The sequence below is a fragment of the Amycolatopsis sp. PS_44_ISF1 genome (assembly GCF_032335455.1).
Classification (GTDB): Bacteria; Actinomycetota; Actinomycetes; order Mycobacteriales; family Pseudonocardiaceae; genus Amycolatopsis.
In genome coordinates, this window is record NZ_JANUXO010000001.1 from 514,429 (window position 1) to 572,099 (window position 57,671).

At 74.6% G+C, this 57,671-nt stretch carries 24 protein-coding genes and 1 pseudogene (2 of these 25 only partly in view); 5 read left to right on the forward strand and 20 right to left on the reverse strand.

Going from position 1 to position 57,671, the window contains the following annotated elements; all coding sequences use genetic code 11:
- From NYF13_RS02355 to NYF13_RS02365, 3 genes are all read right to left on the reverse strand, one after another.
- Window positions 1-385, reverse strand: partial view of an acyl-CoA carboxylase subunit beta gene (locus NYF13_RS02355; RefSeq protein ID WP_315653821.1) — the beginning only. The gene continues 1,214 nt to the left of window position 1, outside the view; only the first 385 of its 1,599 coding nucleotides appear in the window; its start codon is at window positions 383-385; the stop codon falls past the left edge of the window.
- A gap of 79 nt (window positions 386-464) precedes the next feature.
- Window positions 465-1,730, reverse strand: coding sequence for a cytochrome P450 (locus NYF13_RS02360; protein WP_315653822.1), 1,266 nt, complete (start codon window positions 1,728-1,730; stop codon window positions 465-467).
- A 186-nt stretch (window positions 1,731-1,916) separates the two neighbouring features.
- Entirely contained in the window at window positions 1,917-3,083 is a 1,167-nt protein-coding gene (locus NYF13_RS02365; protein ID WP_315653824.1) for a cytochrome P450, read from the reverse strand.
- A gap of 199 nt (window positions 3,084-3,282) precedes the next feature.
- Here NYF13_RS02365 and NYF13_RS02370 point away from each other — a divergent pair, with 199 nt between their 5' ends.
- Genes NYF13_RS02370 through surE form a run of 3 tightly spaced genes read left to right on the forward strand, consistent with a single transcriptional unit; the run spans window position 3,283 to window position 6,911 of the window.
- Window positions 3,283-4,698 (forward strand): NDP-hexose 2,3-dehydratase family protein, encoded by a 1,416-nt coding sequence (locus tag NYF13_RS02370; protein ID WP_315653825.1) that lies wholly within the window; start codon window positions 3,283-3,285, stop codon window positions 4,696-4,698.
- A 25-nt stretch (window positions 4,699-4,723) separates the two neighbouring features.
- Window positions 4,724-5,878, forward strand: a complete 1,155-nt coding sequence (locus NYF13_RS02375) for a glycosyltransferase (RefSeq protein ID WP_315653826.1) — start codon at window positions 4,724-4,726, stop codon at window positions 5,876-5,878.
- A 58-nt stretch (window positions 5,879-5,936) separates the two neighbouring features.
- Window positions 5,937-6,911 (forward strand): 5'/3'-nucleotidase SurE, encoded by a 975-nt coding sequence (surE, locus tag NYF13_RS02380; protein WP_315653827.1) that lies wholly within the window; start codon window positions 5,937-5,939, stop codon window positions 6,909-6,911.
- 186 nt (window positions 6,912-7,097) lie between these two features.
- On the opposite strand, the pseudogene NYF13_RS36655 reads toward surE, so the two are convergent.
- The 4 genes and pseudogenes from NYF13_RS36655 to NYF13_RS02395 form a co-directional block, all read right to left on the reverse strand.
- Window positions 7,098-7,727 (reverse strand): annotated as a pseudogene (locus tag NYF13_RS36655) (class I SAM-dependent methyltransferase); the annotation flags it as partial.
- A gap of 17 nt (window positions 7,728-7,744) precedes the next feature.
- Entirely contained in the window at window positions 7,745-8,809 is a 1,065-nt protein-coding gene (locus tag NYF13_RS02385) for an aldo/keto reductase (RefSeq protein ID WP_315653828.1), read from the reverse strand.
- Between the two features lie 33 nt (window positions 8,810-8,842).
- Window positions 8,843-9,601, reverse strand: a complete 759-nt coding sequence (locus NYF13_RS02390; RefSeq protein ID WP_315653829.1) for an NAD-dependent epimerase/dehydratase family protein — start codon at window positions 9,599-9,601, stop codon at window positions 8,843-8,845.
- A 131-nt stretch (window positions 9,602-9,732) separates the two neighbouring features.
- Window positions 9,733-12,972, reverse strand: coding sequence for a PDZ domain-containing protein (locus tag NYF13_RS02395; protein ID WP_315653830.1), 3,240 nt, complete (start codon window positions 12,970-12,972; stop codon window positions 9,733-9,735).
- 185 nt (window positions 12,973-13,157) lie between these two features.
- Between NYF13_RS02395 and NYF13_RS02400 the strand changes: the two genes are divergently transcribed.
- On the forward strand, window positions 13,158-14,354 hold the full coding sequence (locus NYF13_RS02400) for a cytochrome P450 (protein ID WP_315653831.1): 1,197 nt from the start codon (window positions 13,158-13,160) through the stop codon (window positions 14,352-14,354).
- A gap of 7 nt (window positions 14,355-14,361) precedes the next feature.
- Here NYF13_RS02400 and NYF13_RS02405 read toward each other — a convergent pair whose 3' ends face one another.
- From NYF13_RS02405 to rifK, 4 genes are read right to left on the reverse strand one after another with little or no spacing between them, the layout of a single operon-like run.
- Complete coding sequence (locus NYF13_RS02405; RefSeq protein ID WP_315653832.1) at window positions 14,362-15,252, reverse strand: ROK family protein; 891 nt, start codon at window positions 15,250-15,252, stop codon at window positions 14,362-14,364.
- 5 nt (window positions 15,253-15,257) lie between these two features.
- The gene (locus tag NYF13_RS02410) at window positions 15,258-15,956 is read right to left on the reverse strand and encodes an HAD-IA family hydrolase (RefSeq protein ID WP_315653834.1); all 699 of its coding nucleotides are present in this window, start codon (window positions 15,954-15,956) and stop codon (window positions 15,258-15,260) included.
- Between the two features lie 12 nt (window positions 15,957-15,968).
- Window positions 15,969-17,042: a Gfo/Idh/MocA family oxidoreductase gene (locus tag NYF13_RS02415; protein ID WP_315653835.1), complete on the reverse strand. Its 1,074-nt coding sequence runs from the start codon at window positions 17,040-17,042 to the stop codon at window positions 15,969-15,971.
- Window positions 17,039-18,199 (reverse strand): 3-amino-5-hydroxybenzoate synthase, encoded by a 1,161-nt coding sequence (gene rifK, locus NYF13_RS02420; protein ID WP_315653836.1) that lies wholly within the window; start codon window positions 18,197-18,199, stop codon window positions 17,039-17,041. Before rifK ends, NYF13_RS02415 begins: the two co-directional genes overlap by 4 nt.
- Before the next feature lie 150 nt (window positions 18,200-18,349).
- On the opposite strand from rifK, the gene NYF13_RS02425 reads away from it, so the two are divergent.
- Entirely contained in the window at window positions 18,350-18,499 is a 150-nt protein-coding gene (locus NYF13_RS02425) for a hypothetical protein (RefSeq protein WP_315653837.1), read from the forward strand.
- Window positions 18,500-18,602: 103 nt separating this feature from the next.
- Here NYF13_RS02425 and NYF13_RS02430 read toward each other — a convergent pair whose 3' ends face one another.
- The 9 genes in view from NYF13_RS02430 to NYF13_RS02470 are tightly spaced (at most 53 nt apart) and all read right to left on the reverse strand, a layout consistent with a single transcriptional unit that may run on beyond the window.
- On the reverse strand, window positions 18,603-19,478 hold the full coding sequence (locus NYF13_RS02430) for a ThiF family adenylyltransferase (protein WP_315653838.1): 876 nt from the start codon (window positions 19,476-19,478) through the stop codon (window positions 18,603-18,605).
- Window positions 19,475-20,719, reverse strand: a complete 1,245-nt coding sequence (locus tag NYF13_RS02435) for a 3-deoxy-7-phosphoheptulonate synthase (protein WP_396286411.1) — start codon at window positions 20,717-20,719, stop codon at window positions 19,475-19,477. Before NYF13_RS02435 ends, NYF13_RS02430 begins: the two co-directional genes overlap by 4 nt.
- Entirely contained in the window at window positions 20,716-21,792 is a 1,077-nt protein-coding gene (locus NYF13_RS02440) for a 3-dehydroquinate synthase family protein (protein ID WP_315653840.1), read from the reverse strand. The genes NYF13_RS02435 and NYF13_RS02440 overlap by 4 nt, the downstream gene beginning before the upstream one ends.
- Window positions 21,789-21,938 carry a hypothetical protein gene (locus NYF13_RS02445; protein WP_315653841.1) on the reverse strand — a complete coding sequence of 50 codons (150 nt, stop codon included), beginning with the start codon at window positions 21,936-21,938 and terminating at the stop codon, window positions 21,789-21,791. Before NYF13_RS02445 ends, NYF13_RS02440 begins: the two co-directional genes overlap by 4 nt.
- Before the next feature lie 18 nt (window positions 21,939-21,956).
- Window positions 21,957-22,739, reverse strand: a complete 783-nt coding sequence (locus tag NYF13_RS02450) for an arylamine N-acetyltransferase (protein ID WP_315653842.1) — start codon at window positions 22,737-22,739, stop codon at window positions 21,957-21,959.
- 8 nt (window positions 22,740-22,747) lie between these two features.
- Window positions 22,748-33,322, reverse strand: coding sequence for a type I polyketide synthase (locus NYF13_RS02455; protein WP_315653843.1), 10,575 nt, complete (start codon window positions 33,320-33,322; stop codon window positions 22,748-22,750).
- Window positions 33,323-33,375: 53 nt separating this feature from the next.
- Window positions 33,376-38,838 carry a type I polyketide synthase gene (locus NYF13_RS02460; RefSeq protein ID WP_315653844.1) on the reverse strand — a complete coding sequence of 1,821 codons (5,463 nt, stop codon included), beginning with the start codon at window positions 38,836-38,838 and terminating at the stop codon, window positions 33,376-33,378.
- 45 nt (window positions 38,839-38,883) lie between these two features.
- The gene (locus NYF13_RS02465; RefSeq protein WP_315653845.1) at window positions 38,884-44,322 is read right to left on the reverse strand and encodes a type I polyketide synthase; all 5,439 of its coding nucleotides are present in this window, start codon (window positions 44,320-44,322) and stop codon (window positions 38,884-38,886) included.
- A 9-nt stretch (window positions 44,323-44,331) separates the two neighbouring features.
- A protein-coding gene (locus NYF13_RS02470) for a type I polyketide synthase (protein ID WP_315653846.1) crosses the window boundary here: on the reverse strand, window positions 44,332-57,671 show its 3' portion. Its footprint extends 2,131 nt past the window's final position; 13,340 of the gene's 15,471 nt are visible here — the last part of the coding sequence; its start codon lies beyond the right edge, outside the window; its stop codon occupies window positions 44,332-44,334.

Consider the following 57,671-nt stretch of genomic DNA (forward strand, 5'->3'; position numbering starts at 1 on the left):
GGTCCATGACCTTGACGATCTTGCCGCCGTGCGCTTCGCCGAGGGAGCCGCCGAACACGCTGGCGTCCTGGCTGTAGAGGCAGATCGGCCGCCCGTCCACGGTGCCGTACCCGGTCACGACGCCGTCGCCCGGCGGGCGGTTGCGCTCCAGGCCGAAGTTGACCGACCGGTGCCGGACGAACGCGTCGAGCTCCACGAACGAGCCGGGGTCCAGCAGCAGTTCGATGCGTTCCCGCGCGGTCAGCCGGCCGCGCGGGTGCTGGCGCTCGGCCGCCCGGGCGGAGCCGTGCCCCACCACTTCCTCCGTCCGGCGGCGCAGTTCCTTGAGCCGGTCGGCGGTCGTGGTCGGGGCGGGGACGCCTTCGCCCGGCGCGGGTTCGATCATGGTGCGGGAGCCCTCCTCCGGACCTGGCGCCGCCCGGCCGGGGACCGGGCGGCGAACTCCACAGCGCGAGGCGGTGGCGTCAGGACGCGGGCGTACCGAGCTGCACCGGGAGGTCCTTGGTCCGGGTGAACCCGGGCCGCAGGATCCACGGGACCTCCTCGCGGGGAACCGCGAGCGACAGGTCCGGGAACCGGGTGAACAGACCGCGCAGCGCCACTTCCGCCTCCAGGTAGGCGACGTGCTGGCCGAGGCACCGGTGGATGCCCTTGCCGAAGCCGAGGTGGCTCTCGCTGCCCACCGACAGCCGGTCGACGATCAGCTTCTCCGGCTCGGGGAACTTCCGCGGGTCGCTGTTGGCGCCCATGATCATCGGCACCACGGGCATCCCCCGCGGGATCAGCACCCCGCCCAGCTCCATGTCCTCGGTGCCGAAGCGCGGCTGGCCGAACTGGATCGGGCCGAGGCGCTGCAGTTCGCGCACCGCCTGCGCCCACATCGACGGGTCGGCCTTCAGCCGGTCGAGCTGGTCCGGGTGCTCCAGCAGGGCGAGCACCGAGTTGCCGATCAGGTAGGTCGTGGTCTGGTGCCCGGCCGTGACCAGGCTGAACAGGATCCCGACCAGCTCGTCGTCGCTGACGATCTCCGGGTTCTCCGTCTGCGCGTTGACCAGCGCGGTGACCAGGTCGTCCTGCGGCTCGGCGCGCCGGCGCGCGAGCAGCTCGCGGGCCGTCGCCAGTGCCGCGCGCACCGCGTCCGGCAGCCGCTCGCCGTCGAGCGTCGCCATCGCGTCGCTCCAGGTCTTCCAGATCGGGCGGTCCACCTCGTCCACGCCGACCAGCTCGCAGATCACCGCGATCGGGAGCGGGTAGCAGTAGGCCTGGACCAGGTCGATCGCCGAACCGTCCGCGGTGGCCTCGGCCAGCTCGTCGAGCAGCTTCGCGGCGATCTCCTCGACGCGGGGCCGGAACTTGCTCACCCGGTGGTTGGTCAGGGCGTAGGAGACCAGCTTGCGCAGCCGGGAGTGCTCCTCGCCGTCGGAGGCGTTGATCAGGTTCTTCAGCCAGGGGATCAGCTCCTCCGGCATGTTGAGGTGCTCGAACACGCCGTTGCGGATGTCCTCGACCGGGGCGTCGGGCAGCGGGTTGGTGAGGAACCGCGGGTCGGTGAGCACCTGCTTGACGTGCTCGTAGCGGGCGGCCAGGAACATCGGCGGCCCGCCCATGAACCCGCCGATCTGCAGTGTCGGCGCCTCACGCACCCGCGCGTGCGCCCCCCACGGGTCGGCGATCACCTCGGGTGCGAACAGGTCCACCTTGTCGGCCGAAGTCTCGGCGGTGGTGGTCATGGGCCTCTCCTCGCGTAGAAAGCGTGCGGTCCGCTGGCCGGGGGCCGGACGCGCCGAGGCCCCGTTTTCCGAACAATAGGCAGACCCCGGCCGGCGAACATCCCTCAACCTGATAGGCCGGGGCCGCGGCCCCTCGGCCGCTGACCGTCCACAGTGTCCTCAGCGTCCTCGGCGTCCTCGGCGTCCTCAGCGCAAGAGCAGCGGCAGTGACTGCAGGCCGGTGAAATCGGGCGAGGGCTGGGAAACCGGCGGGCGCTGCGGATCGGTGCGCAGATCCGGGTAGCGGTCGAACAGGATGTTCTGCACGACCCGGCCCTCCAGCCGGCTCAGCGGGGTGCCCAGGCAGAAGTGCACCCCGTGCCCCCACGACAGGTGCAGCTTGTAGTCGCGGGTCGGGTCGAACTCGTGCGGGTCGGCGAAGACGCGCTCCTCGCGGTTGGCCGCACCGACCCACACCGAGACCAGCCGGTCGGCCGGGATCTCGTGCCCGCTGAGCACCGTGTCGGTCATGGTCGCCCGGATGATCCGCTGGAACGGCGGGTACATCCGCAGCGACTCCTCGATCGCCCCCGGCACGAGGGACCGGTCCTCGCGGATCCGCTTGGCCTGCACCGGGTTGAGGTCCAGCGCCAGCACGGTGTTGGCGAGCATCGACGCCGTCGTGACGTGCCCGGCGATCAGCAGCAGGTTGGCGAAGTTGACCACCTGGGCGTCGGTGAGCCGCTGTCCGTCGACCTCGGCCACGACCAGCGCGGTCAGCAGGTCCTCGCGCGGGGTGCGCCGGCGTTCGGTGGTGTGTTCGAGCAGGTAGGCCCGCAGCTGCTTGATGTCGTCGACCCGCTGCGCCACCGCGGCGGCGACGTCCTCCAGCGCGTCCTTGTCGCTGTTGAGGTGCTTGGTCATCAGCGACGTGAACCAGACCCGGTCCGACCCCGGCACGCCCAGCATCTCGGCGATCACGATGACCGGCAGCGGGTAGGCGAGCGCCGACACCAGCTCCATCCGGTCGCCGTCTTCGCCCAGGTCCAGCAGTTCGTGGGTCAGCGCTGCCACGCGCCCCTCCAGCCCGTCGATCATCCGCGGGGTGAACCCGCGGTTGACGATGCCGCGCAGCTGGGTGTGCTCGGGTGGATCGAGCCGCACCATGTTGCCGTCGGTCAGTTCCTTGGAGAACTCGAAGGAATTCGGGATCAGCCGCTGGGAGTTGCTGGAGAAGGTGACGGGATCCATCATGACCGACAACGCGTCGTCGTAGCCGTACAGGTGGTGGATGCCGGTTTCCTCGTCGTACCGGAACGGCGCGGGCGGCGTCTCCCCGCGCATCCAGACGTGCTGCTCGTGTGTCTCGAACACCGGTCTCCCTAGGTTCGCGAGGCTCTTGCTCGGCCAGATCAGGTAATTACAGGTTCGGCCCCGGCGCGGGACATCCCCAAAGCTGGTCGTTCTGCGCAGCGGCTATCAGGACGGGGGATGCCCGCCCCGCGGGAGCCGCCCTAGCCTGCGGACGCATCATGCGGGTCTATGGGGGCATGATCTGACGATCGGAGACCAGATGGGTGCGCCCACGGGGCTGCTGACCACGACCGACGACCTGCTGCGCCGGTTCACCGAGTCGGCCAGCACCCAGGACCGGGTGGTGGTCCCGACCCCGTCGTTCCACCGCTGGTTCGCCGAACGCCAGGCCGCCAACAGCTACCGAGTCACCCGGGTCCCGTTCGACGAGCTGTCCGGCTGGCGGTTCCAGCCCGGCACCGCCAACCTCGTCCACGACAGCGGCCGGTTCTTCGCGGTCGAGGGCCTGGCGGTGCGCACCGACCAGGCGCACTGGACGCAGCCGATCATCCGGCAGCCGGAGACCGGCATCCTCGGCATCCTGGTCAAGGAGTTCAACGGCGTCCTGCACTGCCTGATGCAGGCCAAGATGGAGCCGGGCAACGTCAACCTGACGCAGCTCTCCCCCACCCTGCAGGCCACCCGCAGCAACTACACCCGGGTGCACCAGGGCAAGCCGATCCCGTACCTGGAGCACTTCACCGCCCCGTGGCGCGGCCGGGTGCTGGTCGACGTGCTCCAGTCCGAGCAGGGCGCGTGGTTCCTGCACAAGCGCAACCGCAACATGGTCATCGAGGTCACCGACGACATCCCACTGCTCGAAGACTTCTGCTGGCTCACGCTGGCCCAGCTGCACGAGCTGCTGCACGTGGACAACCTGGTCAACATGGACGCGCGCACGGTGCTCTCGGGCATCCCGTTCGCCGCGCCGGTCGACCGGCCGTCGGTGCTCGGCGAGGACTCGTTCCGCGGTTCGCTCCTGCGTTCCCTCGCCGAGCGCCGGGGCGTGCTGCACGAGCTGCCCTCGGTGCTGAGCTGGTTCACCGAGGCCAAGACCGGCCACCGCCTGGACCAGCAGCGGATCCCGCTGAACCAGGTCGGCGGCTGGCACACCGCGGACGAGCACATCAGCCACGACGAGGGCAAGTACTTCTCGGTGATCGGCGTCGACGTCCGGGCGAGCAACCGCGAGGTGGCGCACTGGACGCAGCCGATGCTGGCCCCGGTCGGGCAGGGGCTGCTCGCTTTCCTGACCAAGCGGATCGACGACGTGCTGCACGTGCTCGTCCAGGCCCGCACCCAGGCCGGCACGTTCGACGTGATCGAGATGGCCCCGACCGTGCACTGCACGCCGGAGAACTACGCGGGGGCCGAACCGCCGCGGTACCTGGAGTGCGTGCTTCAGGCCCCGCCCGGGGCGATCAAGCACGACGTCGTGCACTCGGAGGAGGGCGGGCGCTTCCACCACGCGGAGAACCGCTACCTGGTCGTCGAAGTGGGCGACGAGTTCCCGGTCGAGGTGCCGCCGGACTTCATCTGGATGACCGCGCGGCAGGCGACGAACCTCGTGCGCCACGGCAACTACTTCAACGTCGAGGCGCGCAGCCTGCTGACGTGCCTGCACACCCTGTGGTGACGACCGAGTCCGGAGGAAGGCTTTCGTGAAGGTCATCGTGCTCGCCGGGATCACCCCGTCGACGTTCTTCGCCCACGTTTCGCTCGCCACGGCCCTGCGGGACGCCGGGCACCAGGTGATGGTGACCGCCGCGGCCGACGACGTCGTCCCGGCCATCACCGCGGCCGGGCTGGCCGCCGTGCCGGTGCTGCCACCGGGGCTGACCCGCGAGCGGGTGACCGCCGAGACCGGGCTGTTCCCGCCGCCGCCGGACGCCCTCGAGCGCGAGCGGTGGGCCGGTGGGCTGTTCGCGGCGATCGAATCCCGGCCCCTCGAAGCGCTCGTGGAGTTCGGCGAAAGCTGGCGCCCGGACATCGTCATCGGCGGGATGCTGGCCTACGGCGCGCCGCTGCTGGCCGCCCGCCTCGATGTCCCGTACGTGCGGCAGGCCTGGGACATCCACGACCCGGAGCTGTTCGACGCGGGGGCGGAGTCCCAGTTGCGCGAGCAGCTCGAACGGCTGGGGCTGACCGGTCTGCCCGAGCCCGACCTGCTGATCGAGGTCGAGCCGCCGAGCCTGCGGCAACCGGGGGGCCGGCCCGGGCAGATGATGCGGTGGATCCCCGGCAATGCGCAGTGCCGCCTGGAACCGTGGATGTACACCAAGGGCGCGGCCACCCGGGTCGGCATCACCGTCGGCACCGCGGTGGCGGACTACGACCAGTACGACTTCGTCCAGGGCATCGTCGAGAACGTCGCCGCCCTCGACGTCGAGACGGCGGTGGCGGTCCCCGGGGAAGCCGTCCCCACCCTGCGCGAGCGGATGGACGGCACCGGCGTCCACCTGGGCTGGATCCCCCTCGACGTGCTGGCCCCGACCTGCGACGTCCTGGTGCACCAGAGCGGGGGCAGCACGATGATGACGGCGCTGAGCTTCGGGGTGCCGCAGGTGCTGCTCCCCGACGCCGGGCAGTTCCGGCAGGTGGACATGGCCCGCCGGCTGGTCGAGGCGGGCGCCGCGCTGACGCTTTCCCACGAGCAGGCCACGACCGAGGCGATCGCCGAGAAGTGCCAGGAGATCATCTCCGATCCCGGCTACGCGGCCGCCGCGGCCGGGCTGGCCGCGGAGATCGCCGCGCTGCCCCTGCCGTCCGAAGTGGTCCGGCGGATCGAAGGGCTGGTCCGCCGCGCGTCCGCGTGAGCGCGACGCAGCCGGAGCGCGGCGGTCCACCGCCGCGATCGACAAGGGAGAGGTGAGCATGCGGTTCAGGGCTTTGCGGGTCGCGGCAGCGGCGGCGGTGGTCGCGGCGACCGCGGTGCCGGCGCAGGCCGTCGCACGCGACGGGCAGCCGGTTTCGCTGGTGGGCAAGAAGGTCGTGCTGGTCAACGACGACTCGGTGCAAGCCGCGAAACCCACCGGAACGGACGGGCGGGGCCTCTACGTGCTCCGGCAGGCGCTGTGCCGCGCCGGGGCCGACGTGGCCGTCGTCGGGCCGTGGGCGCAGCAGAGCGGGCGCAGCCGGGCCGTTTCCGGGGCCTTCCAGGTGGCCACCGCGCCGCCGACGGCCGTGCCGGCGGAATTCGCCGCCGACTGCGCGAACGCGCCCGGGCACGGGCTGGTCCTGGGGGCCTGCCAGAGCAGCACGCCGTGCGCCGCCGACAGCCCGTCGGTGACTCCGGCGGACGCGGTCGACATCGCGCTGACCGCCGTGCTGCCGCAACGGCTCGGCTGGAGCAACGGACCGGACCTGGTCGTGTCCGGGATCAACTCGGGGCCGAACACGGACTTCGCGATCAACGGCTCCGGCACGATCGGCGCGGCCACGGTCGCGATCGAGCGGGGCGTGCCCGCCGTGGCGGTCAGCGCCGGAACGCGCGTCACCCCGCCGCCGACGGACGCCACCTACGCGGCCGCGGCCGACGTCGTCGTCCGGTTGCTCGCCCAGCCCCGGCTGTGGACGTTCGTGCGGGACATGGTCCTGGTGAACGTGAACCAGCCGGACGTGCAGCCCGGGTCCGCGCCGTCTCCGGTGCGCTGGACGTCGGTGGGGCGCGTGTCGCAGGGGGCGGTCACCTACACCGCCACCGGCGACGGGACCTACCAGCTCTCCTACCGAGCCGTGACGCCGCCGCCGGTGTTCGAGGCCGGCAGCGACACGAAGGCCCTGTTCGACGGGTTCGTGAGCGTGTCGGCGGTGACCGTCAACCGGACCTACAGCGGGCCCGGCCGCTGAGGAAACCCGCCGGAGGGCGCGCCGCGGCGCGCCCTCCCGCGGCGGGTCACTCGCCCCCCACTTGGCGTAGATCACCGGCTGCTCCCGGTGCGGTAGCTGCCGCAGCTTCAGGTTCTCCAGGCCCAGCGTCTCGCGCAGCGCGGCGGTGACACCGGGCCACCGCGGGTGCCCGAGCTCGTCGAAGGCGAGGATGCTGCCCTTGCTCAGGTGCGGCCGGATCGCCTCGAACACCTCGCGGGTCGGCTCGTAGAGGTCGAGGTCGAAGAAGGCCAGGCCGATCACCGTCTCGGGGTTCTCCGCCAGGTACCGGGGCACTGTCTCCCGGACGTCGCCCTGCACGACGAACGTGCGCTGGACGTGCGACACGGGGTCGCCCGCTTCGTGCGCGGCCAGCACCTCGCGCAGGTGGTCCACTTCGTCGGCGGGGACGGCGAACCGGCCGACCGCTGCGCTCGGGCTCACCTCGTCGACCTCGGACAGGTCCGGGAACCCGGTGAAGGTGTCGAAGCCGATGATCCGCCGGAAGGAGTTGTACGGCTCGTGGATGCCGCGCAGTGCGGCCAGGGTCGCGAGGTGGCGGCCGTGCAGCACGCCGAACTCCATGATCACGCCGGGGAGGTCGACCAGCTCCCGGTAGAGCGCGTCCATCGTCAGCAGGTCGGCGAGCTGGTGGCGCCGCAGGTACACCGGGAGGTTGTCGATCAGGTACACCGGCGGCATCGGCGTCTCGGTCAGCAGCTTGGTGAGCCGCTCCCGGACCTCCTTCTCCACCGGCGACTCGTGCGGCAGGATCCGCGGGTTCTTGTGCTCGGTCATGCGTTTTCCCTTCAGCGTCAAGAAATCCAGGCGTGCGGCGCGGGCCCGCCGCCACCGACCGGGGGGAACAGGCGCTCGAGCGCGGAGAGTTCGGACTCCGCCAGCGGCTTCTCCAGCGCTTCGATCGCGCCGTCGACGTGCTCTTCGGTGCGCGGCCCGATGACCACCCCGGTCACCCCGGGGCGCGACAGCACCCACGCGAGCCCGACCTGGGCGGGTTCCCGGCCGATTTCGCCGCACAGGTCCTCGTAGGCCGCGATGGTCTCGCGGCGGTCGTCGAGCGCGGCGGCCGCGCGGCCCTGCGCGGACTTGACCGCGGTCCCGTCGGCGAGCTTGCGCAGGACGCCGCCGAGCAGACCGCCGTGCAGCGGGGACCAGACGAACACCGCGATGCGGTAGGCCCGGGCCGCGGGCAGCACCTCCAGCTCCGGGTACCGCGTCACGAGGTTGTACCCGCACTGTTCGGCCACCACCCCGAGGAAGTGCCGGCTGCGCGCGGTTTCCTGGGCGGCGGCGAGGTTCCAGCCCGCGAAGTTCGACGAGCCGACGTACCGGACCTTGCCCTGCGCGACGAGCTGCTCCATGGCCTGCCACACCTCGTCCCAGCTGCTGGTGTGGTCGACCCGGTGCATCTGGTAGAGGTCGATCCAGTCCGTGCCCAGCCGACGCAGGGAGCCCTCGCAGGCGGCGACGATGTGGCGCGCGGACAGGCCCTGATCGTGCAGTCCGGGGCCCATCTCGTTGCCCACCTTGGTGGCCAGGACGACTTCGTCGCGGCGGGCGGGGCTCGCCGCCAGCCACCGCCCGATGACTTCTTCGGTGTACCCCTTGTGGACCCGCCAGCCGTACATGTTCGCGGTGTCGACGAAGTTGACCCCGCGCGCCAGCGCGTGGTCCATGAGCCGGTGGGCCTCCGGCTCCCCGACCCGGCCGCCGAAGTTCACGGTGCCCAGGGCGAGCCGGCTGATCCGCAGGCCGGTCCGGCCCAGCTGGGTGTAGAACGCGTCGGGCTCGCCCGGCCGGCCGAGCCGGACCGGGAGCGCCTCGTCGGACGGTCGCTGGGCTGCTGCGGCGAAGGTCATGACGGTAGTCCCTGGGGGTGGAGGGGCGGCGGCTCAGCCGGCGGCGGCGGTCGTGGCGGCGTACTCCCGGAAGTACTTGCCGAGCACGTCCCGGTAGTAGTCCTCGCCGCCGATCCGGGCGGCCTCCGGTACAAGGTGGCGCAGCCGGGCGACCGACACCGGCTGGCTCGTCGCTTCGCTGACGTACGCGCGGTCGGCCGTGACCCCGAGTTCGGCTTCGAGGTGGTCGACGATCCGTTCGACCGGCACCGCCGAGCCGGTGGCGACGTTGACCACCGTGCGGCTGACGCCCGTGGCGAGCAGCCGGTCGGTGAGGTCGACCAGGTCGTCGACGTCGACGAGGTCCCGGCGCGCCCCGCGGTAGAGCCGGACCGCGCCCGACTGGATCTGCCGCACCAGGCTGGGCACCAGCATCCGCGCGTGCTGCGCGGGCCCGACGACGTGGGCCAGCCGCAGGGCCAGGTAGTCGACGCGAGAGGCGGCGAGGACCGCCTCCAGGGTCAGGTTGTGCCGGCCGTAGGCGGTCGAGGGGAAGACCGGCCCGTCCTCCCGGCCCGGCTCCCCGGGGACCGCGTACATCGCCGCCGAGGCGGTGGAGAAGAACACCAGCTTCTCCTCCCGCCGCTCGCAGCGGCGGATCAGCTCGTACAGGCGGGTGGCTTCCCGGGTGAAGTCGGCTTCGGGGATCCCGGAGGCGACCGACACCCCGAACGCGGCGACCACGACCCCGGGGCGGGATCCCGCGAGGTCCGCGAAGCGGCCGGCGAGGAAACCGCTTCCGATGACCTCCATCAGCGCTCCTTGGTCCGGGCCGGCCCCCGTTAAGTCCACAGTGGACATCGGCGCGCACCGGCCCCGCCGGGGGGAACCCAGTCTGGCCCAGGCCGCTGCCGGGGGACATCACCAACGTGGGTAACGGTGGCTCAGCGGGGAACGCGGCCCCCGGTCGGCGGGCCCTGGTCCGGCGGGACGGGGTAGCCGTCGCGCTCCAGCGACTCCAGCACGAGGTCGATCGCCGCGTCGAGCTGCGGGTCCCGGCCCGCGACCCAGTCCTGGGGCGCGATGTCCACCTCGACGTCGGGCGTGACGCCGTGGCCGTCGAGCCAGCCGGGGCCGTCCCACCACTTCGACACCGTCGGCTGCGAGACCCGCGAACCGTCCAGGAGGGCCTGGTCGGCCGGGATCGAGCCGGTCATCGAGCCGTGGGTCCGGCGGCCCACGAGCGTCGCGGCGCCCAGCAGTTGCAGCGACACGACGAGGTTCTCCGGGCCGCAGGTCGTGAACTCGTCGACGAGCACCGCCACCCGGCCGCGCACCGTGTCGTAGGGCCAGGTGTAGGGCTGGGCGAACCGCGGCCGGTGCCAGCCGGTGACCCGCCGGGTGAGCAAGTCGAGGAGGGGGTGCAGATCGCCACCGTGGTTGCCCCGCAGGTCGAGGATCAGCCCGGTCCGTTCGAGCGCGCCGCTCAGGTCGCGGTTGAGGTCGGCCCAGCCGGCCGCGACCATGTCGATGATCCGCAGGTAGCCGACGCGGTCGCCGGTCCGTTCGGCCACCTGGGCCCGGCGGCGCACGGTAAGGTCGTGGTGGCGCAGACGCGGTTCGTGCGGGGTCGGCACGACGACGAGGCGGAACTCGGCGCCGTCGCGGTGCAGGGTCAGCTTGACCGGCTGGCCGGCCTTGCCCGCCAGCTGCGGCAGCGGTCCGTACGCCGGGTCGACCGGCACGCCGTCCACGGCGGTGATGACGTCCCCGGGCCGCGCGGTCGGTCCGGGCCCGGTCAGCGGGGTGCGGTGCATGGCCGAGGAGACGTCCCCGGTCAGCAGCCGCTCGATCCGCCAGCCGCCCGCCGCGGCGGCCAGGTCCGCGCCGAGGTACCCGGGCGGCGGCGCGGGGCGGCCCTGGCCGCCGAGGAAGAACACGCCGACGTGCGAGACGCTGAGCTCACCGTGCATCTCCATGATCACGTCGAACAGGTCGTGGGCGCAGCCGATCCGGTCCAGCAGCCCCCGGTAGCGGGCGCCGATCGCCGGCCAGTCGACGCCGTCGACGTCGGACCGCCAGTACCGGTCCCGCACCAGCCGCCAGGACTCGTCGAACATCTGGCCCCACTCGGCGGCCGGGTCCGTCGTCACCGAGATCGCCCCGAGGTCGACGACGCGCTCGGCGCGATCGTCACCGGTGGTCGCGACGTGCACGGCACCGCCGACGCGGTACGCCAGGTGACGGCCGTTCGCGGTGACCGAGTGCTCGCCGGTGGCCTTGGCCAGCAGGGTCGGCCGGCTCGCGTCGGCGAACCGGTAGCCCACCAGCCGCGGCACCGGGGCCGGGCCGGGGGCGTGCCGGGCGGCCTCCCCGAGCACCCCGACCGACGGCCGGTCCACCCAGGCCACGCCGCCGTCGATCGCCACCAGGCCTTCGTAGGCGCCCGCTTCGACCGGGAAGGGCACCACCCGCTCGGCCACGCCGTCGAGGTCCACCTCGAGCGCACCGGGTTCGCCCCCGCCGGGTTCCTCTTCCCGCCAGCCGCCGTGGCTCGCGTCGAACGGCGATGCCGCCCGAGCGTCCAGCGGGACCAGGTGCGGCCGCACCCCCGGCACGAACCCGGCCTGCTGGAGCTGTCCGTTGAGCGTCGGGCCCGTGGGGTCGAGCGTGCTGCCCGAGAGGAAGGCGAGGTACCGGCCGTCCGCGGTGAAGACCGGGGAGCCGTCGGCGAACCGGCCGTGGGTGACCTCCACGACGCGGCCGTCCGCCGGGCGGGCGAGCCGTATCCGGCTGCGGCCGCGGGAGATCCACGGTTCCGCCCAGGCCAGCAGGTCGGACCCGGGCGAGAAGGCGAGGCCGGTGCCGGGTCCGTGCTCGGTCCGGACCAGCTCGGTCAGCTCCCCCGACGCCAGGTCCAGGGTCAGCAGCCGCTCATCGGTGGCGATCGCGGCGGTGTTCCCGTCCGGGGCGACGACCAGTTCCCGGGCCCGGCCGAGCTGCCCGTGGGCCAGCCGCCGCGGCGGGGAACCTTCCTGGGCGAGGACGTCGATCCCCTCCTCGCCGCCCTGGTCGCTGACGCAGACGACGGTCGCGGCGCCGGCGGTCACGACCGGCAACCGTGCCCGCGCACCCGGGACGTCGAACACCGGCCGGGGAGCACCCTCGGCCGGCAGCAGGTGCAGGGTGCCGCGCACTTCGGCGATCAGGTGCCGGCCCGTCGGGTCGAGCACGAAGCCGCCTGTCGCCGTGGTCCCGGACCAGGTGCGCGCCCGCCGGCCTTCGCCCGCGCCGGCCAGCCGGACCCGCAGCTCCACCGGACGGTCGGCGCCGGAGGCGAGCAGGAAGAGCCGGCCGGCCTGCTCGTAGACCACCCGCTCGCCGTCCGAAGTCGCGTTGCGCGCGTAGAACGGGCCCAGTTCGCCGTGCCGGCGCAAGTCCTCGCCGTCGACCTCCGCGGAGTACAGGGCGCCGACCCCCTCGTGGTCGGAGAGGAACGCCATCCGCGAACCGGTCCACATAGGATTGGTCACGTTGCCGCCGAGCGAGGAGAGCACCGGCTCGAAGTCGGTGCCGCCGGGCGAGTACCACAGGCGCCCGGCGCAGCCGCCCCGGTAGCGCTTCCAGTAGACCGGTTCGAACACGGTCATGGTGCCCACCAGCCGGGCGCCGTCGGCGCGCACCGCGAGCTCCGCGGCGGGTCCGCAGGGCACCTCGCGCGGCGGCCCCGCCACGGGGACGGCGAACATCCAGGCCCGGCGGTCGGCCGCGCGGCCGTAGCCGGAGCGGGCCAGCACTTCGGTGTCGGAGAGCCACCCGCAGGTCGCGGTGTTGCGGTCGGCCCAGTGCGTCAACTGCCGGGGCCGGCCGCCGTCGGTGCCATTGGTGCCAGCGGTGCCAATGGTGCCGGCGATGTCGGTGTACCAGACCTCGCGCGCTCCCCCGCGCAACGCGACCGTGTTGCCGCCCACCACCGAAGTCCAGGCGAGCCGGGTCGCCGACGGGTTCAGCCGGGGCAGCGAAGGCCGCGGGGCGCCCTCGCCCCCGGCGCCGGGCACGCGGCTCGCCGTCGCGGTGCCCGCGAGCGCTTCCGCCACCGAGGCCAGCCACACCCGGTCCTCGGCGATGAAGGTGAGCACGTCACCGGAGAGGTGGGGGTGTCTCAGATAGGGGTCAGCCGCCATCAGCGGCACGCTAGGGCAGGCGGGACCGGGCGGGTATCCCCCGGCCTGATAGCAACCGCCCGCCTACCAGCTTGCAGGATGCCCGGCGCGTCGCTCTTGCCTATCGTCACTGCAAGATCGTCATTGCGAAACGGCCGGCGCAGCGCCGCCGAAGCGCGTGGTTCTCCGCCCGGAAGGGAAGGTTCATGACCGCCACCGAGAAGGCCGGGACCCGAGTCGGCGCCTTCCCCCAGGACCGGACCTGCCCGTACGAGCCGCCGGCGGGGTACCGCGAGGTGGCCGGAGCGGGCCCGATCTCCCGGGTCGCCCTGTACGACGGCCGCGAGGTCTGGGCGATCAGCGGGCACGCCGAGGCCCGCCGGCTGCTGGCCGACCCGCGGCTGTCCACCGACCGGCGCAACCCGGCGTTCCCCGCGACGACCGAGGCGATCGGGCGCGTCCGCACCCGGTTCACCCCGCCGCTGGTCGGTGTCGACGACCCGGTGCACAAGGTCCAGCGCGGGATGCTGATCTCCAGCTTCACGCACCGGCGGATCAGCGACCTGCGCCCGCGCATCCGGGAAACCGCCGAGCGGGTGCTCGGATCGCTGATCGCGACGGGCGCCCCGGCGGACCTGGTGACCGCGTTCGCCCAGCCGCTGCCGTCCATGGTGATGTGCCACCTGCTGGGCGTGCCGTACGAGGACCACGACTACTTCGAAGAGCGGACGACCCGGATGCTGTCCGGCGAGAACCCCGCCATCGCCATGGGGGAGCTGCGGACCTACCTGCTCGACCTGGCCGGGCCGAACCGGCACCGGTTGAACGAGGGGCTGTTCGGCGACCTCGTCTCGGCGCCGGAGGGCGAAGTGGGCCGGGAGGACCTGGTCGACCTGACCATCGTCATCCTCGGAGCCGGCTTCGAGACCACGGCCAGCATGCTCTCGCTCGGCATCTTCACGCTGCTGGACAACCCCGAACGGCTGGCCGAGCTCCGGGCCGACCCGGCGCTGTGGCCCGCGGCCGCCGAGGAGCTGCTGCGGTACCTCGCCATCACCGACGGCATCACGCGGGTGGCCACCGAGGACATCGAGGTCGCGGGCCGCACCATCGGCAAGGACGACGGCATCATCTTCCTGACCTCGGTGCTCAACCGGCACGACGAGGTGCGGGACCGGCCGGACGTCCTGGACTGGCACCGGCCCACCCGCAACCACGTCGCGTTCGGGTTCGGCGCCCACCAGTGCCTCGGCCAGAACCTGGCCCGCGCCATCCTGGAGATCGCCCTGCAGAGCCTGTTCGAGCGGCTGCCGGACCTGCGGCTCGCGACCGCGGCGGCGGAGATCCCGTTCAAGCCGGGGGCCGCCGTGCAGGGCCTGGTCCAGCTCCCGGTCACCTGGTAGGCGCCGCTCAGCCGCTCAGCCGGGCCAGGGCCACCGCGCCGCGCAGCGACGACCGGCCGCCCAGGGTGGCCGGTCGCACCGGCAGGGCCGGGCGGCCGGGCCGGGCCAGCTCGGCCAGGTGCTCGGCCACCGACCCGGCGAGCTCGGGGAGGCCGGCCGCGAAACCGCCGCCGAGCACGAACCGCTGCGGGTGCAGCAGCTCCCCCACCCCGGTCACCGCGGCGGCCAGCGCCCGGGCCGTCCGGCCCACGGCGCCGGCGGCCCACGGCCGCTCGTCGCGCAGACCCTGGCGGAGTTCGTCGAAGGTGACCGGCGCACCGCGCAGCTCGGCCGCGCGGGCCAGGGTCGCGGGGCCGGAGGCGATGGCTTGGAGGCAGCCGCGACGGCCGCACACGCACCGCGCGCCGTCCAGGTCGACGACGACGTGGCCGAGTTCGAACGAGCCGCGGCCGGGCCCGGGGCAGAGCTCGCCGCCGCGGACCAGACCACCGCCGATGCCGGTGCCGACCCCGGCGTAGAGCAGGTCGGCGCAGCCCCCGGCGCGGGCCTCGGCGAGCGCGGCCAGATCGCCGTCGTCGGCCCACGCGACCGCGGAGCCGGGGAAGAGCGTGCGCAGCGCCGGGCCGAGCGCGAGCCCGGTCCACTCCGGACGGCTGGGCCACACGGTGATCCGGCCGTCGGGGGCGACCGTCGCGGGCATGGCGACGCCGACCGCGCGCAGGGGCGGGCCGAACCTGGCCCGCAGCCCGGTCACGTGGGTGGCGAGCTGGGCGAGGTCCCGGCCGGCGCTGTGCCGCGGCGCCCAGCCGAACGACGTCTCTTCGACGCGGCCGTCTTCGGTCTCGACCCGGAAGGCGACCTTCGTGCCGCCGACGTCGACCCCGAGGTAGTGGTCCACCGGCCTCAGCGGCCGGGCAGGGCCGGGCAGAGGGCGAGGAGGTCCGCCGGCCGCTGGAGCACCACGTCGGGCCCGGCGGCGAGCAGCTCGCCCACGTCGTCCGGCGGCGCCCACAGCGCGGCGACCGAAACGACCCCCGCGCCCCGCGCGCTGGCCAGGTCGGTCGGCGCGTCCCCGACCATGACGGCCCGTTCGGCCGGCACGCCCAGCCGGTCCAGCGCGAGCTCCACCATGTCCGGGGCGGGCTTGGGCCGGGCGACCTCGTCGGAGCCGATCACGTGCTCGAAGAACGGGAGCAGGCCGAGCTGGTCGAGCAGCGCCCGGGCCCGGGCCCCGGTCTTGCCGGTGGCGATGGCCAGCCGCAGCCCGCGCGAGCGCAGGGTCACCAGCAGCTCGACCACGCCGTCGAACACCTCGACCTGGTCCGCGAGGCGGTAGCTCTCCCGGACGAACGGCTCCTCCATCTCCGGCGGCAGGTCCATGATCCGCATGATGTCGGGGAAGTAGCGGCCGAGGTGCCGGCGGTACTCCTCGAACGGCGCGGGGCCGTCGCCGACGACTTCGGCGTAGGCGATGGCGAAGGCCTCGCTCATCACCGCGAAGCTGTCGACGACCACTCCGTCCAGGTCGAAGATGACCGCGTGCCGGGCCGGCACCGAAGGATCGGCTTCGATGCCGGGCCGGTCGACGATCGGGAACGCCATGGAGCACCCTTTCTACTGGTACGCCGGTTCCGGACGCGGGTTGCGCGCCGAGGCGTAGAAGTTCTCGATCAGCCGGACGATCGGCCGGGCTTCGGCGACGGCGACGCCGCGGTTGCCGGGATCGGCCAGCCGCACGGCGAGCCCGTCCAGCTGCCGGTCGTACTCCACCCCGATCGGCTCGACGGGCAGGGGGACCTCGGTGGTCGCGCCCTCGCTGGTGAGCGTCAGCACGGGTGCGGGCTGCCGGTTGGGGCTGAACCCGAACGTGCACCGCAGTTCCGCCACCCCGGCGCTGCCCTCGACCCGGATCAGGGTGACGTCCTTGGCCAGGTGCGAAGCCCAGCTCGCCCGCAACGAGACCGAGACGCCGTCGTCGCGGACCAGGAATCCGCGCGCGGTGTCCTCGACATCGGCGGTGTCACCGGTGCCGGCGGAGAGGTCTTCCTTGCGCCAGGCCGCGCTCCAGGCGCCGGCGTTGACGAAGTCGTCCGACGTCACGCCGGTGACCTGGGTGAACCGGCTCGGGCGGAGCAGGAACGCCAGCGTGTCGAGCAGGTGCCAGCCGAGGTCGAACAGCACCCCGCCGCCGGCCTTGTCGCGCTGGGTGAACCAGGCGGCCTGCGGCACCCCGCGCGAGCGGACCCAGGCCAGGTCGACGTGCCGGACGTCGCCGAGGTCCGGCACGATCCGGGCCAGCGTGCCGACGTCACCGCGGAACCGGGCGGCGCTGCCGGCCAGCAGCATCCCGCCGCTGCGCTCGGCCGCGGCCAGCATGCCGACCTCGTCCGAGGTCAGGCACACCGGCTTCTCCAGGAACACCGGGATCCCGCCGGCGAGCAGCGCGCCCGCCACCTCGGCGTGCAGGTGGTTGGGCACCGCGACGACCGCCAGGTCGACCTCGCGGGCCCGCAGCGCGTCCACGCTCGCGTGCACGGCGGTGCCGTTCGCCGGGGCGAACGCCTCCCGCGAAGCCGCACAGGCGTCGACGGCGGCGACCACTTCGAAGTCCGCGTGCTCGCGCAGCCGGGGCAGCCACAGCTCCCGGCCGGCCCAGCCGAGCCCCACCACGGCCACGCGGACGCTCATGCGACGGCTACCGCGTCGGCGATGATCTCGGCGGTCGCGTGCATTTCCGCTTCACCGGCCAGCAGCAGGCGGTGGTGCAGCCAGACGCAGTCCTGGTTGATGGCTTCGGAGTTGGGGCAGCGCTTCGCGATGGCTTCGAGGGACTCGTCCGGCGCGCCGATCTCCCAGAAGGCGTCGGTGCGGTAGACCGCGCGGAACCCGGCGAAGGCGGGCAGGCCGGCGGCGACCAGCCGTTCGACCAGCGCGTTGCGCCGCTGCTCGGTGATCCCGGGGAGGCGGAACATCGCCATGTAGTGCGATTTGCGGTCGGCGCGGGGGTCGTCGCTCTGCGGGACGACGCCGTCGATGGACCCGAGCAGGCGGGACAGCAGCGTCCAGCGCTCGTCCCGCAGCGCGATCTGGTCGTCGAGGCGGGCCAGCTGCGCCCGCAGCACGGACGCCGAGAACTCGTTGAGCCGCATGTTGGACCCGGCGATCAGGTGGAAGTACCGGGTGTCGTTCTTCGGGCGGCCGCAGCTGTGCCGGAGGAAGGCGCGCTCGTGCATCTCCTGCTCCGGGAACAGCACCGCGCCGCCCTCGCCCGCGGTCATCAGCTTGCCGTTCTGGAAGCTGAAGGTGGCGACCGTGCCCAGCTCGCCGACCCGCTTGCCCTGCCAGCGGGCGCCGTGCGCGTGCGCGGCGTCCTGGAGGATCTGCACGCCGGTGTCGGCGGAGAGCTTCGCGAGGGCGTCCATGTCCGACATCAGGCCGGCCATGTGCACCGGCATGATCGCCTTGGTGCGCGGGGTGACCGCGGCCGCGGCGGCCTCGACGTCGATGCAGTAGGTCTCCGGGTCGACGTCGACCGGCACCGCGACCGCGCCGAGCCGCTGAGCCGCCTGGGAGGAGGAGATGAAGGTGAAGGCCGGCACGATGACCTCGGTGCCCGGGCCGACTTCCATGCACTGGAGGGCGAGTTCGAGGGCCTGGGTGCCGTTCGTGACGGCCAGCGTGTGCTCGGCGCCGTGGTACTCGCCGAACTCGCGCTCGAACGAGTTGACCTCGTCGCCGCCCATCCGCCACCACAGGCCCTGCTCCAGCGCGCGGATCAGTCCTTCTCGTTCGGCCTCACCGTATTGCGGCCATTGGGGAAAAACCGGTGCCTGTCGCGCGTTCATTTCTCTCCGAATCTCCACTGGGGGTCACCTGGGGTGGGGTGCCATCGAGGAAAGCGTGAACGACGAACGCCGCTTCGACATCCCTTGCCCTGGTAGTGCGGGAATCACCAAAGACCGAAAACGGCACGATAGGAGTCCAGCAGGCATTGCATGACGAGATCCACCGCGTTCGTCCCGTTCGCGGCCGGGTTCGCCCGCTCGGTACCACCGCCGCCGGTGCACCCGCTTTCGAAGGAGTGCACCAGATCGGCCCAAGTGGACTCGTCGTACGAGGGTGACTGCGGGACTTCCGCGGGCTGACGCGCGTCCATTACTCTCCGAATCTCCGTTCCCGGTTTCGCCGAGAAAGGCGGAAACGAGCGGGACCCCACCGGGAATTGCGCCTTTCGGCTCGCCCACCAGGTTATGCCGGTGCGCGCCGGACCACATCCCCCGCCCTGGTAGTCGCCCGGACCGGCGGGGCGAATCCGAAGAATGCGCGATAAGCGTCGACCTGCCCGTCGAGCATGTGGATTCCACAGTGGACGTGGTGGCCGAGTTCCGCCGCTTCGCGCAGGAGCCGCGTTTCCCGGGGGTGCATGATGATGTCGGCCACCACCCGGCCCGGCGCCAGCCGGTCCGGCCGGAACGGCAGCGGGTCGCCGGGGGCCAGCCCGAGCGGGGTGGCGTTCACGACGAGCCCGGCCCCCTCGGTGTCCGGGGCGGCCGAGGTGCGGGTCCGGCCCGGCCAGTGCGCGTCCAGCCGGGTGCGCAGCGCCTCCAGTTTCGCGGTGTCCGGGTCGCACACCGCCAGCCGCTCGACCCCGGCGGCGAGCAGCGCGGCCGCGATCGCGCTGCCCGCACCGCCCGCGCCGACCAGCGCCACCCGCTCGCGGTTCGGATCGTGGCCCGCGGCCACCAGCCCGGCCACGAAACCGAGGCCGTCGAAGTTCTCCGCGTACCAGCGGCCGTCCGCTTCCCGCCGGAGCGCGTTGGCGCTGCCGGTGACCTCGACCATCGGGCTGCGGCGGTCGGCCAGCCCGGCCGCGGCCGGCTTGTGCGGCACGGTGACGAAGATGCCGTCGACGTTGCCGGCGTCCTGCAGCCCGCGCACGACCCGTTCGAGGCGCTCGGGCTCGGCGTGCACCGGAACCAGCACGGCGTCCATCCCCCACCGCGCGAACAGCGGGTTCAGCAGCGCCGGCGATTGCACCTGGGTCACCGGGTCCCCCAGGACGACGTACAGCCGGGTGCTTCCGCTGATCGGATGATTTCCCTGCGGTGCAACGGTTTCCGTCATCGCAGACCCTCCGGGACGGCCGCGCGCCGGTCCGCCAGCAGCCGCGCGACGGACCGGGCGAGCTGCACCGACTGCCCGGCGTTGAGCCGCGGGTCGCAGGCGGTCCGGTAGCGGGCGGGCAGTTCGGGCTCGGCCACGGCCGGGGACCCGCCGAGGCACTCCGTCACGTCCTCGCCGGTCACCTCGACGTGGATGCCGCCGGGGTGGGTGCCGAGCTCGCGGTGGACCTCGACGAAGCCGGCGAGCTCGTCGAGCACCTGGTCGAAGTGCCGGGTCTTGTACCCGTTGCCCGACCGGTAGGTGTTGCCGTGCATCGGGTCGCACTGCCAGACCACCTCGTGCCCGGACGCGGTGACCTTCTCCACGATCGGCGGCAGGACGTCGCGGACCAGCCGGTGGCCCATCCGGCTGACCAGGGTCAACCGTCCCGGCGTGCGGTGCGGGTCGAAGCGCTCGACGTACTCGACGGCCAGTTCGGGGGTCACGCTCGGGCCGAGTTTGAGGCCGATCGGGTTGGCCAGCAGCTCCGCGAAGGCGACGTGGGCCCCGTCGAGCTGCCGGGTGCGCTCCCCGATCCACAGGAAGTGCGCCAGCCCGCTCGACAGCCGCGGTTGCGGGCCGCCGGTGTCGGCCCACAGCCCGGCCCGCTCGTAGTCGAGCAGGAGCAGTTCGTGGCTGACGAAGACCTCACCGGCCGCGCGGACCAGGTGCATCGCGCGGCTCGCGTCGGCGTGGGCCTGGAGCATCCGGCGCGGGTCGGGGGTCCGGGCGGCGAGCGTGGGTTCCGGGGAGTTGACGATGTCGCCGCGGTAGACCGGCAGCCCCAGCGCGTCGACGGGGTGGGACCGCGGTTTGGCGTACTGCCCGGCCATCCGGGCGATCCGGACCACCGGCAGGCCGGCCCCTTCGGCCAGCACCTCCGCCATCCGCGCCAGCACCCGCAGGTTGGCCCGCAGGTGCGGTTCGGTGTTGCCGGCGAAGGTCTCCGCGCAGTCGCCGCCCTGCAGCAGGAACGCCTCGCCGCGGGCGACCGCCGCGAGCCGGTCCGCCAGCCGCGCGGTCTCCGCCGGCTCGACGATCGGCTCGACCTCGTCCAGGTGCCCGAGCACCTCCGCCACCCGCGCCGGGTCCGGCCAGCTCGGCTGCTGCGCGGCGGGCCGGGCCAGCGCCTCGTCCAGCCGGCGGGCCAGCTCGCGGTCCACCGCGCGGAGGTGACCCGTTCCGGGCCGCAGCCGCCTCACGCCGGCGCCGCATCGGTCGCCGGGACCCCGCCCGGTTGGCCGCCGATCAGCTCCGCCAGCGGCTTGCGGGGCATCTCACCCAGCACGCGCGTGACCACGGCCTCCGGCACGTCGCTCACCAGCTCCGCCCCCCGGGGCCCGGACAGGACGAAAGCCAGCCCGGTGATCGCCTTCTTGTCCCGGTGCATCTGCCGGAGCAGCACCGCCGGTTCGACCCCGGCGGGCAGCGCCGTGGGCAGGCCGTAGTGGCGCACGACTTCGAGGTGTTCGGCCACGCCGGCCTCGTCGATCCGGCCCAGCGCGCCCGCCAGCCGGCCCGCGAAGACCGTGCCGATGGCCACCGCCTCCCCGTGGCGCAGGGCGAAATCGGTGGCGATCTCCAGCGCGTGCCCCAGCGTGTGGCCGTAGTTGAGCCGGTGCCGCAGCCCGGTGTCCCGTTCGTCCCGCTCCACGACGCTCGCCTTGAGGGTGACGCTGGCGGCGATCTGCTCCGGCAGCGAGCGCCCGCGCAGGTCGGGCGCGCCGATGAAGTGGCAGCGGGCGATCTCGCCGAGCCCGTTGAGCACCTCGCGCCGGGGCAGGGTGCTCAGGTAGTCCGTGTCGCACAGCACCGCGCTGGGCTGCCAGTAGGCCCCGGCCAGGTTCTTGCCCGCGGGCAGGTTCACCGCCGTCTTGCCGCCGACGCTGGCGTCCACCTGGGCGAGCAGCGAGGTCGGCAGGTGGACCACGGCGACGCCCCGGTGGTACAGCGCGGCGGCCAGGCCCACGACGTCGGTGGTGGTGCCGCCGCCGCACGACACGACGACGTCGGAGCGGGTCAGCCCGAACCGGGCGAACTCACCGCACAGGTCTTCCACTGTGGACAGTCGCTTGTCCGGCTCGCCGTCGCGCGCCGCCAGCAGCAGCGTTTCGACGCCGGTGTCGGGCACCCACTCCGGCGGGCGGGCCGACACCACGGCGGCGCGCCGGGCGCCGAGCCGCCGGATCACCCCGGCCAGCGACTTCCGCACTCCGGGGCCGACGAGCACGTCGTAGGAGCGTTCGCCCAGGCGTACCGGGATCGTCGTCGTCACGGCGCCTTCTCCCGGACCTGCGGACCGGTCCGCAGGTCGGCGTTCCGGGGCACACTCCCGCCGCCGTGGCCGAACCCGAAGTGCGGGCGGTGGTGGTGCGGGCACCGGCGGCCGAACCGCGGCAGCGGGCCGTCCCTTTCCGTCATCGTCTTCCCCTTCCCGGTTCAGCCGAGCTCGCCGGACAGCACGTGGTCCACGAGCGCCCGGTGCTCGTCGTCGTCGGTGATCGTGCGCACCTGCTCGCGGCCGTCGCGGACCGTGAGGTACCGGCGCTGGCGCAGGAACACCTGGCCGTGGCCGAACGCCCGGCCGCACAAAACCTCCTGCCGGTCGCCGCGTCCGGTGTCCCCCACCAGCGCCCGGAAGTTGTCCTCCAGCTCCTTCCAGTCGCTCCACTGCCGGGGTTCGGTCGTGAACGTGTACACGCCGCTCCAGCGGGTGACCGCGCCCCGGCGTTGCAGCGCGTACCCGGATTCCTGCGGCACCAGCCGGAACTGGCTGCCGTACTGGGTCTGCACGGCGGCGGTCACCGGCAGCGGCTCCAGGTAGGTGGGCCCGGGGTAGCCGACGTCGACCAACCACCGGACGCCCTCCAGGGTGACCAGGTTGAACATGTGCTCGACCTCGGTGCCGAAGGTCTCCCGGCCTTCGGTGGTGCTGCCCGCGAGCGGCGTGACGTCGTAGCCCAGCTCGGTCAGGAGCCGGTGGAACAGCCGGTTCAGGTGGTAGCAGGCGCCGCCCCGGCCTTGCGCGATGCTGGTTTCGAAGACGGCGTCCTCGTCGAGATCGACGACGTCGACCGCGGCCTCGAGACCGTAGGCGAGGCTGCTGTAGGGAATGGCCATGAGGTGGCTCTTCTGCAGCCACCGCACCGTCTCCAGGTCCACGCCGGTGGCGCCGGCGCAGCCGATCCGCCGGAGGTAGGTACTCACGTCGAACACGTTCACCAGTCCTTTCAGACCGAGGTCGGCACGGGGGCCGCGGCCGGTTCGCCGCCGACCAGTTCGAGCAGGTGCGCGGCGAGCAGTTTGGGCGTCGGGTGGTCGAAGACGACGCTGGGCGCGATCTTCCGGTCGGTGACGGCCCGCAGCCGGTTGCGCAGCTCGATCGCGGTCAGGGAGTCGAAGCCGATCTCGAACAACCCCTGGTCCTCGTCGATCTGCTGGGCGGAGCGGTACCCGAGCACCCCGGCCACCTGCGTCCGCACCAGCTCGAGCAGGATCTCGGCCCGCTCGTGCGGGGTGCGCCCGGCGAGCCGGTCGGCCAGCCGGCCGCGGTCGGCCACCTCGGCGGTGCGGGCCTGCTGACGGCCCACTCGGACCAGCCCGCGCAGCAGGTGCGGCACCTCTGTGCCCGCGCCGCCGCCGGCGCGCAGCCCCCGCAGGTCGAGCCGGGCCGGGACCAGCACCGCCGCCCCGGACCCGACGGCGGCGTCGAACAGCTCCAGGCCCTCTTCGGGGGTCATGGCCACGAGCCCGCCGCGCCGGTTCATCCGGGCTTTGGCGGCGTCGTCGGAACCGGCCGCCATGCCACCCGTGCGCTGGTCCCACAGGCCCCACGCCAGCGACAGACCCGGCAGACCCGCCGCCCGACGATTCGCCATCAACCCGTCCAAGAACGCATTCGCCGCCGCGTAACTCCCACTACCCGCACCCATGAACACCGCCGAAACCGAGGAATAGACCACAAAAGCATCCAGATCCACACCCCGCGTCAGCTCGTCCAGGTGCGACACCGCATCCACCTTCGGCGCGAACACCCGGGCCAGCCGCTCCGGCAGCACCGTGCCGATCACCCCGGCGTCCGAGACACCGGCGGTGTGCACCACCCCGGACAGGGGGTGCTCCTGCGGCACGGTCGCGAGCAGGGTCGCCACCTGGTCCCGTTCGGACACGTCGCAGGCGACCACCGAGACCTCCGCGCCCGCGGCGGTGAGGTCGGCGACCAGGTCCTTCGCGCCGTCGGCGTCCAGTCCCCGCCGGCTGGCCAGCAGCAGCCGCCGGACCCCGTGCCGCTCGACCAGGTGCCGGGCCACCAGCCCGCCGAGCGAGCCGGTGCCCCCGGTGACCAGCACCGTCCCGCGCGGGCCGAACCCGGCGGGCGGTCCCGCCTGCCCGGCGCGGGCCAGGCGCGGCACGGACAACCTCGACCCGCGCACCGCGACCTGCGGCTCACCGCTGGCCAGCACCGGACCCAGCACGGCCGCCACCCCGGTCCCGGCCGCGGGGTCGGTGTCCAGCAGGACGATCCGGTCCGGGTTCTCCGCCTGCGCGGCCCGGACCAGGCCCCACACCGCGGCCGCGGCCGGATCGCTCACCCCGCCGTCGCCGGCGGGCACCGCGCCCCGGGTCACGATCGCCAGCTTCGCGCTTTCCAGCCCGGCCCCGGCCAGCCAGCACTGCACCACGTCCAGCACCCGGACGGTGAGCGCCAGCGCCGGGTCCCCGTCCGCGACGGCGTCCATCACGGCCACCTCCGGCGCGGCGCTCAGCCCGGACAGGACGTCGTCGGCCAGCGTCGCCACCTCTTCCGCGGTGGCCACCGGCACCCAGGACGGCACCGGACCGGCACCGTCCACACGGGACAACGCGGTCCAGTCCACCCGGTACAGCGATTCGGCGCGGCCCGGACCCGCCGCGGTGGCCAGCTGCTCCTCGGACACCGGCCGGCCCACCAGCCCGTCCATCGTCACGACCGGGCCACCCGTCTCGTCCACCGCTTCGAGCGACAGCGTGTCGGCGTCGGGCCGGCCGACCCGCACCCGCAGCGTCGACGCGCCGGCGGCGTGCAGCCGCAACCCGTTCCACGCGAACGGCAGCCGCACTTCCCGCCCGTAGGGCCCGGCCTCGCCCGCGGGAGCCGCGGCGGCCACCATCGTCGAGTGCAGGGCCGCGTCCAGCAGCGCGGGGTGGATGCCGAACCGGGCGGCGTCCGCCCGGTACTCCTCGGGCAGGGCGATTTCGGCGAAGGTCTCGTCACCGCGCCGCCACACCGCCCGCACGGCCCGGAACACCGGCCCGTAGCCGTACCCGATCCCGGCGAGCACCTCGTAGGCTCCGCCGATGTCCACGGACTGCGCGCCGGGCGGCGGCCAGGCGGCGAAGTCGAACCCGGTGGTGCCGCGGACCGGCGCGGCCGCGGGCACCAGGACACCGGTCGCGTGCCGGGTCCATGCGTCCGCGGACCCGCCCCCACCGGCGTCCTCGCGCTGGGAGTAGACCTCCACCGTGCGCGAGCCGTCCTCGCCCGGTCCGCTCAGCGCGACCTGCACGCGCACCCCGCCGCGGCGGGGCACCACGAGCGGCGCCTCGATCACCAGCTCGTCGAGCACCGGGCAGCCGGCTTCGTCACCGGCCCGCACGGCCAGCTCGACCAGACCGGTGCCGGGGACGATCACGATGTCCCGGACCGCGTGCTCGGCCAGCCAGGGGTGCGAGCGCAGCGACAGCCGGGAAGTGCCCAGCAGACCGTCGGACTGCGGCAGGGGCACGACCGCGGCCAGCAGCGGGTGGTCGGCCCCGGCGAGCCCCAGCGAGACGGCGTCGGTGGCCGGTTCGGCCGGGCTGAGCCAGAAGTGCTGGTGGTCGAAGGCGTAGGCCGGGAGGTCCACCCGCCCGGCCGGGGCGGGCAGGATCCCGCTCCAGTCCACCGCGACCCCGCGGACGTACAGCTCGGCCATCGACGTCAGCAGCCGCCGCAGCCCGCCGTCTTCGCGGCGCAGCGAACCGGCCACGACCGCGCCGGTTTCGTCGACGAGCTCGGCGAGCGGCTGGACCAGCACCGGGTGGGCGCTGACCTCGACGAACGCGCGGTGGCCCCGGTCGAGCAGCTCGGCCACGGCCGGCCCGAACCCGACCGGCCGGCGCAGGTTCCGGTACCAGTACTCGCCGTCTACGACTCCGGCATCGGTGACCCACTCACCGGTCACAGTGGAGAAGAACGGCACCAACGGCGCCTTCGCCTCGATCCCGGCAAGCGAACCGGCGAGCGTGTCACGGATGTCCTCCACGTGCCACGTGTGCGAGGCGTAGTCCACCGCCACCCGCCGGACCCGGACCCCTTGGCGCTCCAGGGAATCCAGCGCCTCACCGAGCGCGTCGGCGTCTCCCGCGATCACCACCGAGGACGGCCCGTTGACCGCCGCCACCTCGACCCAGCCCGCCCAGGGCACCAGCCGCAGGACGGCTTCGCTCTCGCTCAGGGCGACCGACGCCATCCCGCCGCGCCCGGACAGCCGCGCGGCGATCGCCTGGCTGCGCAACGCTACAACCTTCGCCGCGTCCGCCAGGGACAGCGCGCCCGACACGCAGGCCGCGGCGATCTCGCCCTGCGAGTGCCCCAGCACCGCGTCGGGGACCACGCCGACCGAGGACCACACCGCCGCGAGGCCCACCATCATCGCGAAGCTCGCGGGCTGCAGGACATCGACCCGATCCATCAACGCGGGATCGGCGTCGCCGCGCAGCACGTCCAGCAGCGACCAGCCGACCCACGGCGCGAGCGCGGCGGCGCACTCGGCGATCCGCTCGGCGAACACCGGCGACGCGTCGAGCAGTTCGCGGCCCATCCCGGGCCACTGCGTCCCCTGCCCCGGGAACACCCACACCAGCTTTTCCGGCGGACCGGCCGCCGGGACCCGGCCGGCCACCGCGCCGGGCGCGTCCTCGCCCCCGGCCAGGGCGGTCAGGCCGGACCGGGCCTCCTCGGCCGAGCCCGCGACCACCACCGCGCGTTCGCCGAACACCGCCCGCCCGGTGACCAGCGCACCGGCCACCTTCGCCAGCGGCTCGGGCGAGTCCCCGAGGAACGCCGCCAGCCGGCCCGCCTGCCCGGCCAGGGAAGCGGCGCTGCGCGCGGACAGCACCACCGGCACCGCCGGGAGCACCACCTCGGCCGGCGCCGCTTCGGCGACCGGCGGCGGGTCGAGCGGGGCTTCTTCGATGATCAGGTGCGCGTTCGTCCCGCTGATCCCGAACGACGAGACGCCCGCGCGGCGCGGCCGGTCGCCCCGCGGCCACTCCCGGGCCTCGGTCAGCACTTCGACCGCCCCGGCGGACCAGTCCACCTGCGTCGTCGGCTGCGTCACGTGCAGGGTGCGCGGCAGGACGCCGTAGCGCAGCGCCTGCACCATCTTGATCACGCTCGCGACCCCGGCGGCCGACTGCGTGTGGCCGAAGTTCGACTTCACCGAACCCAGCCACAACGGCTGCGCCGGATCGCGGTCCTTCCCGTAAGTGGCCAGCAACGCCTGCGCCTCGATCGGATCGCCCAGCGCGGTCCCGGTGCCATGACCCTCCACAACGTCCACATCGGACGGATCCAGGCCGGCACTACCCAACGCACTCCGGATCACCCGCTGCTGCGAAGGACCATTCGGCGCCGTCAACCCATTCGACGCACCATCCTGATTCACCGCAGAACCCTTCAACAGAGCCAAAACCCGATGACCCCGCTCCCGCGCCACCGACAACCGCTCCAACACCACCACACCCACACCCTCAGCCCACCCCGTACCATCCGCGCCATCCGCATACGCCTTGCACCGCCCGTCCCCGGCCAGGCCCCGCTGCCGCGAAAACTCGACGAAGGTGCCGGGTGTTCCCATCACGGTCACGCCGCCGGCCAGCGCCATCGAGCACTCGCCCTGCCGCAGCGACTGGGCGGCCAGGTGCATCGCCACCAGCGAAGACGAACACGCCGTATCGATCGTCACCGCCGGACCCTCGAACCCGAACACGTACGACACCCGGCCCGACACCACGCTCGACGCGCCCGCCGTGCTGGCGTAGCCCTCCATCTGCGCGGCGTCCGCGCCCATGCCGTAGCCCTGGTTGGACACCCCGGCGAACACGCCGACGTCGGTGCCCTTGACCGCGTCGGGGTCGAGCCCCGCGCTCTCCAGCGCCTCCCAGGACGCCTCCAGCAGCAACCGCTGCTGCGGGTCCATGGCCACGGCTTCCCGGGGCGAGATCCCGAAGAACGCCGCGTCGAACAGCGCGGCCCCGTCGAGGAACCCGCCCTGGCTGGTGTAGGTCGTGCCCGATCGGTCGGGGTCGGCGTCGAACAGGTTCTCCAGGTCCCAGCCCCGGTCCACGGGGAAGGAGGAAAGCCCCTCGCGGCCGTCGAACACCAGGCGCCACAGGCGTTCGGGGTCGGTGACGCCCCCGGGCAGGCGGCACGCCATGCCGACGATCGCGATCGGCTCGTTCGCCGCCGCGGCCACGGCCGGCGCGCGGCCGGGCCGGTCCGCCCCGGCCGGCGCTTCGCCGAGTTCGTCACGCAGGTGACGGGCGAGCGCCAGCGGCGTCGGGTAGTCGAACACCAGCGTCGCGGGCAGCTTCAGCCCGGTCGCCTCCCGCAGCCGGTTGCGCAGTTCCACCGCCGTCAGCGAGTCGAAGCCGGCGTCCGAGAACACCGTGTTCTCGCGGACGCCTTCCGGACCGGCGTGCCCGAGCACGACCGCGACCTGCCCGCGCACCAGGTCCAGCAGCAGCGCCTCCTGCTCCGCGGCGGCGAGCCCGGCCAGCTCCGGTCGCAGTCCGTCGGTGCGCGCGGCCGCCGCCCGGGCCTGCTGCCGGCCGGCGCGGACCAGTCCGCGCAGCAGGTGCGGCACGTCGCCGCTCGCCCGCGGGCCCCGCAGGTCCAGCTTGAGCGGCACGAGCAGCGGCTGCCCGGTGCCCAGCGCGGCGTCGAGCAGGTCCATGCCCTCGGTCGCGGTGATCGCCAGCACTCCGCTGCGGCTCGCCCGCGCCTGGTCCGATCGGCCCAGGTGCGCGGTCATCCCGTCGGACTGCTGCCACATGCCCCAGGCGAGCGACGTGCCCGGCAGGCCCGCGGCGCGCCGGTTCGCCACCACGGCGTCCAGGTAGGCGTTGGCGGCGGCGTAGTTGCCCTGCCCCGCGGAGCCGAACACACCGGAGGCCGAGGAGAACACGGCGAAGGTCGTGAGGCCCGCCTCGCGGGTCAGCTCGTCCAGGTGCCGGATCGCGTCGACCTTGGGGGCGAACACCGTGGCCAGCCGCTCCGGGGTGAGCGCCTCGACCACGCCGTCGTCGAGCACTCCCGCCGTGTGCACGACCGCGGTGGGCCGGTGGGCTTCGAGCAGCGCCGCGACCTGATCGCGGTCGGCCGTGTCACAGGCCACGACGGACACCGTCGCGCCCGCGCCGGTCAGCTCGGCGACCAGCTCGCCGACGCCCTCGGCGGCCTGGCCACGGCGGCTGGCGAGCACCAGCCGCCGGACCCCGTGCCGGGTCACGACGTGCCGGGCCACCAGCGCGCCGAGCGAACCCGCGCCCGAGACCAGGACCGTCCCGGCCGGGTCGAACCGCGCCGGTCCGGCAGCTTCGGCGCGGGCGAGGCGGGGCGCCGACAGCGTGCCGCCGCGGACGGCGACCTGCGGCTCACCCCCGGCCAGCACCGGTCCCAGCACCGCGGCCGGGTCACCACCGGCGGGATCGAGGTCCAGCAGCACGAACCGGCCCGGGTTTTCCGCCTGCGCCGACCGCACCAGGCCCCAGACCGCCGCCGCGGCCGGGTCGGGCACCGCACCGTCGCCGGCGGGCACCGCGCCCCGGGTCACGACCACGAGCCGCGTGCCGTCTCCGGTGACGCCCGCGAGCCACGCCTGCACCACGCCCAGCGCGTGCGCCGTCAGTTCCAGCGCGGCGTCGGCCGCGCCGGTCACCTCGTACACCGCCACCGACGACGCGGGCACCGCCGCCACGTCGGCGGCGGAGGTCACCGGCACCCACGACGTCGGCTCCCCCGTCACCGCGGGGAGTTCGGTCCACCGCACGTCGAACAACGCTTCGCGGATCACCGACGGCGTCGCGTCGAGCTGCTCGGCCGAGACCGGTCGGGACACCAGCGAATCCGCCGTGACGACGAGACCACCGGTCTCGTCCGCCGCCGCCAGCGCCACGGTGTTAGGTCCGTCGAACACGAGCCGCACGCGCAGGGCCGCGGCCCCGGCGGCGTGCAGCACCAGCCCGTTCCACGCGAACGGCAGCGCGGGCGCCCCGAGCTCCCGCTCCGGGGTGGCCGCGATGCCGAGCATCCCGGCGTGCAGCCCGGCGTCCAGAAGCCCCGGGTGCAGGCCGAACCGGCCGGCTTCGTCGTGGTGCGCCTCGGGCAGCGCGACCTCGGCGAAGACCTCGGCGTTGGTCTCGCCGCGGGCCCACACCGCGCGCAGGCCCTGGAACGCCGGACCGTAGGCGTACCCGCGCTCGGCCAGGTCGGCGTAGAAGTCCCCGATCTCGATCCGCCGGGCGCCGGGCGGCGGCCAGGCGGTGAAGTCGTAGCCCGGGTCGACGGCCGGCGGGGCCGCCGCCAGGGTCCCGGTGGCGTGCCGCGTCCAGTCTTCGTCCCCGGACTGGTCCTCGTTGCGGGAGTACACGTCCACGGTGCGCACCCCGGTGGCCCCGGGCGCGCCCACCGCGACCTGCACCCGCACGCCGCCCTGGTCCGGCACCACCAGCGGCGCCTCGATCACCAGCTCGTCGAGCACCGGGCAACCGGCCTCGTCCCCGGCGCGCACGGCCAGCTCCACCAGACCGGTCCCGGCGACCAGCACGGACCCGGCGATGACGTGGTCGGCGAGCCACGGGTGCGTCCGCAGCGACAGCCGCGACGTGAACACCAGCCCGTCGAACCGCGGCAGCCGCACCACCGCGCCCAGCATCGGGTGCCCGGCGGCGGTCTGGCCGAGCGACGTCGCGTCCACCGCCGGGCCGGGGCCGGAGAGCCAGTAGTTGCGGCGGTCGAAGGCGTAGGTCGGCAGGTTCACCCAGCCGGTGGCCGCGGGCAGCAGGGCGTCCCAGTCCACCGCGGCGCCGCGCACGAACAGCTCGCCGACGGCGGCCAGCAGGGTCTGCTCCTCCGGGCGGTCGGCGCGCAGGGCCGCGACGCAGGTGACCTCGGCTCCGGCGGCGGCCGCGGACTCCTCGACCACGGCGCTCAAGGCCGCGCCCGGACCGAGCTCGACGAACACCGTGCCGCCGTCGCGCACCGCGGCCGCGATGCCGTCGGCGAACCGCACCGGCCGCCGCACGTGCTCGGCCCAGTAGCGCGGATCGGCCAGTTCGCCGGGTTCGGCCGCCCGCCCGGTCACGTTGGAGATCACCGGGATCTCCGGCCGCTGCCAGGCCACGTCGGCCAGCTCGGCGGCGAAGGCGGCCAGCACCGGCTCCATCCGCGCCGAGTGGAAGGCGTGGGACACCGTCAGCCGCTTGGTCTTGTGGCCCCGCTCGCGCAGCCGGACGGCCGCCTCACCGACCGCGTCGTGCTCACCGGAGAGCACCACGGCGGCCGGTCCGTTGACCGCCGCGAGCTCCACCTCCTCGGAAAGCAGTCCGGCGACCGCGTCCTCGCCGGCCGCCACCGCGACCATCACCCCGCCCGGCGGCAGGGCCTGCATCAGCAGGCCCCGGGCCGCGACCACCCGTGCCGCGTCCCGCAGCGAAAGCACTCCCGCCGCGTGCGCGGCGGTGATCTCGCCGATCGAGTGGCCGATCACCGCGTCCGGTCGCAAGCCCCACGACTCGGCCAGCCGGAACAGCGCGCTCTCCACGGCGAACAGCCCGGCCTGCGTGAACACGGTCAGGTCCAGGAGCTTCGCGCTGCCGGGGACCGTGCCGAGTACGACGTCCCGCACCGGGTGGTCGACCCGCCCGGCGAGGCCCTCGTCCAGCCGCGCGCAGGCTTCGTCGAACGCCGCCGCGTACACCGGGTAACGCTCATACAGCTCGCGGCCCATCCCGACGCGGTGCGAACCCTGGCCGGGGAACACCCAGACGACCTTGCCCGGCGTGCCCGCGCTGCCGGTCACCACGCCGGGCGCGCGCTCCTCGCGGGCGAGCGCGCCCAGCCCGGTGACCGCCTGCTCGACCGAACCGGCCACCACGACCGCGCGCTCGCCGAACCGCGCCCGGTGCGCCACCAGCGCCTTCGCCGCTTGCGCCAGCGAGACGTCGCCACTGCCGAGGAACGCCGCCAGCCGGTCCGCCTGCGCCGCCAGGGCGCCGGGAGTCCGGGCCGACACGACCAGCGGCACCGCACCGGCGGGCCCTGGCTCGGCGGATACTGGCTCGGCGGGCCCTGGTTCGGCGGACACTGGCTCGGCGGGCACTGCTTCGACGGCCGGTTCCTCCGGCTGCGGCGCTTCTTCGACGATCAGGTGCGCGTTCGTCCCGCTGATCCCGAACGCCGACACCCCGGCGCGGCGCGGCCGGTCACCCCGCGGCCACTCCCGCGCCTCGGTCAGCACCTCGACCGCCCCGGCCGTCCAGTCCACCTGCGGGGTGGGTTCCTCGACGTGCAGCGTGGACGGCATGACGCCGTGTTCCAGGGCCTTGACCATCTTGATCAGCCCGACGACGCCGGCGGCCGCCTGCGTGTGCCCCACGTTCGACTTCACCGACCCCAGCCACAACGGCCGGCCCGGCTCCCGGCCCTGCCCATAGGTGGCAAGCAACGCCTGCGCCTCGATCGGATCGCCCAGCGCCGTCCCCGTGCCGTGCCCCTCTACGATGTCCACATCGGACGGAACCAGTCCCGCCCCCGCCAGCGCCTTGCGGATCACCCGCTGCTGCGAAGGACCGTTCGGCGCCGTCAACCCGTTCGACGCACCATCCTGATTCACCGCAGAACCCCGCAACACCGCCAAAATCCGGTGCCCGCGCTCCCGCGCCACCGACAACCGCTCCAACACCACCACACCCACACCCTCGGCCCACCCGGTGCCGTCCGCCGTCGAGGAGAACGCCTTGCTGCGCGCGTCGCGCGCCATCACCCGCTGCCGGGAGTAGGCCACGAAGGTGCCGGGGGTCGGCATCACCGTCGCTCCACCGGCCAGCGCCATCGAGCACTCCCCCAGGCGCAGGGCCTGCGCGGCGAGGTGGATCGCGACCAGGGACGACGAGCACGCCGTGTCGATCGTGACCGCCGGACCCTCGAAGCCGAACACGTACGACACCCGGCCGGACGCCACGCTCGACGCCCCGCCGGTGCCCGCGTACCCCTCCAGCTCCGGCGGGACCGCGCCCGCCCCGGTCCCGTAGCCCTGGGTGAAGAGCCCGGAGAAGACCCCGACGTCGCTGCCCTTCAACGAGAACGGGTCGACGCCCGCGTCCTCGAACGCCTCCCACGACGCCTCCAGCAGCAGCCGCTGCTGCGGGTCCATCATCAGCGCCTCGCGCGGCGAGATGCCGAAGAACCCGGCGTCGAACATCCCGGCCCCGTCGAGGAAACCGCCCTCGCTGGCGTACGAAGTGCCCGGGTGGTCGGGGTCCGGGTCGAAGAAGCCGTCCAGGTCCCAGCCGCGGTCGCCGGGGAACTCCGACAGCGCGTCGACGCCGCCCGAAACCAGCTTCCAGAATTCCTCGGGCGAGGACACCCCACCCGGCAGCCGGCACGCCATGCCCACGATGGCGAGCGGCTCGTCAGCGTGCCGCGCGCCCTGCTTCCGCAGGTCGTGGAGCTCGGCCGTGACGCGCTTGAGGTATTTGAGGAGCTTCTCGTCCGTTGCCATTCTTCGATTCCTCACGAAAGGTGTTGCGGAACGCGACGTCGTGAACCGGGGCTTCAGACGAGCCCGAGTTCGTCGTGGATGAAGTCGAGGACCTCGTCGGCGGAGGCGGATTCCAGCTGTTGCGCGGTCGTGGCGGTGCCGTCCGGTTCGAGGGCCCCGTTGCACCGGGCCACCAGGCCCTGCAGCCGGAGGGTGATGCCGGACTTGGCGGACTCGTCGAGCCGCAGCCCGCTCAGCAGCGTCTCGATGTCCTCGATCTTGGCCTGCACCAAGGAAAGCGCGTCCTCGCTGACCCCGAGCCCGGTGCGCAGGAGCCGGGCCAGCGCCACCGGCGTCGGGTGGTCGAAGACCAGCGTGGCCGGCAGTTTCAACCCGGTGGCGTCCCGCAGCCGGTTGCGCAGCTCCACCGAGGTCAGCGAGTCGAAACCGGCGTCCTTGAACGCCATCTCGGCGGGCACGCCCTCGGCGCCGCCGTGCCCGAGCACGGCCGCCGCCTGGTCCCGGACCAGGTCCACCAGCACGGCTTCCTGCTCCGCCGCGGCCAGCCCGGCCAGGTGCTGCACCAGGGCGCTGTCGCCGCCGGCCGGGGCGGCCGCCTGCTGCCGGCCGGCGCGGACCAGCCCGCGCAGCAGGTGCGGGACCGCGCCGCCGTGCTTCGCGCCGGCCCGGACCTCCCGCAGGTCCAGCTTGACCGGCACCAGCTGCGCCTGCCCGGACGCCAGGGCGGCGTCGAACAGGTCCATGCCTTCGGCCGCCGAGATCGGCAGCACGCCACCACGGCTCATCCGCGCCCGGTCGACCCCGCCGAGGTGCGCGATCATGTCGGTGGCCAGCTCCCAGAGACCCCAGGCCAGCGACAGTCCCGGGAGCCCGGCCGCGCGGCGGTTGGCCATCAGCCCGTCCAGGAAGGCGTTCGCCGCCGCGTAGTTGCCCTGCCCGGCCGCGCCCAGCACCCCCGAGGCGGAGGAGTAGACGACGAACGCGCCGATGTCCAGGCCGCGGGTCAGCTCGTCCAGGTGCCGCACGGCGTCGACCTTCGGCGCGAACACCCGGGCCAGCTTGTCCTGGGTCAGGCTCCCGATCACCCCGTCGTCCAGCACCCCCGCCGTGTGCACCACCCCGGTCAGGCGGTGCTCCTCGGGCACGGCGGCCAGCAGGGCGGCCACCTGCTCGCGGTCGGCCACGTCGCAGGCCACCACCGACACCGTGGCCCCCTGCCCGGTGAGGTCGGCGACCAGCTCGTCCACCCCGTCGGCGGCCGGACCGCGCCGGCTCGCCAGCACCAGGTGCCGCACGCCGTGCCCGGCGACCAGGTGCCGGGCCACCACGGCGCCCAGCACACCGGCGCCGGAGACCAGGACCGTCCCTTCCGGACCGAACCCCGCGGGGGTCCCGGCCGGCGGCTCGCCGACGCGGCCCAGCCGCGGCACCGACAGCGTGCCTCCCCGGACCGCGACCTGCGGCTCACCACTCACCGACACGGCACCGAGCACCGCCTCCACTCCGCCGTCCGCCGAGGGATCGAGGTCCAGCAGCACGATCCGGTCCGGGTTCTCCGACTGAGCGGCCCGCACCAGGCCCCAGACCGCCGACGCCACCGGGTCGGTCACCGCGCCGCCACCCGCGGCCACCGCCCCCCGCGTCACCACCACCAGTTGCGCCTCGGCCAGCTCCGGGGCCGCCAGCCACGCCTGCGCGACGGCCAGCGCCCGGCCGGTCAGGTCCAGCGTGGCGCCCGCGCCGGGACCGCCGGTGGCTTCGAAGACCGCCACCGCCGGCACCTCGGGCCCGGCGGCCAGCGCCTCGACCCGGTCCGCGTCGGTCACCGGCACCCACGCCGGGGCGGGCCCGCCCGCGACCGCCGGCAGCGGGGTCCAGTCCACTTGGAACAGCGAGCCCGTGCGCAGCGCGCTCGTGGCCGCGGTGAGCTGCCGGTCCACCGGCCGCAGCTCGACCGCGTCCACCGAGACCACCGGCGCGCCGGTGCCGTCCGCGGCCTCCAGCGCCACGGTCCCGGCGCCGTCGAGCTCCAGCCGCACCCGCAGCGCCGACGCGCCCGCCGCGTGCAGCACCAGCCCGTGCCAGTCCAGCGGCTGCCGCGGCTGGTCGGCCCGGTGGCCCCCCGCGTCCAGCAGCGCCGCGTGCAGGGCCGCCTCCAGCAGCGCCGGGTGCACGCCGAACCCGGAGGCGTCGTCCCGCAGCGAGTCGGGCAGGCCGACCTCGGCGAAGACCTCGTCCCCGCGGCGCCACACCGCGCGCAGGCCCTGGAACGCCGGCCCGAACGCGATGCCGCACTCGGCCAGGTCGTCGTAGAACAGTCCGGCGTCCACCTCGACCGGCTGCGCGCCCGGCGGCGGCCACGCGGCGAAGTCGAACCCCGGGTCCCGGGCCGGCGGCGTGGCCGACAGCACGCCGGTGGCGTGCCGCGTCCACTCCACCGCGTCTTCGCCGGGCCGGGAGTACACCTCCACGGTGCGGGAGCCGTGCTCGCCCGGTCCGCCCAGCACGACCTGCACGCGCACGCCGGGCCCGGGCACCACCAGCGGGGTCTCGACCGTCAGCGCTTCGAGGACCGAGCACCCGGCCTCGTCCCCGGCCCGCACCGCCAGCTCGACCAGCCCGCTCGCCGGCACGGTCACGACCCCGCCGAGCGCGTGGTCGGCCAGCCACGGGTGCGTGCGCACCGCCAGCCGCGAGGTGAACACGACCTCGCCGGACCGGGGCAGCGCCACCACCGCACCCAGCATCGGGTGCGCGGCCGCCGCCTGCCCGAGCGACGCGGCGTCGGTGTCCGCAGCCGCGGCCGACAGCCAGAAGTGCTCCCGGTCGAACGCATACGTCGGCAGCGGGACCCGGCCGGGCGCGACGGCCGGCAGCCCGCCCCGCCAGTCCACCGCGAGCCCGCGGACGAACAGCTCCGCCATCGACGTCAGCAGCCGGCGGCGGCCACCGTCCTGGCGCCGCACCGAACCGCCCACCACGGCGTCCGCGTCGGCGGCGTCCACGATCGCGGTGATCGGCTGCACCATCACCGGGTGCGGGCTGACCTCGACGAAGAAGCGGTGCCCGTCGTCCAGCAGCGTGTCGACCGCGCCGTGCAGGTCCACCGGCTGCCGGCAGTTCTCGTACCAGTAGGTCGCGTCCAGCCGTTCGCCGTCGAGGACGCCCGGCTTGACGGTCGAGTAGAACGGCACCGTGCCCGGCTCGGGCCGCACGGCCTTCAGCAGGTCCAGCAGCTCGTCCCGCAGCGGCTCCACCTGGGCGGTGTGCGAGCCGACTGTGCTGGGCACCACGCGGGCCCGCACGTCGTCGGCCGCGCACTCCTCGAGGAACCGCCGCAGCGCCTCGTCGGAGCCCGCCACGGTGCACGCCCCCGGGCCGTTGCGCCCGGCGATGCCCAGCTCCGGGTGCCCGGCCAGCCGGTCCCGGACCTCGTCGGCGGACAGCGCCACGGACGCGATCGCGCCGTGACCCACCAGCCGCCGCGCGAACAGGTCGCTGCGCAGCACGACCACCCGCACGGCATCGGCCAGGTTCAGGATCCCCGCCACGTGCGCGGCCGCGACCTCGCCCTGCGAGTGGCCCACCACGGCGTCGGGCCGGACCCCGGCCGCTTCCCACACCGCGGCCAGCGAAACCATCACCGCGAACAGCACCGGCTGCAGGACCTCGATGCGCTCCAGTCCCTCGTCGGCCCGCAGGACCTCGAGCACCGACCAGCCGGTCAGCTCCGCGATCGCCGCGTCGCACTCGGCCATCCGGTCGGCGAACACGGGCGAGTCCGCGAGCAGTTCGCGGCCCATCCCGACCCACTGGGTGCCCTGCCCGGGGAACACGAAGACCACACCGCCGTCACGGGCGCCGTCGGCCACCACGCCCCGGCCCGCGGCGAGCTCCCGCAGTCCCGCGACGGCCTCTTCCCGGTCCGCCGCCACGACGACGCCCCGCTTGTCCAGCAACGCCCGGCCCGCCGCCAGCGCGCCGGCCACCTCCGCGAGCGGCACCTCGGCGCCGTCGAGGAACGCGGCCAGCCGTCCGGCCTGCGCGGCCAGGGACGGGGTGCTGCGGGCCGAAACGACCAGCGGCACCACCCCTTCGGCCATGGCCGTAACCGGAGCGGTCTCCGGCGCCTCGGGGGCTTCCTCCACGATCACGTGCGCGTTCGTCCCGCTGATCCCGAACGAGGAGACGGCCGCCCGGCGCGGCCGGCCGTCGCGCCGCCACTCCCGCGCCTCGGTCAGCAGCTCGACCGCGCCCGCCGACCACTCCACCTCCCCGGTGGGTTCGGCCGCGTGCAAGGTCGGGGGCAGCACGCCGTGCCGCAGCGCCTCCACCATCTTGATCACCCCGCCCACGCCGGCCGCCGCCTGCGTGTGGCCGATGTTCGACTTCAGCGAACCGAGCCACAGCGGCCGCTGCGGGTCGCGGTCCTTCCCGTAGGTGGCCAGCAGCGCCCGCGCCTCGATCGGGTCCCCCAGCGCGGTCCCGGTGCCGTGGCCCTCCACCGCGTCCACTTCGGACGGTGCCAGTCCGGCGTTCGCCAGCGCGCTGCGGATCACCCGCTCCTGCGCCGGGCCGCTCGGCGCGGTCAGCCCGTTCGACGCGCCGTCCTGGTTCACCGCGCTGCCGCGGATCAGCGCGAGCACCCGGTGCCCGCGCTCCCGCGCCACCGAAAGCCGTTCCAGCACCACGACGCCGACGCCTTCGGCCAGACCGGTGCCGTCGGCGCCGGCCGCGTACGCCTTGCAGCGCCCGTCCCCGGCCAGCGCCCGCTGGCGGGAGAACGACCGGAACGACCCCGGGGTCGCCATCACCATCGCGCCGCCGGCCAGCGCCGTCTCGCAGTCGCCCTGCCGCAGGGCCTGCGCCGCCAGGTGGATCGCCACCAGCGAAGACGAGCACCCGGTGTCGAGCGTGACCGCCGGGCCCTCGAAGCCGAACACGTACGACACCCGGCCGGAGGCGATGCAGGTCGCCGCCCCGGTGCCCGCGAACCCCTCCGCCTCCGGCGGGACCACGCCCCCGCCGGCGCCGTAGCCCTGGGTGGACAGCCCGGAGAACACCCCGACCGAGGTGCCCTTCAGCGAGAACGGGTCGGCGCCCGCTCGTTCCAGCGCTTCCCAGGAGGTCTCCAGCAGGAGCCGCTGCTGCGGATCCATGGTGAGGGCTTCGCGGGGCGAGATGCCGAACAGCCCCGCGTCGAACAGCGCGGCGCCCTGGAGGAACCCGCCCTGGTCCGAGTACGACGTGCCCGGGCGGTCGGGGTCCGGGTCGAACAGGCCGTCGAGGTCCCAGCCCCGGTCGTCGGGGAACCCGGCGACGGCGTCGACCCCGTCGGCCACCAGCCGCCACAGCTCCTCCGGCGAGGACACGTCTCCCGGGTACCGACACGCCATGGAGACGATGGCGATCGGCTCCTTCGCGTCGTCCTCGACCTCGCGCAGCCGCTTGCGGGCGTCGCGGGCGTCGGCGATCGCCCTTTTGAGGTAATCGCGGAGTTGGGTCTCATCGGCCACTGAACTCAGCTCCCTGCAGGTGTCCGTGTGCGCTTGCCGTGGTGGTCAGTCGAGCCCGTCGACGAGGGCGAACAGCTCCTCGTCGCTGGCGGTGTCGAGGTCTTCGTCGGCGGGGCCCGGGCCGCTGCCCGTCGTCTCCGCCACGCTCAGCAGCTCCCGCAGCCGGACGGTGATCCGGTCCCGCGCCGGGGCTCCGGCACCGGCGATGGCCGCTTCCAGCCCGCTGAGCCCGGCCAGCACCGAGTCGGTGGCCGGGCCTTCCCCGCCGGTCAGTTCGCCACCGAGGTACCGGGCGAGGGCCAGCGGGGTCGGGTGGTCGAACACGAGCGTCGCGGGCAGCTTGAGCCCGGTCGCATCGCGCAGCCGGTTGCGCAGCTCCACCGAGGTCAGCGAGTCGAACCCGGAGTCCTTGAACGCCGTGTCCGCCCGGACCGCGGCCGCGCCGGAGTGCCCGAGCACGATCGCGACCTGGGTGCGCACGACGTCCAGGAGCAGGGCTTCCCGCTGCGGCGGAGCCAGCTTCGCCAGCCGCCGGACCAGCCCGTCGTCCGGGCCGGACGCCGTCTTGGCCTGCTGGCGGCCGACCCGGACCAGTCCGCGCAGCAGCGGCGGCACTGAGGCCCCGGTCGCCGCGTCGGCCCGGGCTTCCCGCAGGTCCAGTTCGACCGGCACCAGCAGCGCCCGGTCCGACGCGAGCGCGGCGTCGAACAGCTCCATGCCGTTCTCGGCGCCGAGACCCACGACACCGCCGCGGCCCTCACGCCGGCTCATCCGGCTCAGCGTGAGCTCGTCGATGGTGTCCGCCATGCCGGTGAGCTCCTGCCACGGTCCCCAGGCCAGCGACTGACCCGGCCGGCCCGCGGCCCGGCGCTGCGCCACCAGCCCGTCGAGGAACGCGTTCGCCGCCGCGTAGCCGCCGCTGCCCGCGCCCATGAAGATCGACGAGGCGGACGAGTACACGACGAACGCGTCGAGGTCCCGGGTCAGCTCGTCCAGGTGCCGGGCGGCGTCGACCTTCGGGGCGAACACGCGGGCCAGCTTGTCCGGGGTCAGCGCCCCGACGACGCCGGCGTCGAACACCCCCGCGGTGTGCACCACCGCGGTCGGGCGGTGCTCCTGGACCAAGGCGGCGGCCTGCGCCCGGTCCGCCACGTCGCAGGCCACCACCGACACCTCGGCGCCCCGCTCGGCGAGCTCGGTGACCAGCTCCGCCACCCCGCCCCCGTCCCGGCCACGGCGGCTGGCCAGCACCAGGCGGCGCACCCCGTGCCGGGCCACCAGGTGGCGGGCCGCGAGCGCGCCCAGCGTCCCGGCGCCCGAGACGAGGACCGTCGAATCCGGGCCGAATCCCGCCGGGGGGTCCGTCGTCCGGGCGACGCGGGCCAAACGGGGCACGGACAGGCTCGTCCCGCGCACCGCGACCTGCGGCTCGCCGGTCGCCAGCACCGCGCCCAGCACCGCTTCCGGCCCGTCGCCGGCCGCGGGGTCGAGGTCCAGCAGGACGATCCGGTCCGGGTTCTCGGTCTGCGCGGCGCGCACCAGACCCCACACCGCCGAGGCGTCCGGGTCGGTCACCGCGCCGTCACCGGCGGGCATCGCGCCCCGGGTGGCCACCACCAGGCGGGCCTCGTCCGGCGCTTCCGTCAGCCACGTCTGCACGACCGCCAGGACCCGCGAGGTCAACGTCAACGCGTCACCGTCGCCGACCGCGGCCAGCACGACCGCCGCGGGCACGTCGGTCAGGGCGGCCACGTCTTCGGCGGTGGCCACCGCCACCCACGCCGGCCCCGGCTCCGCCGCGCCGACCGGCAACTCGGTCCAGGCGACCTCGTACAGGGTCCCGGCCTTCGCCGGGTCGAGCGGCTCGGCGGCCACCTCGCGCAGCACCAGCGAATCCATCGTCAGCACGGGACCGCCGGTTTCGTCGGCCGCCGCCACGGTCATCGACTCCGGCCCCGACACCACCCGGACCCGCAACGCCGACGCGCCCACGGCGTGCAGCACGAGCCCGGTCCACGCGAACGGCATCACCGACCGCCCCGGGCTCCCGTCCGCCGCGGCCGCCGCGGCGACGGTGCCGGTCTGCAACGCCGCGTCCAGCAGGGCCGGGTGCAGGCCGTACGCGGCGGCGGCTTCGCGATGTTCTTCGGGCAGGGCGACCTCGGCGAAGACCTCCTCGCCGCGCTGCCACACCGCCCGCACGCCCTGGAACGCCGGCCCGTAGGCGTAACCGCGGTCGATCAGGTCTTCGTAGAAGCTCCCGGCTTCGACCGGCTCCGCCCCCGGCGGCGGCCACGCGGTGAAGTCGAACCCGGCGGCCGGTCCGGCGGTGGCGGCCAGGGTGCCGGTGGCGTGCCGCGTCCACTCCGGACCGCCGTCCTCGCGCTGGGAGTGGATCTCGACCGGGCGGACGCCGTTCTCGTCCGCGCCGCCCACCGCGACCTGGATCCGCACCCCGCCCCGCTCGGGCACGACGATCGGGGTCTGCGTCGCGAGCTCCTCCAGCACCGGGCAGCCGACCTCGTCGCCGGCCCGCACGGCCAGCTCCACGAGACCGGTGCCGGGGAAGAGCACCACGCCGTTGATCGCGTGGTCGGCCAGCCACGGGTGCGACCGCAGCGACAGCAGCGACGTGCACACCAGCCCGTCCGACTGCGGCAGCCGCACCGCCGCGCTCAGCAGCGGGTGGTCGGTCTTCGCCTGCCCGAGCGCCGTGGCGTCGGACGCCGATTCGGCGGCGGGGAGCCAGTAGTGCCGGTGGTCGAAGGCGTAGGTCGGCAGGTCCACCTGCGCGGCTGCCGCACCGGCCGGCAGCACCGGGGTCCAGTCCACGGCCACGCCGCGCACGAACAGCTCGGCCATCGAGGTGAGCAGCCGCCGCGGGCCGCCGTCCTCGCGGCGCAGGGTGCCGGCCACCACGACCTCGGTCACGGCGGTGTCGCCGGCGTCGTCGGCGAGTTCGCTGATCGGCTGCACGAGCACCGGGTGCGCGCTGACCTCCAGGAAGATCCCGTGCCGCCGGGCCAGCAGATCGGCGAGCGCGGGGCCGAAGCGCACCTGGTCGCGCAGGTTCCGGTACCAGTAGCCGCCGTCCACGACCCCGGCTTCGGTGATCCACTCGCCGGTGACGGTCGACCGGAACGGGATGGCCGGGGCCTGCGCGTCGATCCCGGCCAGAGTCTTGGCGAGGACGTCTTCGATGGCTTCGACGTGCCGGGTGTGCGAGGCGTAGTCCACCGCCACCCGCCGCGCCCGGACCCCGGCGTCGGTCAGCGTCTCCAGCACTTCGTCCAGCGCCCGCGCGTCCCCGGCGACCACCACCGACGACGGACCGTTCACCGCGGCCACCTCGACCCGGTCGGCCCAGGGCCGCAGCCGCGCGAGCGCGTCCTCCTCGCTCAGCGCGACGGACGCCATGCCGCCGCGGCCGGACAACTCGGCGGCGATCGCCCGGCTCCGCACTGCGACCACCCGCGCCGCGTCGTCGAGCGACAACGCACCCGACACGCACGCAGCCGCGATCTCGCCCTGTGAGTGCCCCACGACCGCGTCCGGGCGCACACCGGCCGCCTCCCAGACGGCCGCGAGCGCGACCATCACGGCGAAGCAGGCGGGTTGCAGCACGTCGACCCGGTCCATCAACGCGGGATCGGCGTCACCGCGCAGCACATCGAGCAGCGACCAGTCGATCCACGGCTCCAGCGCGGTCGCGCACTCGTCGATCCGCTCGGCGAACACCGGCGACGATTCGAGCAGCTCCCGGCCCATCCCGGCCCACTGCGTTCCCTGGCCGGGGAACACCCACACGACCTTGCCCGGCGCGCCCACCCGGCCGGTGACGACCCCGGCGGCGTCCTCGCCGCGCGCCAGCGCCCGGAGCCCGGCCACCGCCTCTTCCCGCGAGTCCGCCACCACGACGGCCCGCTCGTCCAGGGCCGCCCGGCCGGTCACCGACGCCCCGGCGACCGCGGCGAGCGGCGCCGGCGTCCGCTCCAGGAAGTCGGCCAGCCGCGCCGCCTGCCCGGCCGGGGACCCGGCCCCGCGGCCCGAGACGACCAGCGGCACCACGCCTTCGGACACGGCGGCGGGAGCCGGTTCTTCCGGCGCTTCTTCGAGGATCAGGTGCGCGTTGGTCCCGCTGACGCCGAACGACGAGACGCCCGCGCGGCGCGGCCGGGCGGTGCGCGGCCACTCCCGCGCCTGCGTCAGCAGCTCCACCGCGCCTTCGGTCCAGTCCACCGCCGTGCTGGCCGCGTCGACGTGCAGGGTGGCCGGCAGCACCTCGTGCCGCAGGGCCATGACCATCTTGATCACCCCCGCGACCCCGGCCGCCGCCTGCGCGTGGCCGATGTTCGACTTCACCGAACCCAGCCACAACGGCTGCTGCGGATCCCGGTCCTGCCCGTAGGTGGCCAGCAACGCCTGTGCCTCGATCGGATCACCCAGCGCGGTCCCGGTGCCATGACCCTCCACAACATCCACATCGGACGGAATCAGCCCCGCCCCCGTCAACGCGCTGCGGATCACCCGCTGCTGCGAAGGACCGTTGGGCGCCGTCAACCCGTTCGACGCACCATCCTGATTCACCGCAGAACCCTTCAGCAGGGCCAAAACCCGGTGCCCGCGCTCCCGCGCCACCGACAACCGCTCCAACACCACCACACCGACGCCCTCGGCCATGCCCATGCCGTCCGCGCCGTCGGCGAACGCCTTGCAGCGCCCGTCCGCCGCCAGGCCCCGCTGCCGCGAGAACACGACGAAGGAGTTGGTGCTCGACATCACCATCGCCCCGCCGGCCAGCGCCATCGAACACTCACCCCGCCGCAACGCCTGCGCGGCCAAGTGCATCGCCACCAGAGACGACGAACAAGCCGTATCGATCGTCACCGCCGGACCCTCGAACCCGAACACGTACGACACCCGGCCCGACGCCACGCTCGACGCCACTCCCGTGCCCGCGAAGCTCTGCATCTCGGGCCCGATCGGTCCGGAGCCGTACCCCTGCGGGGCCGCGCCGACGAACACGCCGACGTCGTCGCCCTTCAGCGACTTCGGATCGACGGCGGCGTGCTCCAACGCCTCCCAGGACGTCTCCAGCAGCAACCGCTGCTGCGGGTCCATCGCCAGCGCCTCCCGCGGCGAGATCCCGAAGAACGCCGCGTCGAACAGCCCCGCGTCGTGCACGAAGCCGCCCTGATCGACGTACGAGGTGCCCTGGTGGTCCGGGTCCGGGTCGAACAGGTTCGCCAGGTCCCAGCCACGGTCGGCCGGGAAGTCCGACACCGCGTCGCCGCCTTCGGACACCAGCCGCCACAGGTCTTCCGGACCGGCGATGCCGCCCGGCAGCCGGCAGGACAGGCCGACGATGGCGATCGGCTCGGTGGCCGCGTCGAGGAGCCGCCGGTTCCGCTTCTTCAGCGTGCCGACTTCCTCCAGCGACTTCCGCAGCGCTTCGACGACCTTCTCATACGACGCACTCACCACATGCCCCTATCACTCTTCGCCGAAAGCCAGTTGCACGAGGTCGTCGACGCCCAGCTCGGCGATCGACCGCTCCTCACCCGCGTCGTCGTCCGCGATCGACACGAGCGCGTACCGCCGCCGGTCCTCGTCCCCGGTCCGCCCGTTCGCGGCGCCGTTCGCCGCCGGCCCCAGGCGCGTGTCCAGGTAGCGCGCGACGGCCAGCGGGGTGGGGTAGTCGAAGACCAGCGTGGCGGGCAGTTTCGACCCGGTCGCCTCGTGCAGCCGGTTGCGCAGCTCCACCGAGGTCAGCGAGTCGAACCCGGTGTCCTTGAACGCCGTGTCCGGGCGCACGGCCTCCGGACCGTCGTAGCCGAGCACCACCGCGACCTGACCGCGCACCACCTCGACCAGCAGCGCCTCCCGGTCGGCCGGGGCGAGCCCCGCCAGCCGGCCGGTCAGCCCGCCGTCCACAGTGGACGCCTTCCGCGCCTGGCTCCGGCCCGGCCGGGCCAGTCCGCGGAAGGGGGCCGGCACCGGGCCCGACCGCAGCGCCGCGAAGTCGAGCTTGACCGGCACCAGCAGCGACTCGTCCGTCCGCAGCCCGAGGTCGAACAGCCGCAGGGCTTCGGCCCGGGTCAGTTCGAGCACGCCGTTGCGGCCGGCCCGGGCGTGGTCGACCTCGCTGAGGTGGGCCGCCATGCCGCTGCTGCGCTCCCACAGGCCCCACGCCAGGGACAGGCCCGGCCGTCCCGCCGCCCGGCGGTTCGCCATCGCCGCGTCCAGGAAGGCGTTCGCCGCCGCGTAGGGACCCTGGCCCCCGCCGCCCAGCACCCCGGCGACGGAGGAGAACACGACGAACGCGCTGAGGTCCCGGTCGCGGGTCAGCTCGTCGAGGTGGGTGACGGCGTCGACCTTGGCCGCGAACACGTTCGCCAGCCGCTGCGGGGTGAGCGCCTCGATCACGCCGTCCTCGAAGACACCGGCCGTGTGCACCACCCCGGTCAGCCCGGGCAGGCCCGCGAGCAGGTCCGCCACCTGGTCGCGGTCGGCGACGTCGCAGGCCGCGAAGGACACTTCCGCGCCTTCGCCGGTCAGTTCGGCGACCAGGTCCTGGGCGCCGTCGGCGGCCGCGCCCTGCCTGCTGGCCAGCACCAGCCGGCGCACCCCGTGCCGCGTCACCAGGTGCCGGGCCACCAGCGTGCCCAGCGATCCCGCGCCCGAAACCAGCACCGTGCTGTCCGGGCCGAACGCGGCCGGCGTTTCCGGGATCGCGGTCACGCGGGCCAGGCGGGGCGCGTGGAAGGTCTTCCCGCGCACCGCGAGCTGTGGTTCACCGGCGGCCAGGGCCGCCCCCAGGATCGGTTCGAACCCGGCGTCGGTGTCCAGCAGGACGATCCGGTCGGGGTGCTCGGCCTGCGCGGACCGGACCAGTCCCCACACCGCGGCCGCGGCCGGGTCGGTCACCGCCCCGTCGCCACCGGCGGGCACCGCGCCGCGGGTGACGACGACCAGCCGCGCATCCTCGAGCGCGGACGCGGCCAGCCACGCCTGGACGACTTCGAGCACCCGGGAGCTCACGGCCAGCGCCGGGTCACCGCCCGCGACCACGACCGCCACCGGCGGGACACCGCCGGACTCCGCCAGGTCTTCGACGTCCTCGGCGGTGTCCACCGGCACCCACCGCGGCCGGTCCGCGGCGGGCACCGACGGCAGCGCGGTCCAGTCCACGCGGAACAGCGCGTCGTGGTCCACCCCGGCCGCGGCCCCCAGTTGCGCGGCCGAAACCGGCCGGGACACCAGGGAGTCCATGGTCAGCACGAGCTCGCCGGTGTCGTCGGCCGCCGCCACCGACACCGTGTCCGGGCCACTCGGCGCGAGCCGGACCCGCAGGGCCGAAGCCCCCGTGGCGTGCAGCACCAGGCCGTTCCAGGCGAACGCGAGCACCGGCTCACCGGGCTCGTCGCCGCCCACGGCCGTCGCGGCTTGCAGGGCCGCGTCGAGCAGCGCGGGGTGGAGCCCGAACCGGCCGGCGTCCGGGCTCAGGTCCTCCGGCAGGGCGACCTCGGCGAAGACTTCGCCCTCGCGCCGCCACACGGCCCGAAGCCCCTGGAACGCCGGACCGTAGCCGTATCCGCGTTCGGCCAGGCCCGGGTAGAAAGCCTCGACGTCGACCCGTTCGGCGCCCGGGGGCGGCCAGGCGTGGAAGTCGAACCCGGCGTCCCCGGCGGGCGCGGACGACAGCGCGCCGGTGGCGTGCCGCGTCCACGGCCCGCTGCCGCCGTCGCGCTGGGAGTAGACCTCCACCGGGCGAGCGCCGGTCTCGTCCGGCCCGCCCAGCGTGACCTGGACCCGGACCCCGCCCTGCGCGGGCACGACCAGCGGGGCCTCGATGACCAGCTCGTCGAGCGCGGTGCAGCCGGCCTCGTCCCCGGCCCGCACGGCCAGTTCGGCCAGCCCGGAACCGGGGAGGAGCACCACGCCGCCGACCGCGTGGTCGGCGAGCCACGGGTGCGTCCGCACCGAGAGCCGCGAGGTGAACGCCAGCCCGTCGGACTGCGGCAGCGGCACGACCGCGCCGAGCAGCGGGTGCCCGGCCGCCGTCTGGCCCAGCGAGGCCGCGTCGGTCGCCGGCTCGGCGGGCCGCAGCCAGTAGTGCCGGTGGTCGAAGGCGTAGGTCGGCAGGTCCACCCGGGCCACCCCACCGGGCAGCACGGCGGTCCAGTCGACCGCCACCCCGCGGACGAACAGCTCGGCCATCGAGGTGAGCAGGCGGCGCAGTCCGCCGTCCTCGCGCCGCAGCGAGCCGGCCACGACCACTTCGGCGGGGCCCGCGACGTCGTCGGCGCTCTCGCTGATCGGCTGGACGAGCACCGGGTGCGGACTGAGCTCGACGAACACGCCGTGCCCCTGCCGCAGGAGTTCCGCCACCGCGGGGCCGAAGCCGACCCGGTTGCGCAGGTTCCGGTACCAGTAGCCGCCGTCGACGACCCCGGCTTCGGTGATCCAGTCGCCGGTGACGGTGGAGAAGAACGGCACCGCCGGGGCCTGGGCCGAGAGCCCGCCGAGGGTCTCGGCCAGCAGGTCCTCGATGGCCTCGACCTGGTGGGTGTGGGACCCGTAGTCCACGGCCACCCGCCGCACGCGGACGCCTTCGGCGGTCCACGCCTCGACGATCTCGTCGAGGGCGCGGGCCTCCCCGGCGATCACCACGGACGTCGGGCTGTTCACCGCGGCCACCTGGACCCGGTCCGCCCACGGCGTCAGCCGCCCGGCCGCGTCCGCCTCGCTCAGCGCGACCGAGGCCATGCCGCCGAGCCCGGCCAGCCGGGTGGCGATGGCCTGGCTGCGCAGCGCGACCACCTTGGCCGCGTCCGGCAGCGACAGCGCCCCCGAAACGCAGGCCGCGGCGATCTCGCCCTGGGAGTGCCCCAGCACCGCGTCCGGCCGGAGGCCGGCCGCCTGCCACACCGCGGCCAGGCCGACCATCATCGCGAAACTGGCCGGCTGCAGCACCTCGACCCGGTCCAGCCGGTCGGATTCGCCGCGCAGCACGTCGAGCAGGGACCAGTCGACCCACGGGTCCAGCGCGGCCGCGCACTCGGCGACGCGCGCGGCGAACACCGGCGAGGACTCCAGCAGCTCCCGGCCCATGCCGGCCCACTGGGCGCCCTGCCCGGGGAACACCCAGACCACCTTGCCCGGCGCGCCCGCCCGGCCGGTCACCACCGCGGCGGTGTCCTCGCCCCCGGCCAGCTCGGCCAGTCCAGCCACGGCTTCGTCGCGGGAACCCGCGACCACCACGGCCCGCTCGGTCAACGCGGCGCGATGGGTGACCAGCGCCCGCGCCACTCCCGCCACCGGCTCGTCCGCCGCCAGGGCAGCGGCGAGCCGCCCGGCCTGCACGGCCAGGGAAGTGGTGCTGCGCGCGGAAACCACGACCGGCAGTACCGCCGCGGGGCCGTCCTCGGCCGGCTCGGGGTCCCCGGGTGGCGCTTCCTCCAGGATGAGGTGCGCGTTCGTGCCGCTGACGCCGAACGCCGACACCCCGGCCCGGCGCGGGCGCCCGCCCCGCGGCCACGCCCGCGCTTCGGTCAGCAGCTCGACCGCGCCCGCCGACCAGTCCACCTCCGGCGTCGGCTCGTCGACGTGCAGCGTCGGCGGCAGCACTTCGTGCCGCAGGGCCTGCACCATCTTGATCACCCCGGCGACCCCGGCCGCGGCCTGCGCGTGGCCGATGTTCGACTTCAGGGAACCCAGCCACAGCGGCGTTTCCCGGCCCTGGCCGTAGGCGGCCAGCACCGCCTGCGCCTCGATCGGGTCGCCCAGCGTGGTCCCGGTCCCGTGGCCCTCGACGACGTCCACATCGGACGGACCCAGCCCCGCGCTCGCCAGCGCCCGGCGGATCACCCGCTGCTGCGAAGGACCGTTCGGCGCGGTCAGCCCGTTCGACGCACCGTCCTGGTTCACCGCGGAACCCCGCAGCACCGCCAGTACCCGGTGACCACGCTCGCGCGCCACCGAAAGCCGCTCCAGCACCACCACCCCGACGCCCTCGGCCCAGCCGGTGCCGTCGGCCGCCGCGGCGAACGCCTTGCAGCGCCCGTCGGCGGCGAGCCCCCGCTGACGCGAGAACTCCACGAACGCACCGGGGTTCGCCATCACCGTCGCACCACCGGCCAGGGCCATCGAGCACTCACCGGACCGCAGCGACTGGGCCGCCAGGTGCATCGCCACCAGCGAAGACGAACACGCCGAGTCGATCGTCACCGCCGGGCCCTCGAAGCCGAACACGTACGACACCCGGCCCGACGCCACGCTCGACGAGCCGCCGGTCCCCGCGAAACCCTCCAGCTCCGGCGTGACGACGCTGTCCCCGGGGGCGACGTAGCCCTGGCCGAACATGCCGGTGAACACCCCGACGTCGTTGCCCTTCAGGGCGAGCGGGTCGACCCCGGCGTCCTCCATGGCCTCCCACGAGGTCTCCAGCAGCAACCGCTGCTGCGGGTCCATCGCGACCGCTTCACGCGGCGAGATGCCGAAGAAGCCGGCGTCGAACAGGCCCGCCTCGTGCAGGAAACCGCCGTGGCGCGTGTAGGTCTTGCCCGGGCGCGCCGGGTCGGGGTCGTACAGGTTCTCCAGGTCCCAGCCACGGTCGGTGGGGAAGCCCGACACCGCGTCCCGGCGTTCGGCCACCAGCCGCCACAGGTCCTCGGGGCCCGTGACGCCGCCGGGCAGGCGGCAGGCCATGCCGACGATGGCGATCGCCTCGTCGGCCGGGACCGCCGCGGTCACCGGGACCGCGGGTCCCCGGGCCCCGCCACCGAGCTCGTCGCGCAGGAACCGGGCGAGGGCCTGCGGGTTCGGGTAGTCGAAGACCAGCGTCGCGGGCAGCTTCAGCCCGGTGGCGGCCCGCATCCGGTTGCGCAGCTCGACCGCGGTCAGCGAGTCGAACCCGGCGTCCTTGAACGCCGTGTCCACGCGGACTCCGCTGGCGTCGGCGTGCCCGAGCACCGCCGCCACCTGGGCCCGGACCAGGTCCAGGAGCAGGGTGAGCTGGTCCGCCGGAGTGCGCCCGGCCAGACCGGAGTCCACTGTGGAGCCCGCCTGGGCCTGCTGCCGGCCCGAGCGGACCAGTCCGCGCAGCAGGTGCGGCACCACCGTGCCCGCGGCGACGTCGGCGCGCACGCCGCGCAGGTCCAGCTTGGCCGGTACCAGCAGGGATTCGCCCGACCACAGGGCCGCGTCGAACAGGTCCATGCCTTCGTCCTGCGTCATGATCTGCAGCCCGCCGCGCCGGCTCATCCGGGCCCGGGTGGCTTCGTCGGTGTTGGCCGCCATGCCGGTGCTCTGGTCCCACAGGCCCCACGCCAGCGACAGACCCGGCAGACCCGCCGCCCGACGATTCGCCATCAACCCGTCCAAGAACGCATTCGCCGCCGCGTAACTCCCACTACCCGCACCCATGAACACCGCCGAAACCGAGGAATAGACCACAAAAGCATCCAGATCCACACCCCGCGTCAGCTCGTCCAGGTGCGACACCGCATCCACCTTCGGCGCGAACACCCGGGCCAGCCGCTGCGCGTCCAGCGTCTCGATCACCCCGGCGTCCAGGACCCCGGCCGTGTGCACCACGGCGGTCGGCCGGTGCTCGGCGAGCAGCGCCGCCACCTGGTCGCGATCGGCCAGGTCGCACTCCGCCACGGTGACCTCCGCGCCCTGGCCGGTCAGCTCGGCGACCAGCTCGGCCACCCCGCCGGCCGCCCGGCCCCGCCGGGACGCCAGCACCAGGCGCCGCACGCCGTGCCGCTCGACCAGGCGCCGGGCCGCCAGCCCACCGAGCGCACCCGCGCCCGAGACGAGCACCGTCCCGTCCGCGCGGAACCCGCCGGAGCCGGTCCCGGCCCGCTCCACCCGGGCGATGCGGGGCACGAAGAACGCACCGCCGCGGACCGCGACCTGCGGCTCGTCCAGGGGCGGCACCGGGTTCGCCGGCACCTCGCCGTCGACGTCCAGCAGCACGATCCGGTCCGGGTTCTCCGCCTGCGCGGCCCGGACCAGACCCCAGACGGCCGCCCCGGCGGGGTCGGTCACGAAGCCGTCGCCGGCCGGGACCGCGCCGCGGGTGGCCACGACCAAGCGGGCTTCGTCCGCCGCGTCGGCGAGCCACGCCTGCACGGCCGAGAGGACCCGGCTGGTCAGCCCGAGCGGGGTTTCCCCGTCGCCGAACGCCTCGATCACCTCGACCGGCGCCGTCGCCGGCGCGGCGGCCGGGGCGGGCACCTCGGTCCAGCCGACCCGGAACAGCGATCCCACCCGGCCCGGCCCGCCGGACACCGCCCGGAACGCCACCGCGTCCGCGGTGAGCACGCCACCCCCGGCCTCGTCCGCCGCTTCCAGCGCGACTCCGGCTTCCCCGGGCACCAGCCGCACCCGCAGCGCCGTGGCGCCCGCGGCGTGCAGGGTCACACCGGTCCAGTCCGCCGCTGCTTCGCCGTCCGGCCGCACCGGGCTCAGTGCCGCGTCCAGCAGGGCGGGGTGGAGACCGAACTCGGCGGCGTGCTGCTCCGCCGGCAGCGCGACCTCGGCGAAGGTCTCCTCGCCGCGCCGCCAGACCGCCCGCACGCCCACGTCGGCGATCTCGACTGGCTGCGCACCGGCGGGCGGCCAAGCGGTGAAATCGAACCCTCCGCGCGCCGCGGCGGTGGCCGAAAGGTGCCCGGTGGCGTGCCGGGTCCAGCTACCGTCGTCGTCTTCGCGCCGCGAGTAGACCTCCACCGTGCGCGCGCCGGTTTCGCCGGGCCCGCTCAGCGCGACCTGCACCCGCAGGCCCCCGGACCCGGGCAGGGCGAGCGGCGACTCGACGGTGAGGTCGTCGAGGACCGGGCTCCCGGCTTCGTCCCCGGCGCGCACGGCCAGCTCGACCAGAGCGGCGCTCGGGACGGTCTCGGCCAGCCAGGGGTGCGTCCGCGCCGAGAGCCGCGAGGTGAACACCAGGCCGCCGGACTGCGGCAGCGGCACGACCGCGCCCAGCAGCGGGTGGTCCGCCCCGGCCAGCCCCAGCGAGGGGGCGTCCACCCCGGTCGGCGGGTTGAGCCAGTAGTGCTGGTGATCGAAGGCGTACGTCGGCAGGTCCACCCCGCCGTCGGCGGCCGGGAGCACGCCGCTCCAGTCGAGCGCGACCCCGCGCACGAACAGCTCGGCCATCGACGTCAGCAGCCGCCGCGGGCCACCGTCGGACCGCCGCAGCGTGCCGGCGACCACGGCGTCCACCTCGCTGCCGTCGGTGCCATCGGTGCCATCGGCGGCATCGATCACGTCGGTGATCGGCTGGACCAGCACCGGATGGGCGCTGACCTCCACGAACACCCCGTGGCCCAGGGACAGCAGCTCGGCCACGGCCGGGCCGAACCCCACCCGGTTGCGCAGGTTCCGGTACCAGTACCCGCCGTCGACGACCCCGGCCTCGGTGACCCACTCACCGGTCACAGTGGAGAAGAACGGCACCAACGGCGCCTTCGCCTCGATCCCGGCGAGCGAACCGGCGAGCGTGTCACGGATGTCCTCGACGTGCCGAGTGTGCGAGGCGTAGTCCACCGCCACCCGCCGGCCGGAAAGCGCTTCAACCGCTTCGGTCAGCGCTTCGGCGTCTCCGGCGATCACCACCGAAGACGGCCCGTTGACCGCCGCCACCTCGACCCGGCCGTCCCACGGCGCCAGCCGGGCCAGGGTGTCGCCGAGACTCAGCGCGACCGAGGCCATGCCACCCCGGCCGGACAGCCGCGCGGCGATCGCCTGGCTGCGCAACGCGACCACCTTGGCCGCGTCGTCGAGGGAAAGCGCCCCCGAGACGCAGGCCGCGGCGATCTCACCCTGGGAGTGCCCCAGCACGGCGTCGGGCACCATCCCCACCGACGCCCAGACCGCGGCGAGCCCGACCATCACGGCGAAGCAGGCGGGCTGGAGCACGTCGACCCGCTCCATCTGCGCCGGGTCGGACTCGCCCCGCAGCACGTCCAGCAGCGACCAGTCGATCCACGGCGCCAGCGCGGCAGCGCACTCGTCGACCCGCTCGGCGAACACCGGCGACGATTCGAGCAGCTCCCGGCCCATCCCGGCCCACTGCGTCCCCTGCCCGGGAAACACCCACACGACCTTGCCGGGCACGCCCGCGCTACCGGTCACCACGCCGGCCGCGGTTTCGCCGCGGGCCAGCGCACCGAGCCCGGCCCGCGCCTCCTCGGCCGAATCCGCCACGACGACGGCCCGGTCGGTCAGCACCGCGCGGGTCGACAGCAGCGCCCCCGCGACCGGGGTCAGCGGGACGTCGCCGTCGAGGAACTCCGCCAGCCGCCCGGCCTGTCCCGCCAGGGAACCGGCGCTGCGCGCGGACACCACCACCGGCACCACGGCGTCGGGCCCGCCGGCCACGGGGGCTTCGCCGCCCGGGGCCTCTTCGAGGATCAGGTGCGCATTCGTCCCGCTGATGCCGAAGGACGAGACGCCCGCCCGGCGCGGCCGCCCGTTCGGCGTCCACTCCCGGGGCTCGGTCAGCAGTTCCACCGCACCGGCCGACCAGTCGACCTGCTTGGTGCGCTCCCGCGCGTGCAGGGTCGGCGGCATCGCGTTGTGCCGCAGCGCCTGGACCATCTTGATCACGGCCGCCACCCCGGCCGCGGCCTGCGTGTGACCGATGTTCGACTTCAGCGAACCCAGCCACAACGGCCGCTGCGGGTCGCGGCCCTTCCCGTAGGTGGCCAGCAACGCCTGCGCCTCGATCGGGTCCCCCAGCGCGGTCCCGGTGCCGTGCGCCTCCACGACGTCCACATCGGACGGTGCCAGTCCGGCGCTGCCCAGTGCGCTGCGGATGACCCGCTGCTGCGACGGGCCGTTCGGCGCGGTGAGCCCGTTCGACGCGCCGTCCTGGTTGACCGCGCTGCCGCGAAGCACGGCCAAAACCCGGTGGCCGCGTTCGCGGGCCACCGAAAGCCGTTCGAGCACCACGATGCCGACCCCCTCGGACAGCACGGTGCCGTCCGCGCCGTCCGCGAACGCCTTGACCCGCCCGTCCCCGGCCACGCCCCGCTGCCGCGACATGCCGATGACCCCGATCGGCGAACCCATCACGGCGACCCCGCCGGCCAGCGCCATCGAACACTCGCCCTGGCGCAGCGCCTGCGTGGCCAGGTGGATCGCCACCAGCGAAGACGAACACGCCGTGTCCACGGTGACCGCCGGGCCCTCGAAGCCGAACGAGTAGGACACCCGGCCCGAGGCGACGCTGCCCGCGGTGGCCGTGGTGACGAAGCCTTCGAGCTCCGCGGGCATGTTGCTCAGGGACTCGAGGTAGTCGTGGATGGAGACTCCGGAGAACACGCCGACGTCCTTGCCCCGGGTCCGGGTCGGGTCGATGCCCGCGCGCTCCAGGGCTTCCCACGACGCCTCCAGCAGCAGCCGCTGCTGCGGGTCCATGGCGAGCGCCTCGCGCGGTGAAATCCCGAAGAACCCCGGGTCGAACAGCGCGGCCTCGTGCAGGAAGCCGCCCTGGCTGACGTAGGCCGTGCCCGGGCGGTCCGGGTCGGTGTCGAACAGGCCCTCCAGGTCCCAGCCGCGGTCACCGGGGAAGGGCGACATCCCTTCTCGGCCCTCGGACACGAGCCGCCACAGGTCCTCGGGGTTGAGCACCCCGCCGGGCAGCCGGCACGCCATCCCGACGATCGCGATCGGTTCGCCCGCGTCGACCGCCGCCGGGACCGCGGCCGGCGCGTCGGCGACCGCGTCGCCGAGCTCCTCGCGCAGGTGCCGGGCCAGCGCCACCGGCGTCGGGTAGTCGAAGACCAGCGTGGCGGGCAGTTTGACGCCGGTGGCCGCGCTCAGCCGGTTCCGCAGCTCGACGGCGGTCAGCGAGTCGAAGCCGAGGTCGGTGAACCCGCGGGTGCCCTGCGCCAGCTCGGGGGCGCTGAAGCCGAGCACCGCGGTCGCCTCGGTCTGGACCACCCCGAGCAGGACGCTCTCCTGCTCCTCCGGGGACAACCCGGCGAGCCGGCCGGCCACGCCGCCGCCGGCGGCGGCACTCACCCGCGCCACCCGGCGACCGGCGCGGACCAGTCCACGCAGCAGGTGCGGGACCTCCCCGCCGGCCGTGGCCTGGCCCCGCAGGGACTTGAGGTCCAGCTTGATCGGCACCAGCAGCGACTGCTCGGCCCGCAGGCCGAAGTCGAAGATCTCCAGCCCTTCGGCCGGGGTCAGCGGCAGCACGCCACCCCGGCTCATCCGGGCCTGGTCGACGGCGCTGAGGTGCGCGGTCAGGCCGTCGGACTGCTCCCACAGGCCCCACGCCAGCGACACACCGGGCCGCCCCGCCGCCCGGCGCGCGGCCATCAGGCCGTCCAGGAAGGCGTTGGCCGCCGCGTAGTTGCCCTGCCCGGCCGAGCCCATCAGGGCCGCCGCGGAGGAGAACACCACGAAGGCGTCGAGGTCGGTGTCCCGGGTCAGCTCGTCGAGGTGGCGGACCGCGTCGACCTTGGGCGCGAACACCCCGGCCAGCCGCTCCCGGTTCAGCGTTCCGAGGACGCCGTCGTCGAGCAGGCCCGCCAGGTGCACCACGGCGGTCGGCCGGTGCTCGTCGAGCAGCGCGGCCACCTGGTCGCGGTCGGCGACGTCGCACGCCGCCAGCGACACGGTCGCGCCCTGCTCGGCCAGCTCGGCGGCCAGCCGCTCCGCGCCGTCGGCGGCCGCACCGCGCCGGCTGGCCAGGACCAGCCCGCGGACCCCGTGCCGGGCCACCAGGTGCCGGGCCACGAGGGCACCCAGCGAACCGGTGCCCCCGGTGATCAGGACCGTCCCTTCCGGACGGAACCCGGCGGGCTCCCCCGGGGCCCGGCCGGCGGCCCGCACCAGCCGCGGGACGAGGACCACCCCGCCGCGCACGGCGACCTGCGGCTCACCACTGGCCAGCACCGCACCCAGCCGCGATTCCGCGGCGGTGTCGTTGTCGGCCAGCACGATCCGGCCGGGGTTCTCGGCCTGCGCGGCCCGCAGCAGGCCCCACACCGCGGCGGCGGCCGGGTCGGTGACCCCGCCGTCGCCGGCGGGCACCGCGCCCCGCGTCACCACGACCAGTCGCGCGGACCCGGCCGCCGAGACGAGCCACGCCTGCACGACTTCCAGCACCCGGGTGGTGAGGTCCAGCGGGCTCTGCCCGCCGCCGAAGGCCGCGAGCACCGCGACCGGGACCGTCAACGCGGCCACGTCGTCAGCCGAGGCCACCGACTCCCACTCCGGCGCGGGCGCGTCCTCGACCGGCGGCAGCGCCGTCCACTCCACCTCGAACAGCGAGTCGCGTTCCTCGACCGCCGCCGTCTCCAGCTGTTCGGCGGCGACCTCGCGGGACACGAGCGAGTCCATCGTGACGACCAGAGCACCGGTCTCGTCGGCGGCCTGGAAGCTCAGCGCGTCCGGACCACCAGGCGCGACCCGCACCCGCAGGGCCGACGCGCCCACCGCGTGCAGCACCAAGCCGTTCCACGCGAAGGGCAGCACCCGGCGTTCGTCGTCCGGGTCGGCGAAGGCGTTGGTGTGCAGGGCGGCGTCGAGCAGCGCCGGGTGGAGGCCGAACTTCCCGGCGTCCTCCCGGTTCTCCTCGGGCAGCGCGACCTCGGCGAAGACCTCGTCCCCGCGCCGCCAGACCGCGCGCATCCCCTGGAAGACGCCGGTGTAGGCGTACCCGCGCTCGATCAGGTCGGGGTAGAAGCTCCCGACGTCGACCGGCTCCGCGCCGGCGGGCGGCCAGGCGGCGAAGTCGACGGCCGGGACCGCGGCTCCCGCCGGCGACGAGGCGCCCAGCAGGCCGGTGGCGTGCCGCGTCCACTCCTCTCCGGTGGCGTCCTCCCGCAGGGAGAACACGTCCACCGCACGCGAACCGGTCTCGTTCGGCCCGCTGACCGCGACCTGCACGCGGACCCCGCCGCGCTCGGCCAGGATCAGCGGTGCCTCGATCACCAGCTCTTCCAGCACGCCGAAGCCCAGCTCGTCCCCGGCCCGCAGCGCCAGGTCGACGTACACCGTGCCGGGCACGAGCACGACCCCGCCGATCGCGTGCCCGGCCAGCCAGGCGTGCGTCCGCAGCGACAGCCGCGAGGTGAACACCAGCCCGTCGGACTGCGGCAGCGGGACGACCGCGCCCAGCAGCGGGTGGTCCGCCCCGGCCAGGCCCAGCGACGCGGCGTCGGTCGCGGACTCGCCCATCCGGATCCAGTAGTGCTGGTGGTCGAAGGCGTAGGTCGGCAGGTCGACCCGGTTCGACGGCGGCACCAGGCCCGACCAGTCGAGCGCGATCCCGCGCACGAACAGCTCGGCCATCGAGGCCAGCAGCCGCCGCGGTCCGCCGTCGGCGCGGCGCAGCGTGCCGGTGACCACGGCTTCGGTGTCGTCGACGATCCCACTGATCGGCTGGACCAGCACGGGGTGCGCGCTGACCTCGACGAACACCCGGTGCCCCTGCTCGACCAGCTCGGTCACCGCCGGGCCGAACCGCACCTGGCGCCGCAGGTTCCGGTACCAGTACCCGCCGTCCAGCACCCCGGCCTCGGCCACCCAGTGGCCGGTGACGGTCGAGTAGAACGGGATTTCCGGGGCCTGCGCCCGGATCCCGGCCAGCATCTCGGCGATGGTGTCGCGTGCGGCTTCCACGTGCCGGGTGTGGGAGGCGTAGTCGACCGCGACCCGCCGGACCCGCACGCCCTGGTCGTCGAGCACGTCGAGGACCTCGTCCAGCGCCTCCGCGTCGCCGGCGAGCACCACCGACGCCGGTCCGTTCACGGCCGCGACCTCGACCCGGTCCGCCCACGGGCCCAGCCGGGCGACGGCGT

Coding starts and splice junctions, on each gene's coding strand:
- NYF13_RS02425 (WP_315653837.1), top strand. CDS start 18,350: ATGACGAGATCCACCGCGTTCGTCCCGTTCGCGGCCGGGTTCGCCCGC.
- NYF13_RS02390 (WP_315653829.1), bottom strand. CDS start 9,601: ATGGAGGTCATCGGAAGCGGTTTCCTCGCCGGCCGCTTCGCGGACCTC.
- NYF13_RS02410 (WP_315653834.1), bottom strand. CDS start 15,956: ATGGCGTTCCCGATCGTCGACCGGCCCGGCATCGAAGCCGATCCTTCG.
- NYF13_RS02445 (WP_315653841.1), bottom strand. CDS start 21,938: ATGACGGAAAGGGACGGCCCGCTGCCGCGGTTCGGCCGCCGGTGCCCG.
- NYF13_RS02400 (WP_315653831.1), top strand. CDS start 13,158: ATGACCGCCACCGAGAAGGCCGGGACCCGAGTCGGCGCCTTCCCCCAG.
- NYF13_RS02455 (WP_315653843.1), bottom strand. CDS start 33,322: ATGGCAACGGACGAGAAGCTCCTCAAATACCTCAAGCGCGTCACGGCC.
- NYF13_RS02430 (WP_315653838.1), bottom strand. CDS start 19,478: ATGACGGAAACCGTTGCACCGCAGGGAAATCATCCGATCAGCGGAAGC.
- NYF13_RS02385 (WP_315653828.1), bottom strand. CDS start 8,809: ATGACCTTCGCCGCAGCAGCCCAGCGACCGTCCGACGAGGCGCTCCCG.
- surE (WP_315653827.1), top strand. CDS start 5,937: ATGCGGTTCAGGGCTTTGCGGGTCGCGGCAGCGGCGGCGGTGGTCGCG.
- NYF13_RS02370 (WP_315653825.1), top strand. CDS start 3,283: ATGGGTGCGCCCACGGGGCTGCTGACCACGACCGACGACCTGCTGCGC.
- NYF13_RS02415 (WP_315653835.1), bottom strand. CDS start 17,042: ATGAGCGTCCGCGTGGCCGTGGTGGGGCTCGGCTGGGCCGGCCGGGAG.
- NYF13_RS02360 (WP_315653822.1), bottom strand. CDS start 1,730: ATGACCACCACCGCCGAGACTTCGGCCGACAAGGTGGACCTGTTCGCA.
- rifK (WP_315653836.1), bottom strand. CDS start 18,199: ATGAACGCGCGACAGGCACCGGTTTTTCCCCAATGGCCGCAATACGGT.
- NYF13_RS02395 (WP_315653830.1), bottom strand. CDS start 12,972: ATGGCGGCTGACCCCTATCTGAGACACCCCCACCTCTCCGGTGACGTG.